This window comes from Paenibacillus pedocola (assembly GCF_031599675.1).
GTDB classification, from domain to species: Bacteria; Bacillota; Bacilli; order Paenibacillales; family Paenibacillaceae; genus Paenibacillus_AQ; species Paenibacillus_AQ pedocola.
The window spans coordinates 1153430-1210165 of the sequence record NZ_CP134223.1; the positions used below are offsets into that span (position 1 = coordinate 1153430).

Sequence of the window (56736 nt, forward strand, 5' to 3'; positions counted from 1 at the left end):
GAAGCTTATGCTATTACAAAACTAAGCGTATGCTTTCGAAGCGAGTTTTGTACGAACCTGATACAGCGAAGCTTATGCTATTACAAAACTAAGCGTATGCTTCCGAAGCCAGTTTTGTACGAACCTGATACAGCGAAGCTTATGCTATTACAAAACTTTAAGGAGACCAAAAAAATGGATGTTAAGCGGGCAAAGGATATTTATGCTTCCAAGGAAATGATCTCTGTACATTTGGACGGGGAGCCGGTATGGATCGAGCGTGTGGACGAAGCAAACGGCATGGCTACAGTGCAGGTGGGTTCACGTCCGACAAATACGCATACAGTGGGTGTGGAGCGGCTGGAGGAACAGGGAAGTTAGGTGTCTCCCTCAAGTTGTGGCTGTATAGACAGAACTAGAATTTATAACAGAATATAAGCAGAGCAGCGATCCTTCAGTCATGGATATTTGCTGCTCTGCTTTTTTGGCATTCCCGGCTTACTGCATAATATAACGGCCTGTGCTCAAGCTTTGCATGATAGCTGACACAAAGGTTGACGCTAACTGCCGCTAACGCCTATATTTGGGATGTGAATTTGATGAAAAGAGATGATATCCGTGCGTCCTATCATACTAGGCGTCTGCTCGGCGCTGTTTTTTGCAGTAACTTTTGTGCTTAACCGGCGGATGGAGCTGTCAGGGGGGAGCTGGGCATGGAGTGCCTCGCTGCGTTACTTGTTTACATTGCCGTTTCTGGTGGCGATTGTGGCAGGGCGCGGCCGGCTGAAGCCCCTGCTGTCAGCAATGAAGGAGCGCCCGGCGGCATGGCTGCTCTGGGGAACGGTCGGCTTTGGCCTGTTCTATGCTCCGATCTGCTTCGCGGCTGCATATGCTCCGGGCTGGCTGACAGCCGGAACCTGGCAGCTAACGATTATTTCCGGCTCGCTGCTCGCCCCGTTCTTCGGCCGATGGGTGAGCGGACCTGACGGGCGGGTATATGAGCGCGGCCGAATCCCGCTTCGCGGCCTCGGATTGTCGCTGATTATTCTGGCCGGAGTGGTGCTGCTCCAGGCTGAACAGGCCCGCGAGCTGGAGGCATCCCAGGTATGGCTGGGCATCGTGCCGGTCCTGATTGCTTCCTTCGCCTATCCGCTCGGCAACCGCAAAATGATGGAGCTGTGCGGAGACCGGCTGGACGTTTTTCAGCGCATTCTTGGCATGACTCTGGCCAGTCTGCCTTTTTGGCTGGTCCTGGCGCTCATCGGCTATGCAGATGCCGGGCTGCCTTCAGGCTCCCAGGCAGGACAATCGTTGATTGTCGCCCTCTCTTCCGGAGTGATCGCTACCGTCTTGTTCTTCCGTGCCACGGATATGGTGCGCAGCAGCATGAGCGGGCTCGCGGCAGTGGAGGCTACCCAGTCGCTTGAGGTATTGTTCGCCCTGACCGGTGAAATGCTGATTCTGTCCTCACCGCTGCCTTCACTGCTGTCCTGGATAGGTATTGCTGTAATTATCATCGGAATGGCTCTGCACAGTATGTTCTCCCGGCGCCCCCTAAGCAGGACGCCGCGGGCAAGAAGCCGTAAGCTCCCTCCCCCTGTGGCTGCGGGCAGCGAGGAGTAGAGAGGGTTGTTGCGGTACCCGTAGCATACCGATATAATTAAAAGTATTGCGGTGTTGGTACTATTTTAAAAGGTGGAGTTGCAGCTTGGACATTAACGATGAATCGGTGTTCACTTACCGTTCGTACAGCCTCCGGGATACGGAGCTGCTGGCAGCTGCGATAGCCGCCGCAGCCACAGCCGGTATGGTGATTGGCCTCGACGGGGATCTGGGTGCGGGGAAGACGGCGTTCTCGCAAGGTTTTGCGCGCCATTTGGGCGTGCAGGGGATTGTTAACAGTCCTACTTTTACTATAATCAAAGAGTATGATGGGCGTCTGCCGCTGTATCATATGGATGTATACCGGATCTCGCTGCAGGAAGCGGACGAGCTTGGACTGGACGAATATTTCTACGGGCAGGGAGTGTGCCTGGTGGAATGGAGCAGTATCATCACAGACTTGATGCCGCCGCGGCATCTGCATATATACATGGAAACAGCCGGACCGGAGGAACGTTATATTACGATAACCGGAACCGGTGAGCCTTATGGTGAATTGTGCCGGGCGTTGAGCCAGAAGTGGGGTAAACAAGGATGATGAACGAAAATAAAGGGCCGCGCAAGCGGCTTTTGGCGCTGGATACATCAACGGCTGTCCTGGGAGTAGCTGTAACTGAAGAAGGCAAACTATTGCATGAGATTAATGCATCCGGGGAGCGGAACCATTCTGTGCACCTGCTGCCGATTATTGAGCAGGCCTTGCAGGCCAGCGGTACGGATGCCTCGATGCTTGGCGGAGTGGCTGTCGGCCTGGGTCCGGGATCATACACGGGCACCCGGATTGCGGTGACTGCGGCCAAGACGCTGGCCTGGGCCTGGAAGGTGCCGGTAGTCGGCATTTCCAGCCTGCATGCCCTGGCTTGGGGCGGGTATGCTGCTGTACAAGAGAAGCAGCCTGATGCTGCGGCAGAACAAGCTGCACAGACGGACGGATTTGGTCCGGACTGGATTGTTCCTCTGCTCGATGCACGGCGGGGGCAAGTCTACACAGGGTTATTCACTTCATGCGGGCTCCAAGCTCCGCAGCGTCTCGAACCGGATGCCATCCGCCTTATGGCCGACTGGGTGCTCTATCTGGCAGACCGGCTGAAGCAGGCGGAGGCGGAGGGCAGCAAACCCCGCGCTGTCTGGTTTGTCGGCGAGACTGCGCTGCATGGCAGCGAGGACAGTCTTCGTCCGCTGCTGGGAGCAGCGGACGTACATGCGGAGCCTTATGAGCTGGAGGGGCGCTGGGCAGCGCTCCTTGGTGAGGAACGCCTGCTGGAGGGCAGCGGCGGTGACGATATTCACGGGTTAATCCCGAATTATACCCAGCTTACTGAAGCGGAAGCCAATCTGCGCCGGAGCAGTGAAGGGAGCGCGAGCAAAGTATGACGGAACCTACGCGGGCGGGAGAACAGGAGAGCGGTCCTGTATTTCGCCTGATGAAGCTTGAGGATATTCCAGAGATTCTCGTGATCGAACGGGAAGCTTTTACGATGCCCTGGACGGAGGAAGCGTTCCGTAATGAGCTGACGCATAATCATTTTGCCAAATACATGGTGATGGAGCTGGCCGGCCATATCATCGGCTATGCCGGGATGTGGGCGATTGTCGACGAGGCCCATGTGACGAACATTGCCCTGCTCGAAGCTTACCGGGGACGCAAATGGGGCGACCGGCTGCTGGAGGAGCTGATGAAGACGGCGAGCTTTTTGGGCATGAAGTCGATTACGCTAGAGGTCCGGGTCTCGAATGAGGTGGCCCAGAATTTATACCGCAAAAAAGGTTTCCGGCCGGCCGGTACCCGTAAGGGGTATTATTCGGACAACCGTGAGGATGCGCTGATTATGTGGGCGGATCTGCCGGAGTATGGAGAGCAAGGGTTGACGGAAGGAAGCGTGGATCTAAAATGAATACTGAAACAGGCGCTATTGAGCCTGTACTTATATTGGCTATTGAGACGAGCTGTGATGAAACCTCAGTAGCAGTCATCAAAGACGGACACGAGGTGCTGGCAAATATTATTTCCAGCCAGATTGAAACTCACCGCGCCTTCGGCGGCGTAGTGCCGGAGGTTGCCTCACGCAAGCATGTCGAGGTGATCACCCTGGTGATCGAGGAGGCGCTGGCAGCCGCAGGGGTACAGCCTGAGGAGCTAACGGCAGTTGCGGTCACGCAAGGACCGGGACTTGTCGGGGCGCTGCTGGTGGGTGTCGTTGCGGCCAAAAGCCTGGCGCTGGCCTGGGGCAAGCCGCTAATCGGCACGCATCATATTGCCGGGCACATTTATGCCAACCGGCTGGTGAAGGAATTACAGTACCCGTGTATGACTCTCGTTGTATCCGGGGGACATACGGAGCTGGTCAATATGGAGCGCGAAGGGGAATTCCGGATTATCGGGCGCACCCGCGATGATGCGGTCGGCGAAGCCTACGACAAAGTCGCCCGCGCACTTGGCTTTCCGTATCCGGGCGGTCCTCATGTAGACCGTCTGGCCCGTGAAGCGGCAGAAGCGGTAGCCTTGCCGCGTGTCTGGCTGGAGCATGATTCCTATGATTTCAGCTTCAGCGGTCTGAAGTCGGCTGTGCTGAATGTGGTGAATCAGAGCAAGATGAAGGGGCTGACACCGGATGTGGCCGGCATCGCCCGCGGTTTCCAGGAATCTGTGGTCGAGGTGCTGGTGGAGAAGGCCGTCCGGGCTGTAAAAGCCTGTGAGGCTAAGCAGCTTCTGCTCTGCGGCGGGGTTGCCGCCAACAAAGGGCTGCGTGAGGCACTGGTATCCCGCTGCGAGGCTGAAGGCATTGAGCTGATCATTCCTCCGCCGGTGTACTGCACGGATAATGCTGCTATGATCGGAGCTGCGGCCTATGTGAAATGGCGTCATGACGGCAGCACACCGCTGGATATGGTTGCCGATCCGGGCTTATCGCTGGAAAAGTGGTCTGTGTCCGCCTATTGACATCATTTGAACGGGAAGAGTATAATCAACCCAATTAAACGATGTAAACGCGATGAAGGGAAGCAGTAGGGTTACTCCGGGATAAGAGAACTGCGGGGAGGTGCGACGCAGCCGAAGGAGACCTGAACTCGTCCGGGAGCGGAACGGTGGAAGCGGGATGTTCTTTCTAGAGGGACATTAAACGGCATGCTGAGTGTGCCGGACCTTTCGTACACCGTTACGGGTAACCTCCGTGAGAGGGTGGTCAAGTAAGTGAAGGCGGATGCTGAAGCAACCGTATGAACTTGCCTGACTGTTGAGTGGATATTCTGAGGGCAGCGTAATAGGGCTGAACCGGAATATCAACAAGAGTGGTACCGCGAAGGTTAACAGCCTGTCGTCTCTTGAATAGAGGCGGCAGGCTTTTTTGTGTACTTATAGGGATTACACGCAATGAACGGGAGCAGTAGATGACGAAGGTGTACAGAGAGCTGCGGGGTGGTGCGACGCAGACGCCTATGAAGCATTGAATCTCGCCCGGGAGCGGAGCGGCGGAAATACGATGTACGCCGCGACGGAGGTCTCCGTTACCAGACACTCATTCTTGCTGAACCGTGCCTTAAATGGACGCCAGGCCAAGGATGGGAAAGAGCTGGACGCAGCTTGCGGTTTGCTATGAATAGGAGCCGGATGCGTCAAAAAGAGTGGTACCGCGGAGGGGTAACCCGCCGTCTCTTTATAGAGACGGCGGGTTTTTGTGTTGTGATAAAAGCGGTTGAGATGCTGCCGGCAGCAGTGGGCGGGAACAGCAGGGGACAAGTCGACGTGTGCCCTGCGCAACATCCAGTGAACAGCGTATGCTAACTAAACTTTAGGAGGGTTTTCCATGATCATTCCAGTAAAAAAACGGATTCAAATTTTTGATACAACGCTGCGTGACGGCGAGCAGGCTCCCGGAGCGAGCCTGACGCCTGAGCAAAAGATCGTACTCGCTTATAAGCTGGCTGAGCTGGGGGTGGATGTGCTGGAGCCGGGCTTTCCGATATCGAGTCCGGGGGATTTTGCCGCTGTGGAGACGATCTCCCGCAAGGTTCAGGGCGTGGAAATCTGCGGATTTGCCCGCGCTGTCCGGGGGGATATCGATGCGGCCGTCCGGGCGACCCGGGATGCAGAGCGGCGGAGGATTCACCTGTTCATCTCCTCTTCCGACATTCACCTGCGCCACCAGCTGCGCAAAAGCCGCCCTGAGGTAGTCGCAGCCGCCCGTGAAATGACAGCCTATGCCCGGCAGTTCTGCGAGGTGGTGGAGTTCACTGCGATGGATGCGGCCCGGACGGGAATCGATGATCTGATTGAGATGGTTGAGGCAGTCATTGAAGAAGGGGCCAGTATTATCAACCTGCCGGATACCGTCGGCTATGCCTTGCCGCATGAATACGGGGAGATGTTCCGGCGGGTGCGCCTTGGCGCCAGGGGCGGAGAGAAAGTCAGCTACAGCGCCCATTGTCATAATGATCTGGGGCTTGCCGTAGCGAACAGCCTCGCAGCTATTGCCGGTGGGGCAACCCAAATCGAGGTTACAGTCAACGGCGTCGGCGAACGCACCGGGAACTGTGCGCTGGAAGAGCTGGTCATGGCCCTTGAGACCCGGGGGGACGCTCTCGGTGCGGAAACGGGGATCGTACTGGATAAGCTGTATGATACCTCGCGGATCATCAGCGGGGCGATGCATTTCCCGATTGCCTATAACAAGCCGGTCGTCGGCAGAAATGCCTTCCAGCATGAGTCCGGCATCCATCAGGATGGTTTGCTGAAGGACCGCAGCACGTACGAGATTATGGACCCTGAGCGGCTGGGAATTCCGCGCAGCATGATCATTCTGGGCAAGCATTCCGGCAGACATGCACTTAAGGACCGCGCGGCGAAGTATGGAATTGCCCTGGATGCGGCAGAGCTGGATGCACTCTACGAATCCTTCAAGGAGACGGCCGATCGCCAGAAAGCGGTCAGCGATGACGAACTGCTGCGGATGGTCAGCACGGCTACCGGACAGCAGGCCCAGGTCTACGAGCTGGGCGATGTTCAGGTGCTGGCCGGCAGCGCCCCGCGGAGGGTGGCCGCAGTGACGGTCCGCCACCTGCAGAACGGTACAGAAAAAGCGTACACCAGCACCGGCAGCGGCCCTTTGGAGGCAGTCATTGCTGCAACCAGCCAGGGAATCGCCGAGCATATCAGCTTTGCGGGACTGGAGCTGCACTCACTGGGCAGCGGGGAGAATGCCCAGGCTGAAGCTGCGGTTATGGTGGAATGGGAAGGCAGTAAGTTTAGGGGGACAGCGATCCATCAGGATATTGTAATGGCAGCAGGGATAGCTTATATTGCCGCTTGCAATGCGGCACTGCTCTCCGCCCAGGTAGAGCAGGTCCGGGAGGCAGCTTTTCCGGTAGTGGAATAGATAGGGGTTACAGACCTTCATCTTGGTGCATGCGCGCCGGGAAGAGGGTCTGTTTTTACGTTGGGCCGGGCATCTGTACGGCTTCTTTTAATAATTTGTAGGATGGAATTTTAGCATATGCGGCTTTTGTCAAGATGTGGACAACGTTATCCACATATTCTGCCTTAGTTGTGTAAAAACCGTGTAAAATCAGCAATAACGCCTATTTTCTGAACCGTAGAAATGTGAAGTTATCCTGTGTGAGGTTTTTGTGGAAATTGTGGATAATGTGGATAATTCGGTGGATAAAAAGTCCTTGACAAACAAAATAGCGATTTATCGCGTAAAAAAAGGCCCCGGGGGGCTTTTTTTACGGAGAGTTATACACGAAAACTGTGGATGGGGTTGTGGATAAGTTTTTATGAACAAATCGGTAACAGTTTAAAAATATTTATTTAACCTGATTACATTATTCGTCAGCCAGCTGCTCCCATTCGTCAAACCGTTCGCTAAGCTGCGTTTTTTTGTCCTTGAGGTCATTCTCATGCTCCTGAAGCGCCATGTAATCCTGATAAACCTCCGGTTTGGTCATTTCATGCTCAATTCCGGCGATCTCTTCCTCCAGGCGGGCAATGGTTTCTTCCAGCTCTGAAATCCGCCGCTGCCGGTTCCGTTCCTCCCGTTTGGCCGCTTTATCCGCTTCATAGGAGGAGGCACTGCCTTTGTCTGCCGCGGCATCAAGATCGGCATTGCGCGAGGCTTTGGCCGCCGTAAGTTCGGCTTCCTCCAGGGCGATGGCCTCCAGCTCTTTTTTCTTCTCAACATAATCATCATAGTTGCCAAGATACTGGTCGATGCCGCCGGGATGCAGCTCCAATACGCGCTCAGCCATTTTGTTGAGGAAATAACGGTCATGGGAGATGAATAACAGGGTGCCTTCAAAATCGATCAGGGCGGACTCCAGCACCTCGCGGCTGACCAAATCCAAATGGTTGGTAGGCTCATCGAGAATGAGCATGTTTGCGCCGCGCAGCATCAGCTTTGATAGTGCCACGCGTGCTTTTTCACCGCCGCTGAGCGCTGCGACCCGCTTCAGGACATCCTCCCCGCTGAACAGGAAGTTGCCGAGAATGGTACGGATCCGGGCCTCTTCAAGCATCGGATATTCGCTCCACAGCTCCTCTAGAACCGTATTGCGCGGGTTGAGCCTTGTCTGTTCCTGATCGTAATAAGCGATCTTTACTTTGGCTCCCCAGTTTACGGTTCCGGCGGATGGCTCCCGGGTACCGGTCATGCATTGCAGCAGCGTTGATTTGCCGATCCCGTTCGGGCCGATCAGTGCTGCTGTTTCGCCGCGCCGCAGTTCAAAGGACGCGTTACGGAAGAGTGGCGCTGCTTCTTCGCTGAAGGATACGGCAACGTCACGTACCTGCAGCACCTCTTTACCGGACATGAAGTCAGGCTCGAAGGAGAAGCTGGCTTTCTTCAGGTCACCGAGCGGCTTGTCGATACGGTCCATTTTTTCCAGCGCTTTGCGCCGGCTCTGGGCACGTTTGGTTGTAGAAGCACGCACGATGTTACGCTGCACGAAATCCTCCATCCGGGAGATCTCGTCCTGCTGCTTCTCGTACTGCTTCATGCGGATCTCATATTCCGCAGCCTTCAGCTCCATATAACGGCTATAGTTTCCTGTATACCGCCGGGACTGATGCCGCTCAATTTCAACGATCGTGGTAACCAGCCTGTCGAGGAAATACCGGTCATGGGAGACGACCAGAATTCCGCCGGCATAGCTGCGCAAATAATCCTCCAGCCACGTCAGCGTCTCAATGTCCAGGTGGTTCGTAGGCTCATCGAGCATGAGCAGATCCGGGGCCTGAAGCAGGATGCGGGCCAGCGCGAGCCGTGTCTTCTGTCCTCCGCTTAAGGTGGCAATCGGCGTATCCGGTGCGAATTCTCCGAAACCCATCCCGTGCAGCACGCTGCGGATGCGTGTGTTCATCTCATAACCGCCGTGGTCTTTGAACCAGTCCGACCGTTTGGCGTACCGTTCCAGCAGATCTTCATACCGTTTCGGGTCATCGGCAAGCTTAGGATCAGCGATGCTCGCCTCCATCTGCCGCAGCTCGGCTTCCGCCTCGATCAGCGGAGCGAATACAGCGAGCATCTCTTCCTGTATCGTTTTGTCCGACTGCAGTCCGCTGTTCTGGGCTAGATAGCCGATAGTTGTTTCTTTGGATTTATGAATTTGCCCGCTGTCAAAGGACATCTCACCCGCGAGGATCTGCAGGAAGGTGGATTTGCCGGCGCCGTTAACGCCTACCAGTCCAACCCGCTCCTTCTCATTCACCTGCAGGCTGATGCCGTCCAGCACGCTTTGTATACCATATGATTTCGAAATTCCTGTCGCTTGAAGAAGCATACTGATGAGACCTCCGCCCTTGCATATTTCGCCTTGGCGCTGACGCCCGGCCGTGTAACTTGCTTATTCTATAGTTTACATGAAAAGCGCCAGCGGCGCGAGGGGGCAGGAACTTTGCTGCAGGGTGCGGAAAGCCGGGAGAATTGAGGAGCTCGGCGTGTTTTTTGACAGCAGGATAAGAGGAGAACATCTTGAATGATTCGCATAACAGAGCAAATGATACAACCTTGGCGAACCGGGGAGAAGAGTGGTAAACTGAGTTTACAAACTATGATAAGCTAGTCCTATGAACAGGAGGAGGCGGCTGCAGATGACAGGCCAGAGCGCCTTGCTCGCCGAATTAAAGCGGGAACTGCGCGCGGAGAGAGCCGCCGTCCGCGACAAGCTGCCGGCAGACCAGAGAGAGGCATTGTCCACTCTGGTCTGCGGTTATGCAGCGGAGTGGCTTGCACGGGAAGGTGCAGAGAAGCTGCTTGCCTACGTGCCGTTCCGTTCGGAGCTGGACACGCGCCCGCTGATCGACGGCGCCTGGGCAGCGGGCCGTAAGGTGCTGCTGCCCCGTGTGATCCAATCCACAGGAAAGATGAGCCTGCATCCGGTAAACTCATGGAAAGAGCTTGCCGCTGGAGCCTACGGTATCCAGGAGCCTATTTCCGCCCCGGCTTGTGAACCCGGCGGGCAGTGCCGTCCGGATGCTGTGTTCGTGCCCGGACTGGCTTTTGACCGCCGCGGCGGAAGGCTCGGTTACGGACGCGGCTATTATGACCGTCTGCGGGCAGCCTGGGAAGCGGAGCTTCCGGCATCCGCAGGAGCTCCGCTGTGGATCGGCCTGGCATTCGGTCAGCAGCTGGTACCGGAGGTACCCATGGATTACCATGATGCCTATATGGACATGTTGATTACAGAAGACGGGATCATGGATTTCCGGAAGGAGAAACAGCATGGAACTAAGCCATTTTAATGAGCAGGGCCGGGCACGCATGGTGGATGTCAGCGACAAGGAGATCACCAAGCGGTCGGCCGCTGCGAGAAGCAAGGTAAAGATGGACCCCGGGACGCTTGATGCCATCAAGGCCGGCAGGATCGGTAAAGGGGATGTACTGGCTGTCGCGCAGGTCGCTGGAATCATGGCCGCCAAAAAAACAGCCGACTGGATCCCGATGTGCCATCCGCTGCCGCTGACCGGCATTGATATCCGCTTCTCGGATAACAGCAAAGATGAACTTTATATAGAAGCAACTGTCAAGACAACCGGGATGACCGGTGTGGAGATGGAGGCGCTGACGGCCGTTTCTGCGGCAGCGCTGACAGTGTACGACATGTGCAAGGCGCTGCAGAAGGACATGATTATCGGACCGACGATGCTGGTGTCAAAGAGCGGCGGGAAAAACGGGGATTATGCGCTGGAGGTTTAAACACAGCACGTATAGCGCGAGAAGGCTGCAGTCTGCAGCCGTCCATACATAGTACATAGAGAGGGAGGGACAACCTATGGCGTGGAAAACAGCAATCCTGACGGCCAGCGATAAAGGGTCCAGGGGCGAACGGGAAGACACTAGCGCCCAGGTTATTCGGGAGCTGGTAGAAGAAGAGCTTGGCGGCGAGATCATTGAGGTCAGGATCGTGCCGGACGAGCAGGATGAGATTATTGCCGCATTGATTGAGCTTACGGATTATTTCAAGGCCGATCTGGTGCTGACTACAGGAGGTACCGATCTGGCAATCCGTGATGTTACACCGGAAGCCACCCGGCGTGTGATCGAACGGGAGGTGCCGGGCCTTTCGGAAGCGATGCGGAGTACAGTAATGCAAAAGAACCGCGCGGTGATGCTTTTCCGCGGCATTTGCGGAATCCGCGGAAGAACGCTGATTGTCAATCTGCCGGGAACTCCGAAAGGTGTGCATGAGAATCTCGCAGCGATTATGGATCAGCTGCCGGAAGCACTGCTGATGGTCACCGGCCAGTATCGTCAATAACCTCTGCCGGACGCTGTCTGTGTCCCATCCAATCTGCTGAAAAGCCGGTTGGATGTGTGACAAAAGTTATGGTATTATTAAATTAGTGTTTAAGATATCATGAACGGACAGAGTAACGAGGAGGAATAACAAATGCTGAATGGTATTGGTGCTCCCGGAATTATATTACTGGTTATCCTGGCGCTGCTGCTCTTTGGTCCGAACAAGCTTCCTGAGCTTGGGCGTGCAGTCGGACGCACCTTCCGTGAGTTCAAGGACGGGGCACGTGAGATTATCAGCGAGCCGGAACCGGCAAAGCGCAGTGAAGCGCCTGTTCCGCTGGCCCCGCAGAAATTAGCTGCAGAACTTCCGCAGGACCGGCGTCTTCCGGAATAATACGAATTATCTACGCGGGGGCGTTCCTCTCAGGTCTGGTTAAGACTGGGCGGCGCCCCCTTTTTTTTACGGGGAATTCTACATAAGTCATTTGGGTGGTGCCATATCATGTCTCTGGAAGCGGAAGAAATGTCAGTGGTTGATCATCTTACCGAACTGCGCAGACGGATTATCTATGTGCTGATTGTGTTTGTAGCCGGTCTTATCGGCGGACTGTTCGTCGCCAAACCGATTTATCTGTACCTGATTCACGCCGATCAGGCTGAGGGCTTTGTTCTGCATGCATTCTCCTTCTGGGACGGTATCGGCATGTATATGAAGATTGCCATGGCGGTCTCGCTGGCGGTCTCACTGCCGTTCATTGTCTATCAACTGTGGGCGTTCATCAGTCCCGGGCTGCGGCCTCTGGAGCGTAGTGCGGCACTACGGTATGTGCCCTATGTGTTCGTGCTGTTTATACTTGGTATAGCATTTGCCTATTACATTGTGTTTCCTATGGCGCTGTCATTCACGATCTCTATTACCCGCAGCATGGGGCTTGCGGAGACGTACGGGATTGCCGAATATTTCAGCTTCATGTTCAGCCTGTGCATTCCGCTGGCCTTGCTGTTTGAGCTGCCGCTGATTGTCATGTTCTTGACAAAGCTGAGAATTCTCAACCCGCTGCGCCTGCGCCGGATGCGGCGGTATGCCTATTTCGCGCTTGTCTTTATTGCCGTAGTGATTACGCCGCCTGATTTCATCTCGGACTTTCTTGTAACCCTTCCGCTGATCGTGCTCTATGAGTTCAGCGTATTTCTCTCAGCCTTTGTCTACCGCAAGCAGCTGGCGGAGGATGCCGGACGGGAAGCGCGTTATGTTAAACAAGAGGAGCTCTGACATTGAACCTCCGGCTTCGAATCTTGAGTTTTGAAGCCGGGACGGGCATACTTTGCCTTTCGGTGGATAGAATGTAAGAGAGTGTGTGCCGGACAACCCTGCAAACCATATTTTTCCGTAAAACAATGCGATTTTACGTAAAAGGACTTGAAATCCGTCTTCAAGTTGAGTATCATAAAAATTGTTGTTAGCACTAAAGATGGTTGAGTGCTAACGGAGCTGAACAATATGGGATTAGCCGGCAGAGGCCGCGCCAAGACGATATTTTCACAAGCAGCCGTATGAATCCTTATTGATTCTCCGGCATCCCAATCTATGTTCTCAAGGTAAATAACATAATTTCAAAGGAGGCTATTTTTCATGATCAAACCACTAGGTGAACGCGTATTGGTAGAACCAAGCGAGCAACAGGAAACCACTTCTTTCGGTATCGTGCTTCCGGACTCTTCCAAAGAGAAGCCGCAGGAAGGCAAAATTATCGCAGTCGGCAGCGGAGCTCTTAAAGACGGAGTGCGTGTACCGCTGGAAGTTAAAGAAGGCGACCGCGTGATCTTCTCGAAATATGCCGGAACCGAAATCAAATACGAAGGCAAAGAATATCTGATTATGAAGGAAAGCGACATTCACGCGATTCTTGACTAAGAAGAACGTTTATAAGTTTAGCCGTAACCATACTTAAGCTTCAACGCACGTAACACAAACCAGGTTTACGCTTTCGAAGTAAGTTTGTTCGAAGTGTAGCCATGAAGTAACGCTCACAAACTTTTAGGAGGTTAACACTAATGGCAAAAGAAATTAAATTCAGTGAAGACGCCCGCCGCTCGATGCTTCGCGGGGTTGATGCTTTGGCAAATGCAGTAAAAGTTACACTGGGTCCTAAAGGCCGCAACGTGGTGCTCGAGAAGAAATTCGGCAGCCCGCTGATCACTAACGACGGTGTTACCATCGCGAAAGAAATCGAACTCGAAGATGCATTCGAGAACATGGGCGCACAGCTCGTTAAAGAAGTAGCTACTAAGACCAACGATGTAGCCGGTGACGGTACTACAACTGCAACGGTTCTGGCACAGGCTATGATCCGCGAAGGTCTGAAGAACGTAACTGCAGGCGCTAACCCTATGGTGATCCGCAAAGGGATCGACAAAGCGGTTAAAGCGGCTGTTGCTGAACTGCAGAAGATTGCTAAGCCAATCGAAGATTCCCAGGCTATCGCTCAAGTAGCAGCTATCTCCGCTGCTGATGATGAAGTGGGACAACTGATTGCAGAAGCTATGGAAAAAGTCGGAAAAGACGGTGTTATCACTGTTGAAGAATCCCGCGGATTCCTGACTGAGCTTGAAGTGGTTGAAGGTATGCAGTTTGACCGCGGCTACATTTCCCCGTACATGATTACTGACACGGACAAAATGGAAGCTGTTCTGGACAACCCGTACATCCTGATCACTGACAAGAAGATCAGCAGCACGCAGGAAATTCTTCCGCTGCTTGAGAAGATTGTACAGCAGGCCCGTCCGCTCGTAATCATCGCTGAAGATATCGAAGGCGAAGCGCAAGCTATGCTGATCGTGAACAAACTGCGCGGAACCTTCAACGCTGTTGCTGTTAAAGCCCCTGGCTTTGGCGACCGCCGTGAAGCAATGCTGCAGGACATCGCTGCTCTGACAGGCGGCCAGGTGATCACTGAGAAGCTGGGTCTTGACCTGAAGAGCACTTCCATCGAACAACTGGGTAACGCCCGCCAAGTGCGCGTAACCAAAGAAAACACTACCATCGTAGACGGCAGCGGCGACAAAGCGGACATCAATGCACGTGTAAGCCAAATCCGTTCCCAGCTGGAAGAAACCACTTCCGAGTTCGACAAAGAAAAACTGCAGGAGCGTCTGGCTAAACTGGCTGGCGGCGTAGCCGTTGTCAAAGTCGGCGCAGCAACTGAAACAGAACTGAAAGAGCGCAAACTGCGCATCGAAGACGCCCTGAACGCAACCCGCGCTGCGGTTGAAGAAGGTATCGTATCCGGTGGGGGTACAGCTCTTGTGAACGTATATAACGCTGTAGCGGCTGTTGATGTAACCGGCGACGAAAGAACTGGTGTCAACATCGTGCTGCGCGCTCTGGAAGAGCCAATCCGCACGATTGCTGCGAATGCTGGTGAAGAAGGTTCCGTTATCGTGGACCGCTTGAAGAAAGAAACTGTTGGTGTAGGTTACAACGCAGCTACCGGCGAATGGGTGAACATGTTCGAAGCCGGAATCGTTGACCCTGCGAAGGTAACTCGCTCCGCGCTGCAGAATGCTGCATCCGTAGCAGCTATGTTCCTGACCACTGAAGCAGTGATCGCTGACAAGCCAGAGCCTGAAAAAGGCGGCGGCATGCCAGACATGGGCGGCATGGGCGGTATGGGCGGCATGATGTAATAAGGGCTAAAAACCCTTATGCATCAAGGGTTTCCTTGATAGGAAACCTGCTTTGACCACATATTGTTAAATAAAGAGGCCTTTCGTTTAACTACGAAAGGTCTCTTTATTTTTTCTAGGTATTTCAAATGCGCTTGATGATTATAAAGGGGGGGATACTTCAATCTAATACTTGATCTAAAAGAGGTTTTACTAAACGGCGAACTTCGTCTGTTGACGTGGTATCCATTAATTGGTTTCTTAGTTCGTCTGCACCTCTAAATCCACGAGTATAGATTTTGAAAAAGCGAAGAAGTGGTTTAAATGAACGCGGCAGGGTTTCTGTTGAATATTTATCGTGCAGATCCAACTGTAAAAGAAGTAAATTGAGAAAATCTTTCGCTCTATGTTCTTTGGGTTCTTTTTCAAAAGCAAATGGATTGGTGAAAATACCGCGGCCAATCATTATACCATCAACGCCGTGTTGTTCAACTATTTTTAATCCTGTTGCGCGGTCCGGAATATCTCCATTAATGGTTAACAACGTATTTGGAGCAATTTCATCGCGCAATTTTTTTATTTCAGGAATTAGTTCCCAGTGTGCAGGTACTCTACTCTTCTCTTTTTTTGTACGAAGGTGAATGGAAAGATTCGCAATATCTTGTTTCAATATATGTCCTAACCAATCGCGCCACTCGTCAATTTTAGAGTACCCCAATCTTGTTTTCACACTAACCGGCAATCCACCAGCTTTTGCTGCTTGAATAATTTCTGCTGCAACTTGAGGATGGCGTATTAATCCAGCCCCTTTTCCGCTGGATGCGGCGTTTTGTGCCGGGCATCCCATGTTTATATCGATACCACGAAAACCAAGTTTTTTCATATCCATACTCATCTGTTCAAAAAGTGCAGGTTTATTGCCCCAAATATGAGCGACAATCGGTTGCTCATCAGCTGTGAACATTAAGCGGCCACCTACATTTTCTTTTCCAACAGGGTGACAATAATTTTCTGTACTTGTGAATTCCGTGAAAAATACGTCAGGTGTTGCAGCTTCTCTAATGACCTGACGAAATACAATATCTGTGACATCTTCCATTGGAGCTAATATAAAAAACGGTTTCGGTAAATCCATCCAAAAATTCGGTTCCATGTTATCTTCTCCTGTTGCAACATATAAAAACGATTTAATCTATAGCAAAGTCTTTGATCCATCATACATAGTATCATTATTTTTCGTTTGATGCACAGAATCAATAGTGAGGGCGTGTAGCATCATTCTAACAAAATACTGAATTACCCAATCCATAGGTTTGCAAAATGAATAGAGTATAGCAGATGTTCTTCCGTCAGCAGCTATGGATTTGTTCACAAATGGGGTGATATTGATGGATTTGAATGCATTGACTGGCTTGTTCAATAACAACGACGGCTCAGTCGTGCTTAATGTCCTTTTATCCATCGCTTTAGTCTGGAGCATCCGGCAGATCGCGAATAAAGAAAAGGTCATACAGAATTATCAGAAACGTGATGAGGAGAACGAGAAGCAGCTCAATCAATACAACCGTTCACTCGTCAAGCTGCTTATTGAAAGAGAAGACAAGGCAAGAGAGACCAAGGTAAGAGAGAGCGCTGATAAAATTAATAGTGGGGAGGTCGTCGACAAGTGAAGCTCCTCGATATTTTCAGGAAAAATGAGATCAAGCCCAGTCGTGTGAAGAAAGAAATTGAGAAGTTAGGTAAAATCCAGGCAGCCTATGAAATGAATGATATCGAAAGCTTGGTGGACCTGCATCAATCCGGCCTGGGCAAGAGGGGAGACGATTTGCATGGGAATTATTGATTTGACACTTGTCGCGCTGGAGTTAACCGCCTTTATAGTGTTTACGGCATATGTGGTGCGGTACAGCCGCTATTTTATCGGTAACGGGCCGAAACGCACGTATAATCTCTATCTCCGCAGTGTGTGGATCACTTACTCCACCGTGGCTTTGCTCTGTCTTAACCTGTTATGGGGCCGCATTAATATTGTTTTTGGCTACAACGTAGACAGCATATCAAATACACTCAGAGAGTTTGTAATGATCCTTACCCTGATTCTGCTTGTGTTTGCCGGACTAATGCACAAGGAATTGTGGGACAGCAATCATAAGGACAGATAAACCAACAGAGCGGCCATAAATTTTAATGCTGAACATTATGAAGTATCCGGAAAAACGTGTAAAATGAAAGGAATGATGATGCAGCTTGGGGGACGGGCTTAGATGTATAGAGTGGGGATTGTCGGGCCGGCAGGTTCGGTCGAACGGATAGTCAGCTTGGCACAAATATTGAAACAGGAAATAGAATTCGTATCTTTCGTTTACGGGGAGCCTAGGGAGACGGAGCAGATTATCCGGCAGCATGACCGTGAGGTGGATTCATGGCTTTGCTCCGGTCCGATCCCTTATGCTTTTGCGCTGACAGCACTGGGTTCGGCTGAACGGATTGAGTATATTTGGGTGACGGAATCCGCCTTTTATAAAAGCCTGTTGGATCTGGCTTATACGCAGGGCCGGCTGGTTAAACGGATCAGCATCGATATGCCGGATAATGAGGGGCTTGTAGACAGTGCGCTGAAGCAGATTGAAAATGCGGGGCTGGAACTGCATACGAAGACTTACGAGCTTGATGCGGATACGGAAGAGTTGCTGAGCTTTCATCTCACGCTATGGCAGGAGGGCAGGACAGAAGGGGCGATCACTTGCTTTCCGAGTGTTGCAGCAGCGCTAAAGGCGGCAGGGGTTCAGGCTTTTACCGTCTCACCCAGCAGTCTGGAAATTATCCAGTCGCTCCGGCTTTTTGCAGAGAAAGTCAGAACCTCCTACTTCAAGGATACACAGATTGGTGTTGAAATCATTGAAGTGGAGAATTTCGACCGTGTTGCGCAAAAGCTGAATACTTCCTATCAATTGCAGTATCTGGAGCTGAAGCTGAAGGAAGAGCTGATCAAGCTCTGTGAGAGGCTGGACGGTTCTTTCCTGGAAAAAGGCGGCGGACGGTATGTCATCTTCAGTACACGCGGGGCAATTGAACGGGAGCTGAAGCTGCTGAGTGATACCGTTGATTATTTGGCGGCCAAAACGGATACCAGTGTAGCGGTGGGTATCGGCTTCGGTGAGACGGTGTCCGCTGCGGAGACGAATGCGCATACTGCACTTCGCCAATCCAAGGAGAAAACGGACAAACGCATCGTTATCATACAGGAGGACGGTGTCATCGTTGAGTCGGCCGATCAGGATGACAAGCTGGTCTATTCGTTTCGGACGAATGATCAGGAAATTATGGCCAAGCTGAAAACCAGCGGAATCAGCGTCAAAACATTCAATAAAGTAGTTGCGCTGGTCCGGCGGATGGGCTGGGAAAGCTTTACTGCCAAGGACTTGGCGGTCCAGCTGCAAATGACCGAACGCAATGCCCGGCGGATTATGACAGAATTGTCCGAGGCGGGGCTTGTCGACTCCGCCGGCGAGGAAGCACCGGGAGTACGCGGCAGACCCGTTAAAATATACCGGTTCAAGTAGGCATCCAATTGGGATGCCTCTTTTTTTGCGCCGTAGTGTAATGTTTCATGACTCATAACGTTATGTTAATTAAAAAACATTGAAAAACGGTAGACTCCTATATATTATGTATATAAGGAAATTATCCGTAATTAGTCCTTAAATAAAATGAGTCACCGGGAGGTAACAGTATGCGGAAGGTGCTAGGCAGCAATTGGGTGTTGGCATTGTTATTTTTGGGATGGTCATTAGGGAATCTGGACCGGTACGTAATGAATTACGCAGTGCTAACGATTACGGAAGATTTAAGCCTCAGTGCTACATCGACGGGGATTTTGCTTAGCTCCTTTTTTGCCGGTTATGCCATTATGCAGATGCCCGGGGGCTGGCTCGCCGATAAGTTTGGTTCAAGGAAGGTACTGATCCTTTCTGTTGTGTTGTGGTCGATCTTTACGGCAATGACAGGCGCAGCCTGGTCACTTGGTTCCATCCTGATCATCCGCTTCCTGTTCGGGATTGGCGAAGGCGGCTTCCAGCCCGCAGCTTCGAAGCTTATTGCAGGTATCTTTCCGCAGGAGAAGCGGGCCAGGGCGATGTCGATTTTATTAACCTCAGGCGGTCTTATGGCCTTTATTACACCGATTTTCTCAGCTTATGTATTGGATTCAATAGGCTGGCGCCATATGTTCATGTACATAGGCATCGTGGGGATTATCATCGCCGTCCTGTATTGGAAGTTTATCTACAATCCGCAACAGGCTTCTGGCGTTGAAGCTGTGGTGAATGCTGTGAAAACCCCGCAGCCGGGGTTCGGCCAGCTGTTCAAAACCCCGATGATGTGGAGTCTGCTAATCGCTTATTTCAGTATTTATGCCGTGAACTGGGGGCTGGCCAGCTGGATGCCGACATATCTGTCTGATGTCCGGGGACTTTCCATGAAATCGCTTGGCCTGCTCCAGATGATTCCGAGTGTCGCTTCGTTTGCCGGACTTTTTGCAGGGGGTTACTTGCTCGATAAGATGACTGGAGGAAAGGAACGGTATGCCGGCGCTTTCTCCTGTGCTGTAATCGGGGCAATGCTCTACCTTATGTTTAATGCCTCAAGCGTGGAAGGTTTTATTATCTATCAATCAGTTACAAGTATTTTTCTTGCTTTTGTGCTTATTCTGCTGCCGGCGATCGTGCTGAAAAAAATCCCGGCGGCTTCGACCGGCTCAGCGATGGGGATGGTTAATACCGGAGGTCAGCTGGCCGGTTTTATTGCACCTATGGCTATCGGGTTCATGGTTGATGCCTTCAAGGGCTCCTATGAAGCGGCCTTCTGGATGCTGATCGGGTTTACACTCGTCTGTACCGTGGCGCTGCTCAGCTTGAACTTCAACAAAGGCGCGGCTTTGGAGGACAAGCTGACACTGGCCGAAACCAACGGCTAAGCGGCATACAAACACTGTGAAGAAGAGGGGATATTAATGGATAGAACAGCTAAAATCTCTGCGGCGATTGAACATAAACGGGAGTCTTTCATTACGCTTAGCAATACACTTTGGGAGATGGCGGAGACTGCATTCGAAGAGCATCAGTCGGCAGAAGCGATCTGCCAGGCGCTTGAACAAGAAGGCTTTACCGTGGAACGGCAGGTTGCGGGGCTGCAGACAGGATTTGTCGGCAGTTACGGAAGCGGCCAGCCGGTGGTGGCGATTCTGGGTGAATTTGATGCTTTGCCGGGGCTTAGCCAGTTGCAGGGACTTGCCCGTCCGGAGGCGGCCGAGCCCGGCGGGAACGGGCATGGCTGCGGACATAATCTGCTGGGAACCGGATCATTAGCAGCGGCAGTAGCAGTTAAAGATTACATGGAAAGCACAGGGCTTCAAGGCACGGTGCGGTATTACGGCTGCCCGGCAGAGGAGAGCGGCTCCGGCAAAGCCTACATGGTACGTGAAGGGCTGTTCAGCGATGTTGATCTGGCGTTAAGCTGGCATCCTTATACAGCGGCACTTGTACAGCATTTAAGTTCGCTGGCGAACTATGCAGTGAAGTTCAAGTTTTACGGTAAGAGTGCACATGCTGCAGCAGCCCCGCATCTCGGACGCAGCGCACTCGATGCCGTTGAGCTGATGAATGTAGGTGTCAACTATTTAAGGGAGCATATGATTCCAGAGGCCCGGGTGCATTATGCGGTTACGAATGCGGGCGGTTCTTCGGCCAATGTAGTCCAGGCCTATGCGGAAGTATCATATTTGATCCGTTCCCCCAAGCAGCAGCAGGTCGTCGAGCTGTACAATCGTGTCCATGATATTGCTAAAGGCGCAGCGCTGATGACGGGAACGGTGATGGAGACCGAATTCGAGGGGGCGGCAGCGAATCTGATTCCTAACAGAACACTGGCTGAGGTGATGCATGCCAACCTGACCGCAATCGGCATTCCCGATTATGATGCAGACGAGTGGCAGTATGCTGCTGACATCCGCGCGACCTTGTCGCCTGAGGAAAGGGATGCTGCTCTATATGGGATGGACCCGCTGACGGTGATGAAACTGAAAGACAAGGCAATTGCCGATGTCATCATTCCCCTATATCCGGTTGAACCAACCATGCCGGGGTCGACAGATGTGGCGGATGTCAGCTGGATCGTTCCAACAGTTCAGTGCATGACTGCTTGCTGGGCGATGGGTACTGCCTTGCATACGTGGCAGGTCGTGGCACAGGGAACGATGCCGATTGCCCACAAGGGAATGCTCCAGGCGGCTAAAGTTATCGCCGGTACAGCTATTGAAGCGATGGAGAATCCGCAGATCATTGCCGCAGCAAAAGCCGAACAAACGGAAAGACTGCAGGGCCAATCTTATGTCTCAATGATTCCGGCTTTGCAGCTGCCGCCCCGCTTATAATAGAATGGGGAGACTCTGTCCGCAGTGAAATATCATGAGCCAAAAAGCAGAGCAGCGACCCTCCAATCACGGAGGATCGCTGCTCTATTTTAATGCTTAAGAGGACTCTGCTTTTGGGACTGTGGTTGAAGCACTGGTCTCGTTTAATGTTTCTACCGGATGTTTGCCAAATGCTCAACCAGTCTGTTCCAGGTTTCCGTGATGCCTTGGAGCATGCCCATATCCATTACCTGCTTCAGGTCTTCGGGGGTTGCATAATCCGAGCGGCAAATGACCAATGTCCCGCTATCCGTTTGGGTGAAGGTCAGCGTTACCAGCGTCTCTGCCAAATCTTCGTTCACATTGCCCTCAGCATCAGAGAAATAATCAACATAGACAATCTTCTCGGGCTCGATGATCTCACGGTATACGCCCTTGCCCCAGGATTCCATTCCGTAGAAATCGCCCTGATTCTTGTCCTCGCATTTCATACAGTAATGCCAGACTCCGCCCTCGCGGAAATCGATATGGCATACCGGAAGACTCCAGCCGCGCGGCCCCCACCAGTGCTTCAGATGCTCCGCTTGTGAGAATGCCTGAAACACCAGCTCACGGGGAGCATTGAATTCACGTTCAAGAATAAGCGATTTGTCCTCTACTCTGGATACCATTTGATTAGTCATTTGCCCTCATCCTCTCTGATTGCATGAAATGTGCTTATCACGTCCAGCTTAGTCTTGCTGCTCTGCCGGCAATTTCTTCTCCAGCGTCTGTAAGTAATCATCCAGGCGGTCCAATCTGTCCTCCCATAGTACACGGTAGTTCTCCAGCCAATCGTCCAGTTCCCGGAAAGGAGCCGGGCACAGACTGTAGATTCTGCGGTTGGCATCGACCTTGGACTCCACGATTCCGGCCTCGCTTAAAACCCGCAAATGCTTCGAGGCTTGGGGCTGCCGAAGCTGCAGCTGCCGGGCGATTTCGCCTACAGTGAGCGGATGACCGCGCAGCAGTTCAACCATCTGCAGGCGGTTAGGTTCGGCCAAGGCACTCATAACCATTGCATTCATATTCATCATCCATTCGCTTGCGGTGCTATTCTTTGCTGAATACAATATACCATAACAGGAATATTCCTGTAAAGGAATATTTAAAACATACCCCCGCCCTCATCTTAATGAGCCGGCAGGGTACTAGAGATAGGGCGAAGATTAAGACTTGCTGCCTAACCGCTGCAAATGTCTGCGGAAAGCGGCCATTACCCACAGATGGGCTTTGGCTTGTGTATATTTATAGAGAAACCACGGCAGGGAAGGCAGATAATCATGGATGGCAATTACGCATTCCCGGGTGCCGGGAATCTGCAGGAATTCAAGCCTGCCTTCATGGGGATCGCCTTTTTTGGTGAAGGCTCCGCCGGAAATTTGATACACTGTGCTCTCCGCACTGCTCCTTTCCGGGAGATAGGTCAACTCCAGAATAGGTTTGCGGCTGGCCCGCAGATGCACGCGGTAAATATTCCTCCCGTCATAATCAATACGGACCAGCGGCTTCAATGTTCTGCCCAGCCACTCCAGATAATAACGGGCGGCCCAATCGGTATTGGTATTGCCCGGCAGTACTACGCGCTGAATGGAGCGGACATCGGCGGCCTTTTTTGATTTGCTTCCGGAGTTTGATTTGGCAGGGGCGGTGGATTTCCCTTTGGGCCTCCTTGCGGCTTCGTCCTCCGCCTTCAGTGCCTCCCGCGCAGCTTCATCAAAAGGAATCCGGCCATCGCTGATGCCGGGAACCGTCCGCGCAGGATGAACAACCATAGGGTGGGTCAGGCTTTCAATCAGCGGGTAGGCCATCTCCTTCGGCGCTCCGGTGATCAGCGTTACCCAGAGGCGCGACAGATGGATGGTCAGCAGCGGAATATCGAATAATCTCCGTCTTTTATGCAGGACCTCCGCGGTCTTCAGCATCATTTCTTTATAAGTCATGCTGCCGGGACCGCCGACGTCGATCGCGCGGCCGTATAACTCAGCGCTGCCGATACATTTGCGGAGTGCAAGGAGTACCTCTGACAAGGCGATTGGCTGGGTGGCTGTCCGCGTCCATTTCGGCAGCAGCATGACCGGCAGACGCCGGACCAGCTTGACCAGGATCGGGAAGGAAGAGCCCTGCGGACCTACAATCAATCCGGCACGGATGGTTGTAACGGGTACCCCGTAAGAGCCGAGAATCCGCTCCACCTCAAGCCGGCTGCGTAAATGGCGGGAGAGCTGCTCCTGCGGGATATTCCCGGGAATAATGCCGCTTAAGTAGACGATCTGCTTAATGCCGTTCTTGCGGGCTGCCCGGGCAAAATTGTCCGCCAGTATCGCATCCATATCCTCAAAGGCCGCTTGGGTCAGCTTAGCCGACGGCAGCATCGAATGAACGAGGTAGATTGCATAGTCTGCGCCCTGCAGCGCCTGCTCTGCCGATGACATCGAGAACAGCTCACAGGAGCGCCACTCCACATTCGGGCGGTTCTCCTTCTGGTTCCCGTGCCTTGACAGGGCGATCACGTCGTAATCCCCGGTCAACAGCTTCAGCAGATTATGGCCGATGTATCCGCTGGCTCCGGTTAAGGCGATACTCGCTCTCCGGCCGGTGCCTTCACTCCCTATGACTGGCTCAGGCCTGTTCTCGGTTGTTACCTCTTTTGCAGTTCCGGGTGTATTCATAGATTATCCCTGCTTCCATTAATGATAGATATGACCGAACTGAGTATCGTGCTGTTCAGTACCCTTTTCCGCGCTGCTTCAACCTCTGCCTTGCTGTAACCCTATATTTTGTGAAGAAAAAGGATATTCAGTTATAATGAAGTTCATAAGCATTAAATTTGAAGCAAATGAGGGAGGCAGACCGGATGAATGATCAGCAGAATACCCGGCAGCAGCTCGCCACCTTTGCCGGGGGCTGCTTCTGGTGTATGGTCAAGCCGTTTGACGAGCTGCCGGGCATTGTCTCCGTGGTGTCCGGCTATACGGGCGGACATACCGGGAACCCGACATATGCTGAGGTCGGAACCGAGACAACCGGACATTTTGAGGCGGTACAGATTACCTTTGAGCCGGAGCTGTTTCCGTACACGCGTCTGCTGGACATCTATTGGCAGCTGATTGATCCGACTGACCGGGGCGGCCAGTTCATGGACCGGGGGAGTTCTTACCGGACGGCTATCTTCGTGCACAGTGAAGAGCAGCGGGCCCAGGCGGAGGCGTCCAAAGCCGCGCTTCAGGCAGAGAAGCGGTTCAAGTCTCCGATTGTGACCGAAATCCTGCCCGCCGCACCGTTTTATCCGGCTGAAGCGGAGCATCAGGACTACTATAAGACTCATCCGCTGGATTATAAGCTGTATCTGAAGGGCTCCGGCCGGGGGGATTTCACCGAACTACATTGGAACGGGCGTGAAGACAAGGAACGTCTGCGTTCCCGGCTGACCGCTCTGCAATACGAAGTGACCCAGCATAAAGGGACGGAGCCTGCGTACGACAATGCGTACTGGAACCATTTTCAAGACGGCATTTATACCGATGTGCTGAATGGTGATCCGCTGTTCAGCTCCCGGGACAAGTTCGATTCAGGTACCGGCTGGCCCGCGTTCACCTCACCGCTCGAACCGGGGCTGGTCCGCAGGGAAGCGGACTACAGCGGCGGCGGGGTGCGGACATTGCTGCGGAGCAGGCTGAGCGGTGCTTACCTAGGGCAGTTGTCCTATGACGGTCCGGAGCCTTCGAAGCTGCATTACCGGATTTATTCAGCCGCAATCCGCTTTGTTCCGAAGGGGGAGCTTGCTGTAAACGGGCTGGAGCGCTACCTGGCACTGTTTGCGGATGATAAGCCGGTGGAGGCATAGCATCAGCCTGGACTGTCCGGCAGGCTTGCGAAATATTGTATAATAATATAAAAAGCGTTATTTTTGCGTTTGTACACTAAAGGAGTGACCCTATGCATCTTGATCAGCAGAATGCAGGAGAACGGCTGAAAGTGATAGCCGATCAGCTGGCGGAGGATATCACTTCACGCCAGTATGAACAACAGCCTGACCTAGAGCAAAGATTCGGTCCTTCCGGAAGAGCAAGAACGAAGCAGGATTCCTTATATCATTTGCGGTATCTGGCCCAGAGTGTGGCGCTGGAGAGTCCGCTTCTGTTTATTAACTACGTTGCCTGGCTGAAAGTGCTGCTTGTGCAGTACAAGATTACGGCTGAGGATCTGCGGATTAATCTCAAGCTGATGAAAGAAGCGATAAGTGCCCGGGTAGAGCAGCCGGAAAGAGAGCTGATTCTAAGTTATCTGGACATGGGCCTTTATCATACACGCGGGGAGGAGAGCCTGCCTTCCTTTCTTCAGCCTCAAAAGCCCTATTTCCGGGAGGCGGACGAATATCTGAAGCTGCTTCTGGACGGAGAACGGCGTAAGGCTTCGGAGTTTGTACTGGACTTATATAAGGACGGCATACCGATCCACGATATTTATCTGCATATCTTTCAGGAAACCCAATATGAGATTGGACGGCTGTGGCAGATGGGGCGCATTACAGTAGCCCAGGAGCATTACTGCACAGCCTGTACCCAGAGCATTATCTCCCAGCTCTATCCGCAATGGATTCGGGCACAGAATGGCAAGAAAAGACTGGTTGCGGTTGGTGTGGGTGAAGAGCTTCATGAAATCGGACTGCGGATGCTGGCTGATTTCTTCGAAATGGAGGGCTGGAATACGTTCTATCTGGGCTCTAATATGCCCGTAGAGGGCCTGGTCCGTCATTTGAAGGAGCAGCCTGCCGAGCTGCTGGCAATTTCAATTACTATGACTTTTCATGTATCGGAGGTCATTCGCGTGATATCGTCCATCCGCAGCCATCGTGAGCTGGACAGCCTCCGCATTATGGTCGGCGGAATGCCGTTTAATATAGACACTGAACTATGGAAGAAGGTCGGCGCTGACGGCTATGCCCCGGACGCGAAGCTTGCACTGGAGGTGGCGGAACGGCTTGTTTCTGAAGAGGCCATACTGAAGGCGGGGTTTCCAAATGATTGACCATGAGCAGGAAATCCGCAAACTGAGGGGGACCATCGAGAAGCTCTCGCATCAGGTGATTGACGGCCAGCAGCGGGAAGAACAAATCTTAGCCGAATTTTCGGCGATGAACAATGAATTGATTACGATGCACCGTCGCCTTGCCAAGAATAATGCCGAACTTAAGGAGCTGAAAGAAGAGGCGGAAGCGGCCAACCGGGCGAAAAGCCTGTTTCTGGCTACAGTCAGCCACGAAATCCGCACACCGATGAACGGTATTCTGGGTATGACCGAACTGCTCGGGGCAGAGGGGATGGAGGAAGAACAGCAGAGTTATCTGCAGGTGATCCGTGATTCCGCGCAGTACCTGCTGCAGATGATCAATAATCTGCTCGATATCTCCAAAATTGAAGCCAGAAAAATGGAACTGAACAAGATATCCTTCAGCGTTCATGATCTGCTGGAGCATGCCTTCAAGCTGCTCTCTCCCGCTGCTGTAAAGCGCGGAAATACTTTGAAGTGGAAGATTGGAAGCGGTGTGGCGGATACGCTTGAGGGAGATTCCCCCAAAATCCTTCAAGTGCTCATCAATCTGCTCGGCAATGCGGTGAAGTTCACGCAGAACGGGGAAGTAGAGCTGACAGTGAGTCTGGCCGGTGAGGATGAATTCTGTCAGAGGCTTTGCTTTGCAGTCCGGGATGAGGGTATCGGCATCTCACAGGAGGATCAGGCGGCTCTATTTCAGCCGTATTCGCAAATGAGCCGGGATGGGGAGAAGGCAGCAGAAGGTACCGGACTCGGCCTGTCGATTTGCAAGTCTATGGTAGAACTGATGGGCGGAACAATTAAGGTGGATAGTTCACCAGGACAGGGTTCCACCTTCCGCTTCGGGCTTGTGCTGGACAAACCGACAAGCCTGCCGGAGCCGCAGTCTCCCGCTGAAGCTGCATTGCCGGAGGGCCGATTCAGTACGCAACCCGTACTGGTTGCGGAAGACAATGGGCTGAACCGCACACTGCTGCAGCAGCAGCTCAAGAGGCTGGGGATTACAGAGGTGCATCTGGTGGGCAGCGGCAGTGAGGCTGTAGAAGCCTGGCAGCAGCAGGAGTATGGGCTGATTCTGATGGACAGCAGGCTTCCGGGCATGAATGGCGACGAGGCGGTCCGTCTCATCCGCCAGCTGGAATTATCCGGGGCAAGGCCGAGAATTCCCATCATTGGTGTGACCGGAGACGGGGCGGAAGAGAGCCGGTTGCAGTTCGTCCGGGCTGGCTTGGATGATTGGGCGGCGAAACCGCTGAGTCTGCAGAAGCTGCAGCAGCTTCTGGACAAATGGTTTGGCAGGGAGCCGTATATTCCCGTCCTTCAGCAAGACACGCTGACCGGCATCCGGGAGATGGACGGTGACGAAGAGCCGCAATTTCTCCGCATGCTGGTAGAGATTTTCAAAAGTGATACCCCCCTTCGGCTGGCGGCGCTGGATGCGGCGGCGTCGATGAGGAATCTTCCGGAGATGGCGGCGGTTGCCCACGGCCTGAAATCGGGCAGTCTGAGCATCGGTGCGCAGTATTTTTCCCATTTGTCCGCGTTGGTTGAACTGCATGCCAGAGCAGAGGAATATGACCTGGCCGTGCAGCAGCTGACTAAGCTTGGGCCTGCATACGAGGAAGCCTGCCGGGAGCTGGAAGGTCTGCTGTAGATAAAGGAATGTTAGACCGGTATGCCCATTTTTCGGGGGCTGCCGGTCTTTTTTTAGGCGCATGATCATATCAAGGCAGTAGAGACATATTATATAACGTGATCGCATACTGTATTGCTGCTTTTCTCTGACAATGTCATATAAGGTCACATTTACGATTGACAAATGCTGGAGCCAGGTATATATTCTTCTCAGCGATATATAGTGATTAGTCAACAGAATGTAGCTGAGAATCAGGAGACAGACGTTTCCTAGTTTCGGGTGCATTTTTTTTATGAATCAAGAACCAGAACATACCAATCAATGCCAAAGAATCGAGGAGAATTTCTGCATGGGGGAAACATCCGCTTCATCTTTTCCGATCGGGAAGTTAGCTATACTGCTTGCGGTTCTTCAGGAGCATGAATGGAAAAAGGTTATTGAGCAGGAGCTGGCTTCGCAGGACTTCCGCTATACGATCGGGCGGGTCGGGGCTATGGATATGATTAAAGTGATCGCAGCCATCGAAACAGCAGCCAAAAGCAATCACATTATCGATCCGGGTTCCTACCGGGAGGTGCATTCGCTGTATCATGCCATCATTGAGGCGATTCAAAGCATTGGCCGCGGCATCGTTCAGTTCGGCGATATTCTGCGCACGGTAGGGCTGACTTTTGCCATTGTAAGAGGGAAGATGTCGGGTGCTGTGGAGCATGAAGGGGAATGGATCGCGGTATGTGCCTACGGGACGATTGGTGCTCCGAAAAAGGGATTTGAGCATGAGGCCATCGGGTTTGGTTTTAATCATATTTAGCAGGTGGATTGCTGAAGAAGTCACCTTAACATGATCAAGCCGTAATTTAGTGATTAGTAATATAGAAGCCGGTACCTCTTATTAGGGTATGGGCTTTTTCTATTACTCAAAAAGCAGGTGAGGCTCATGTTAGAAATAGCTAATCATACAGTGTTTATATACGGTAATTCTTTAACCATGGAGGAAGTCGTCAAAGTAGCCCGATATCACCACCATGTGGAGCTTAGTGAAGAGAGCTGCCGGAAAGTGGAGCATACCCGTAACTATGTGGAGAAGCTGCTGCGGGAGAAAAAAGTGGTGTACGGCCTGACCACAGGCTTTGGCAAATTCAGCGATACGTATATCTCTCCGGAGGATACGAAGACGCTGCAGCTTAACCTGATCCGCAGCCACAGCTGCGGGATCGGGGCGCCTTTTCCGGAGGAGACCGTCCGGGCCATCCTGCTGCTGCGGATTAATGCGCTGGCCCTCGGCTACTCCGGCATTCGCCTGGAGGTCCTCCGGCTGATGATTGAACTGCTTAACAGGGGCGTTGTGCCGGTGATCCCGGAAAAAGGCTCCCTGGGTGCAAGCGGGGACCTGGCTCCGTTATCGCATATGGTGCTCGTCCTGATTGGTGAAGGTGAGGCCTATTACCGGGGAGTGCGGCTGCCGGGGGCAGAGGCACTGGCTAAGGCAGGACTCACACCGATTGTACTGGAGGCCAAAGAAGGCCTGGCACTGATTAACGGAACGCAGGTCATGACGGCGGTCGGCACACTGGCCTGCTGGGATGCGCTGAAGCTGGCGGACTGGGCGGACTGTGCGGCGGCATTGACCTGCGAGGCGCTGCTGGCGGTACGGGATGCTTTTGATCCGGCGACGCATGCCGTCCGGCCGCATAAGGGCCAGCAGCAGGCAGCCGGCAACATCCGGAATTTGACGGCCGGCAGCACCCTGATGACGAACCAGGGGGAGAAGCGGGTACAGGATGCCTATTCGCTGCGCTGCGCGCCGCAGGTTCACGGGGCGAGCAGGGACGCGCTGGCTTATATCGCGGAGAGGCTGAATATCGAGATGAATTCGGCTACGGACAATCCGCTGATTTTTGCTGATGAAGAGCGGGTAATCTCCGGCGGGAACTTCCACGGCCAGCCGATTGCACTGCCAATGGACCATCTGTCGGTTTGCGCGGCAGAGCTGGCTGATATTGCCGAGCGGAGGATTGAACGGCTGGTTAACCCGCATCTGAACGAGGGACTACCCCCGTTCTTGACGAATAACGGCGGACTGCAATCCGGATTCATGATCGCACAGTATGCTGCAGCCGCTGTCGTCTCGGAGAACAAATCGCTGGCTCATCCGGCCAGTGTGGACTCCATTCCGTCCTCGGGCAATCAAGAGGATCATGTCAGCATGGGGACGATCGGCGCGCGCAAAGCAGGGCAAATCGTCGACAACACCTATGCCGTACTGGCCATTGAGCTGCTCTGCGCGGCGCAGGCCATCGACTTCCGAGGGGCGCAGCGGCTCGGCAAAGGCACAAAATGGCTGTACGACCGCCTCCGCGAGCAGGTGGCTGCGGTGAAGGAAGACCGCGTGCTCTCCGGCGATTTTGCCGCCATCGCGGAGTGGATGAAGGAGCCCGGCGTGCTGGACGGGTTATTGGCCCAGGTGCCGTTTAGCACCTGTATGAAGTGAATGGAGCAGATGCAAAAAACGATGAGCTCCAAGCCCCCCAGGGCAAGCGAGGCAAGCGTGCAAATTACGCAGGGGAGAATTGGAGCAGTAGGAGCGGTATCGTTCCGCCTGCAAGCTTTCCGAAGGAAAGCTCGTCTCAGAAGCATGAGCGTTCTACTGATTTTTGCTGAAGGAAAGCTCATTTCAGTAGCATGAGCGTTCTACTGATTTTTGCCGAAAATGTATTCTTCTCCGTATCCCTCTGGAGGAAGGCGAAGTAATGGGATTTTCTCCACCTAAATTCCTCCGGGTGAAACGGAGACGGTTCCTAGTGGGAATTTCTCCCGTTAATTCTCCCCTTTGGCTCAAATTCAGCGTTTTTCGGGAATTTAGCTGGAGCTTTTCCGTCTAAATTCCGATTTCCGCCGAAAAAGAAAGAATTAGCGGGAGCTTTTCCAGCTAAACTTATCGATTGAATTGACCACACGTCACGTCTCATGTTGGAAGTTAGCAAAAGCACGAATGGAACTAAATGAATTGGACTTGAAAGTAAACAGCAGTTTTGGCAGAATACCGCCTATTTTGAAGGGAGATCAGCCCATATGAGCCATAACGAGGAGAGAGTCTGCCGCGCGCCGAGAGGCAGCAAGCTGAATACCAAGGGCTGGGTGCAGGAAGCCGCGCTGCGCATGCTGATGAATAATCTGGATCCCGAGGTGGCGGAGCATCCCGGGCAGCTGGTTGTCTATGGCGGCATTGGCAAAGCAGCCCGCAACTGGGCTAGCTATGACGCTATCGTCCAGTCGTTGACCACTCTTGCGAACGATGAAACGCTGCTGATTCAATCCGGCAAACCGGTGGCCGTGTTCCGTACCCATCCGGATGCCCCGCGTATTCTGCTGGCGAATTCCAATCTGGTTCCGGCCTGGGCCAACTGGGACACCTTTCACGAGCTGGATCAAAAAGGGCTGGCCATGTACGGGCAGATGACGGCCGGCAGCTGGATTTACATCGGCACGCAGGGAATTGTACAGGGGACCTATGAGACATTCGCGGAGTGTGCCAGACAGCATTTCGGCGGCACCCTGAAAGGGACGATCACCCTCAGCGCTGGCCTTGGCGGAATGGGGGGCGCCCAGCCGCTGGCCGTAACGATGAATGATGGAGTATTCATTGGGATGGATGTGGACCGGACCCGGATCGAGAAGCGTATCCAGTCCAAGTACTGTGATGTTCTAATAGAGACGATGGAAGAAGCGCTGTTCATGGCAGAAGCCGCCAGAAGCGCGGGGCGTCCGCTGTCCATTGGCCTCTTGGGCAATGCAGCAGAGCTGCTGCCGCAGATGATCGCGCACGGGTTCGTTCCGGACATTCTCACCGACCAGACGTCGGCCCATGATCCGCTGAACGGATATGTGCCTGCCGGGTTCACTATCGAGACAGGAAGGCAGCTCCGGCTGGAGAACCCGCAGGAATACATTGTGCTGGCGAAAAAGAGCATCGCCCGGCATGTCGAAGCGATGCTTGAACTGCAGAGCAAGGGAGCCGTCACCTTCGATTACGGCAACAACATCCGCCAGGTGGCTTATGATCAGGGCGTCAGTCAGGCGTTTAATTTCCCCGGCTTTGTTCCCGCCTATATCCGCCCGCAATTCTGCGAGGGGAAAGGGCCGTTCCGCTGGGTAGCCCTGTCAGGTGATCCTGAAGACATCTACAAGACCGATGCCGCGATCATGCAGGCTTTCCCGGATAATGCAGGGCTGCAGAGATGGATTACTCTGGCCCGGGAGAAAATTGCCTTCCAGGGTCTGCCCGCCAGGATCTGCTGGCTCGGTTATGGCGAACGGGCCAAATTCGGCCGGATTATCAATGATATGGTAGCCTCCGGGGAGTTATCCGCGCCGGTTGTGATCGGCCGTGATCATCTCGACGCCGGATCGGTGGCATCACCGAACCGGGAGACCGAAGCTATGCTGGACGGCAGTGACGCCATCTCCGATTGGCCGCTCCTGAATGCGATGGTCAATACGGCTGCCGGGGCCAGCTGGGTCTCCCTTCACCACGGCGGAGGCGTGGGAATGGGATATTCCCAGCACGCGGGAATGGTTGTGGTAGCGGACGGCACGAAGGAAGCGGAAGCAAGGCTTGCGCGGGTGCTGACGACAGACCCCGGCATGGGGGTCGTCCGCCATGCGGATGCGGGATATCCGCTGGCCGTGGAGACAGCCCGGGCCCAGGGGATCCGTATGCCCATGCTGGACTGAGGGGAAAGGAGCAGCTATATGATCCATATTCATGGCGCAGCCCAGATTGCTACGCTGGGCGGAGCCAGCACGAAGCCGAAGACGGGCAAGGAGATGGAAGAGCTTGGACTGATCGAGGACGGCGGGATTGTAATCGAGGACGGGATTTTTGTGTTCGTGGGCAGCAGCGGGGAGGCCAGCCGTTATGTTGAGGAGCACTCTGGAGATAAGCCGGTTACGGTGCTGTCTGCAGCCGGGAAGACGGTTACTCCGGGGCTCATTGACCCGCATACCCATATCGTATTTGCCGGGTCACGGGAATTTGAGCTGAATCTGCGGCTTCAGGGCGCTAAATATTTGGATATTTTGCAGGCCGGGGGCGGAATTCTATATACCACGGAGCGCACCCGTGAAGCCACGGAGGAGCAGCTGATGGCCGAGACCATGCAGCGGCTGGACCGCTTCCTCGCCCATGGGGTCACGACAATCGAAGCGAAGAGCGGATATGGACTGCGGCTCGCCGATGAATTGAAGCAATTGCGGGTAGCGCGCAGGCTGGACGCTGCACATCCGGTGGAGCTGGTATCGACGTTTATGGGCGCACATGCCGTTCCGGCGGAGTATAAGGGGGATGCGGACGCTTTTGTCCGGACGGTGACCCGGGAAATGATCCCGGCGGTGGCCCGTGAAGGCCTGGCGGAGTTCTGTGACGTGTTCTGTGAGGAAGGGGTTTTTACCGTGGAGCAGTCCCGGGACATTCTGGAAGCAGGCAAAAGATGGGGGCTGAAGCCGAAAATCCACGCCGATGAGCTAGTGTCCTGCGGCGGGGCAGAGCTGGCCGCCGAACTTGGCGCCGTCTCGGCCGACCATCTGCTCTATGCCTCCAAGGAAGGGATCCGGCAGATGGCGCAGCAGGGGGTGATCGCCGTTCTGCTGCCGGGCACAGCCTTTTTCCTGATGGCTCCTCCGGCTGATGCGCGGGCGATGATTACTGCCGGTGTGCCTGTCGCGTTGTCGACCGACCGCAATCCCGGGTCCTCGCCGACGGAATCACTGCCTTTTATCATGAATCTGGCCTGCTTAACGATGCGGATGACCCCGGCCGAGGTACTGACCGCCTGTACGATCAATGCTGCTCATGCGATTGGCCGCGCAGCATCCATCGGCAGCATTGAAGTCGGGAAACAGGCCGATCTGGTAATGTTCGATGCGCCTAATTATCTCTATCTGCAGTACCACTATGCTGTGAATCTGACGGATACGGTGCTCAAAAAGGGAGAGGTTGTGATCCGGGATGGAAAGAGGGTGCTTGCATGACTGGTTTGCGGATGAATGAGCTGCGGATTAATGTCTCCAGACTGCAGAATAATATCGAAGCTTTAGCCCGGTTTGGCTTCAATGAAGTCACAGGGGGGCTGGAGCGGACCACGTTTACGGCGGCTGAGCTGGCCGCGCGGGAATGGCTGGAGCAGCAGCTGTTCCGTCTGCAGCTGGAGGTCAGGGTGGATGAGGCGGCCAATATCTGGGCGCGGAGAAACGGCGCTGCGGATACGCTGCCCATCATTGCCTTTGGCTCCCATATCGATACCGTGCCTAACGGCGGCAAATACGATGGTGCACTCGGTGTTCTGCTGGCCCTGGAGGCCATGAGCGTGCTGACAGACAAACATATCCTTACCCGCCACCCGCTAGAGTTGGTCTCTTTCAGTGCAGAGGAGCCGAATCCCTTCGGACTGTCCACGTTTGGCAGCCGCGCGGTATCGGGGAAGCTCGGCCGGGAGGATCTCAGCGGGGTGCGCAATGAGCAGGGACAGCTGCTGACAGATGCACTTCGTCTGGCGGGCGGTGACCCCGGGCATTTCGAGCGGTCCCGGCGTTGTCCGCAGGAGCTGGCGGCCTTTCTTGAGGTTCACATTGAGCAGGGAAAAAGGCTGCTTGAGCGTTCGATCCCTGTAGGGATCGTTACCGCGATTACCGGCATTTACCGTGAAGAAATTTCGGTCATCGGCGAAGCGAATCATGCCGGAACGACCTTGATGGCAGACCGGAAGGATGCGCTGATGGGCGCTTCTGAAATGATGCTGGCCTTTGAAGCGGTCTGCCGGGAGCATCCGGCGGAGGAAGTGGTCGGCACGGTTGGCCGGATTATGAACGAGCCGAATGCGGCCAACATTATTCCGGAGAGGGTTGTCTTTCATCTGGAAGCCAGAGGAGAGCAGCACTCGCAGATCGGGCAGGTCATGGAAGCCTGGGGCAGGCAGGCTGCAGCTATTGCGGAGCGCAGGGGGCTACGGCTGAACCGGCGGCTGATTCTGGATCAGCCGCCCCAGCCGATGGATCCGCTGCTAATCAAGTCGTTCGCAGAGCAGGCTGGCCGGCTGGGGATTCAGAGCCTGACGCTCGGCAGCATGGCTGGTCATGATGCCACACATATGGCTTCCCTGACCAGGGCGGGTATGCTGTTCGTACCCAGCCTTGGCGGGAAAAGCCACTGCCCGGAGGAGGAGAGCCGGATAGAGGATATTGAGCAGGCAGGCAATGTGCTGCTGCAGACTATTTTGGCACTGGATGGACAATTAAGCCTATAAGGCAGGAGGATGAACCCCTTGCGGAAGATATATTCGGCAGATACGGTGTACATGCAGGATCAGTTTATAGCAAACGGTGCTTTGCTGGTAGACGGCGGGAAGATAGCAGATACGGGGGACCGTGATGAGCTGCTGAACCGCTATCCGGACGCAACACATATCCGGTGGGAGGGAAAAGCCATTGTCCCCGGCACCGTCAACTCGCATAATCACTCGTTTCAGAGCCTGCTGCGCGGGATTGCGATTGATAAGCCTTTTCTGGAATGGCGGGATCAGGCGTTGTACCGGTACACTTCGCTGCTGGACGAAGAAGCCATTTATACCGGGGCGCTGCTCGCATTCGGAGAGATGCTGCGCTACGGAGTGACAACGGTCAGCGACTTCTTCTACGTGCATAACGGCGGCACGGCGCATGACGAGGCCGTGATCCGGGCGGCGAACGATCTTGGCATTCGCCTGGTCTTCGCCCGGACCATGTACGACTGGGCAGGGGCGCCGCTGGCTTACCGCGAAACGGTGAATGAAGCGGTAGAGCGGACGAGGCTGCTGGCCAAGAAATATCAGGGCAATCCTATGGTTACGGTTCATCCCGCTCCGCACAGTCCGCATGCGGCTTCGCCGGAGATGATCAAGGCCGGCCACCGGCTGGCGCAGGAGCTGGATACGCCGTTTCATATCCATGTAGCTGAGGAAATGTTCGAGGTCGAGGAGACGCTGCAGAACTACGGACTCCGGCCTGTGCATTATCTCGATTCGCTGGGCGTGCTGGACGAGCGGATGATCGCGATCCATCTGGTCTGGCTGGAGGATTCCGAGATTGAGCTGATCGGCCGCAGAAAAGGATCACTGGCGTATTGTCCGTCAAGCAATATGTTCCTGGCGGACGGGGTCACCCGGATTCCCGATCTGCTGAAGGCAGGTGTTAAGGTAACGCTCGGCACGGACGGCGGCTGCAGCAACAACCGGATCAGCGTGTATGAGGAGATGCGCATGTGCGCGCTTTTGCAGAAGGTCAGCCGGCTGGACGGCACGTGCATCACTGCTGATCAGGTATACCGGATGGGAACCTCCTGCGCCGGAGAAATTCTGCGTCTGCCGGTCGGGTCCCTGGAGGTTGGGCAGCACGCAGACTTCGTGGCGCTTGATACGCACGATCTGTCTCTGGCACCGAGAAAAGAGCTGTTCGCCAATATGGTCTACGCCATGCAGCCCGGAGCCGTATCCACGGTTGTTGTGGGCGGTAAAACCGTCTTTGAAGACGGGAAGCTCCAAACGGTGTCCGAGTCTGTCATAGGGGGACGTGTGGATCAATTGTTTGAGAGATGGGGCAGCGATTGAACTGAGGTCAGCCGAAAGATTATCGAATATATGAAAGATATGAAAGAACGCTACTGACATACTGATGGCAGTAGGGGGCTTGTATAATCAAGACATAAAAAATGAAAGTGAGGTTATTTACATGATTTTAAATAAAACGAATGGTGCACTGAAGATTTACAAATGCTTATTTTGAGGCGATGGCGAATCGAGATGTTGAAATAATTATGACTCTCTCAGCTGATGAGATCAGTTGTATCTCTCCTGCTGGTGAGCCACCCAAGAGAGGGATCCAAATCTATCTGGCGATTGTTTTTACTTATTTCAGTATTGCGACTTATATTAATAACATAAACAGGAGGACATTATTATGTCAGCAATTGGACCCGACTTCATTTCACTTCAAGTGAGTAATCTTGAAGGCTCTGCGGAATTCTACCAAAACAATCTCGGACTGGTCCGCTCACAGGCGGGACCACCTCATGCTGTAGTCTTTGAAACAAAGCCTATTGCATTTGCTCTTCGTGATCTAATGCCTGGTGTAGAACTCGGGTCAGGTACTCAGCCTGGACTTGGTGTCGCTCTATGGTTTCATGCCCCAGATACGCAAGGAATCCACGACAAGCTTATTGCAGCAGGAGTAAAGATTACATCCGTACCAATAGATGGACCATTCGGGCGAACCTTTACATTTGCCGACCCGGACGGTTACCTGGTTACTCTTCACAGTAAAGCCTAATACGCAAAAGTATCCAGCGTAATAATCGTGATAACCCTCTCTGTCACACGGAGCCAAATGTTTTTTACAATATTAAGATCGTGTTCCTAAAAGTGATATGCTCTCCATACGCTAAACAGGTGAAATAATAAACCCTGTTACTGTGAGGGGAGTTTTTTCACTGTCGTTTCCCGTTAGTTGGTTGAACAATGGCTATAATTATTAATTGTCTTTTGTTTTCAAAAGAAAGTTACGATTAATACTATATGTCCGCGTTTTAACTAGACTGGGTGGTAAGGAAGACTTTAGAAGTGGCCTTATCAATCAGGGAAAACAATTTCGCCTTCGACGCTGCTAACATCAAAAAATCCTACCTTGTGTTTTTTAGCCAAATTTCGGATCGTAGTATATGCTTCCTTAGCTACGGAATAAGCGAACGCCGCATAGATGACGGCGGAGCCCAGCGAGTAGTCGGTTAACCGGTTTTCAGTTCCGGCTTCTTCCATAGCTTCAAAAATATCATCATCTACATTCATATTGGGAAAATGCTCCGATAACTTACTGTACAAACGCTGCAACGACTCTGAGCAGACCGAAGGATCATTATATTCATGATCTTCCAACCATTTTACTTGCTCATCAAACCAATCTATAAATTTTTGCCTTTCCCTCGGTGCCCTGGACGGCTCGAAAACCATCAAATCATAGCTCAATAGAAGTCCTCCTAGATAGATCTCGCTTCTATAATGGCGTTGAACGCTTTCCCCCATCTTATGACTATCAATCTCAATTTTGTCCGATTATCGGAACAAATGTAGCGTGATAGCCGGATCTGTCATTTTTGCTACGGTTCACACCACTATATCTGATAAAAGTATATTTTAATTACTGAGTTATATGTAAATTGTAGGAGCCGCCTCAGTTTATGGAGTGAAATTCGCACCAATTCCGCAGAAACTGCAGGTTGGTATCAAAATAATGATCATTTTGCCATCCGCCACCCCAAACCTGTGAGTTCCCGGTGTGGAGACCCATCAACCATATTTCCCTGATTGCTACAAACAAAGGGATCGCCTTAAGATCGGATTCAGATAAACCTTTGTGCTTTTGGTATGATTGTAGGAAAACATCCCACATCTCATTGTTAAAATGCTCCTTCTCTCTCCCTCTAACCTTTGCCCATAAAAAAACAGAAATATCATAGGATCTCCAACCAAATCCTCCGCAGTCAAAATCGAATTGAGTTAAGGAATTCTCATGAAAGTGTACATTGCCTCCATGAAGATCGCCATGACAGACACCCCATTCCAACTCTGAGGAGATATCATTCATACGGTTCGTCAATAAATTAGACAACGAGTCCAGATAGTCCAAGTCCTTAGGTCTGTGGGCTAATGCAGGTCGAATCAATTGAACAGGCTGCTTTAGCAGATGGTTCAAATCAATCGCAAATCTTTCATGCTCGCATTCGAAATCATCCATAGCCAAATGCATCTTTGCTACTTGTTCGCCAAATAAATCACAGCTCTCTTTTTTATCGGAATATCCGCCTTCCGCATACGTAAACAGGACCACGAAGCGTAGTCCCTCAGCTGCATCAATTTCTGTAATAAATTCTCCATCCCTTTTGACCACTGGTCCAGATACAGGGATTTCCTTCCTGACCAAGTGATTCAGCAGCTCAACTTCGAAAGTGATGTCATGTATACTTCGCCATTTCGCTTTATAGATTCGTAGTATGTATTTCCCCGTAGAGGTCTTCAATGAATAAGTATCATTCAGCCCGTTCGAGAGAAAACGGCATTCTATGAAGTCCCCGATCTCATAAAGATCATTTAGCGCAGGTACTAGTGCTTCGGAAGAAAAAACAGAATGATAAACAGGCAGTTTTAGCATATATTTCTCCTTTCAATAGTTCGTTTATCCGCCGTATAAAAATTCAATATTTCCACTATCAGGATCAATGAAGCATCTCATTCGAATTATTAATTAACCTTTATCTGTAATTTCAATAGTCAACCAATAATATCCTTTTTTTCCTCTAAACTATCCGGCTAATTAGATTATGCCCTCGACAGTTTAGTCCTTTATAAAGTTAAGGTCTGTCTATATAATTGTGTACATTAATTGGTCCGCTTCAGGAGGAGGTTTATCAGCATGTACATAAGAGTTCTTAACCCGGCCGATGCCGGGAATTACCGGGAAATCCGGCTGCAGTCCCTGCTGGATCATCCGGAAGCTTTTTTGAGCTCCTATGAAAAGGAGAAGGAAATGCCGCTAGAGATCACGCGAAGCAGGCTGGAGCCAGCAGAGGGGAGATTCACGCTAGGCGGCTTTACGGAGCGTGATGAGCTGGCTGGAGTGGTTACTTTTATCCGGGAGAGCAGCGGGAAGATCCGCCATAAAGGCAATGTTTATGCGATGTATGTGAGTCCCGCAGCACGCAACCGGAAGCTGGGATACAAGCTGATGAAGGAGCTGATTGTCCGGGCCGGGCAGCTGCCGGGGCTGGAAAGGATTAATCTGACGGTATTCTCGGACAACGATCCGGCGAAACGGCTGTATACTTCGCTGGGATTCAGCTGCTATGGTACGGAGCGGAAGGCGGTTAAGCTGGACGGGGTGTATCTGGATGAGGATTTGATGACCCTTGAGCTGAAATAATATAGAAGTAAATGTGGGGAGTGGACATAAGGTTATATTTTACACTGCCCGGTGCATAAGCTTGGTCTATGAAGTCCTGTCCACGGAGGGGTGATGACTTGGCGACTGCGCTGCTTGGCAGCTTTTTATCGGCAATGGCTACGGTGCTTGGAGTGGTGCCCATTCTGTTCGTACGTAGGTTGTCCGAGCTGTGGAAAGATGTTCTGGTTGCTTTTACCGCCGGTATCATGGTCTCTGCGTCCACCTTCGGCTTAATGCCACAGGCCATTAGGGAGTCAGGAATTATTGCGCTGACGCTCGGACTGATCACCGGGGTGCTGCTGCTTGATCTGATCGAGAACAATATTCCGCATATCGATGTCGAGAATAAACCGGGGTTCACCAATATGGATTCCAAGGCGCTGCTCGTCATGATCGCGCTGTTCATTCATAATATACCCGAGGGTCTTAGCACAGGGTTCAGCTATGCCAGTGAACAAGGCAGTCTCGGTCCCATGGTGGCGATTGCCATCGGGGCGCAAAATATGCCGGAAGGCCTGATCCTCGCCATCTTCCTGATGAATTCTAACGCAACACGGCGCAAGGCGCTGGGGATTGCCGCACTGACCGGTCTAATGGAGATGATCTCGGCGGTTATCGGATATTTTACGGCAAGTTCGATGCAGCATGCGGTCGGTTACGGGCTTGCTTTTGCCGCTGGAGCGATGCTTTTCATTGTCTACAAGGAGCTGATTCCGGAGAGTCATGGTCATGGCTATGAACGGCCTTCCACCTACTCCTTTATCTTCGGGCTGCTGGCAATGGTGTATATTACGCAGTTTTTTGGTTGATCGGCAGGAAGGATTTCCCACAGAGCTTGTACCCGTATATCCCTTATCTGCAGCGTTTGCGTCCGGCTTCAAAAGCCGCTATACTGGCTTTTATCCCGGCGATTCACAGAGCGTCAGCTTGAAGATGGAGGGTGGGAACTGGATGGATAGACTAGCCTGGGAAGCTGTATCAACCTTTATTATGCTTATCATTGCGTACTTGAGCCTGTATTTTTCCTTTCGCAAACGTACGCCTTTTGCACGCTACACTGCATTAGTGCTGCTGGCGGCAAGCGGAGCTCCGCTGGCGGTGATGCTGGGGCTGGAATATGCCAGAGAATCCAAGGATGCGAATATCGGTCTGGGGATGGCTTTTATGCTGACCTGGGTGATTACGGTGCTGATATTTTTGCTGTCACTGGTTCTTTGGATTCTCCGGCTAAGAAAGAAACGCTAGTTTGAAAAAATATCAAAACAGGCTATCCCGGCTGCATGTGCAGTTTAGGATAGCCTGTTTGCTGTGCTTAGCGGTGGGCTGTGTACACGTTCGCCTTGCTGGCCTTACGGATAGTTTCCAGCTCTTGCGGCGAGAGCGGTGCGGACTCCACTGCCGCTGCGTTCAGCCTCAGCTGCTCTATGCTGCTAGCCCCCGGAATGATGGCCGCTACCGGAGAGTGTGCGAGCGGATAATGAAGCGCGGCTTGCGTCAGCGTCCGGGAACCGGAGGTCTGCTGTGTCAGCTGATCATGCAGTCCGGCCAGTTCCTGAACACTGTAATCCAGATAATCCTGCTTCAGCTTGGCACGGCCATTCTCTGTCAGGATGCCGCGCGCCAGCGGCCCGCGGGCAATCAGGCTGATGCCATGCTGCTCCAGCAGAGGAAGAATGTCTTCCTCCGGGCGTCGGTCAAGAATGCTGTATTGACTCATCACACTTACGATGCTTGACCGCTGCACATATTCTCGGATCACATTCGGGCGGATGGAGGAAATGCCGTAATACCGGATCAGCCCTTCCTGCTTCAGCTCTTCAAAGGCTTCAATGGTCTCATCGATATTGTCTTCGAGCGTTCCGCCATGCAGGTGGTAGAGGTCGATATAATCGGTCTGCAGCCTACGGAGACTCTCATGTACTGCTGATTTGATATAGGCTTTGGAGGGGTCCCAGGACCAGCCTTCCTTGCCGGGTATCCGGCGGTTTCCGACCTTCGTGGCCAGAATAACATCACCGCGGCGATGGCGGATGGCCGTACCTACGAGTTCTTCATTCCGTCCTTCATCATAAAGATCCGCAGTGTCGAGGAAGTTTATCCCCAGGTCCAGCGCTTCATGAATGATGGATACGGCTGCTGCTTCCCCGGTTCCCAGGGACATACAACCAAGCCCCATGGCGCTTACATATAACTCAGACTGGCCTAAACGGTTTTTGTTCATTCTGCATCCCTTTCTGCGCTGTTTTGTGTCCATTATACCACCCCTTACAGCAAAAAACGGCAAATGCACCCGCTCCCGGCCTGTCAGCCGTATGGTGTCATTTGCCGTCTTCACTTGAAGGATAACTAATCTGTAACTCCCAGGAGGGGACTATCCCCGCAAAATGGCTTCGATCTGTTCCAGCTCTTCTGCGCTCAGTTCAGGGGCGTTCAAGGAGGCTACGGCATCCTCGATCTGGCTTACCTTGCTGGCACCGATCAGTGCCGAGGTAACCTTGCCGCCGCGCAGCACCCAGGATAGGGCGAGCTGTGACATTTTTTGGCCGCGGGCTGCTGCGATGTCGTTCAACTTACGCACCTTGCCGATGACTTCTTCGGTAATCTCACGTTCGGAGAGGAATACACTTGGTCCGGCTGCACGGGAATCGGGAGCGATTCCGTTCAGGTAGCGGTCGGTGAGAATGCCTTTTTGCAGCGGCGAGAAGGCGATGGTGCCGATGCCTTCCTCAGCAAGCACATCCTGCAGGCCATCTTCGATCCAGCGTGACATCATGGAATAGTTCGGCTGATGAATCAGGCAAGGCGTGCCCAGACGGCGGAGAATCTGCGCCGCTTCGCGTGCTTCGGCCGGTCTGTAATTGGAGATACCAACGTACAGCGCTTTACCTTGACGCACGATCAGATCCAGCGCAGCCATCGTTTCCTCCAGCGGTGTGTTCGGATCCGGACGGTGATGGTAGAAAATATCTACATAATCCAGGCCCAGCCGCTTCAGGCTCTGATCGAGACTGGAAACCAGATTCTTCTTGGAACCCCATTCTCCATACGGACCGGGCCACATGTAATAGCCGGCTTTGCTGGAGATGATCATCTCATCACGGTAGGCGGAGAAGTCCTGACGGAGGATCCGGCCGAAGTTTTCTTCTGCAGAGCCTGGAGGCGGCCCGTAATTGTTGGCGAGGTCAAAATGGGTGATGCCCAGATCAAATGCCCGGCGCACCATAGCGCGGCCGTTCTCGAACAGGTCATTGCCCCCAAAATTATGCCACAGGCCCAGGGAAATAGCCGGCAGCAGCAGGCCGCTACGGCCGGTACGGTTGTATTTCATATTGTCATAGCGTTCAGGACTGGCGATATACATGTTTAATCCTCCTAAAAGTTTATTAGCATCTGCTTCGTTGACCTAACTTCGTAAACTCTCATCGTAAGCATACACTTAGTTTTGTTTAGCGTTACTTCATCGAATCGACTTCGGACAAAACTCACTTCGGAAGCATAAGCTAAGTTTATTAGCATCTGCTTCGTTGATTAACTTCGTAAACCGGCTTCGGAAGCGTTTACGTTTTTTTAGCCCCGGTCATGCTCTATTGTAGCGAAATCCCGGGGCCGGGCGTATGTCAGCAAGGAAGATCTTTATAGAACAATGTCCGTATTCTCATGGCGGATGCGATACTCTTTGGGAGAGCAGCCCTTGACCTTCTTGAACATCCTCGAGAAGAGCAGCGGATCCTGGTAGCCGACAGAGCGGGAGATTTCTCCGATGGTACAGACCGTTTCGGCGAGCAGCTCGCAGGCCTTGGCGATCCGGAAATTCAGCAGATACTGCTGCGGCGGCAGGCCGACCGTCCGCTTAAACAGGGCGGACAGGTATTTACGGTCCAGCTTCAGGGAAGCGGACATCATCTCTACCGTGATATTTTCACAGTAATGGGCATGCAGGAAATGGAGGCACTCCTCGACATAGAGGCTTTTTTGACGCGGGAGCCTGAAGCTGTCCTTCACCGCCGGAACGGTACGGAGCAATATAGCGAAGAACTCATACATAATCGCTTTGAGCGGCAGATCCAGGCCCTCTGCCTGATCCGCCGCCTCGGTCAGCCGGTCGTAGAGTGCAGGCATGAGCTGCTGATCCATCGGGAAGACAGGGTTTTCCGGCGAGAGAGAGGTTTTGGACAGTAAGGATTCAATTTCTTCTCCGGTAAAAGCAATCCAGGAGTAGGTCCAGGGCTCCGTGCTGTCCGCTGCGTAATGGGTCACGATATGCGGATAGGTCAGAAAGGCCTGGCCGGCCTTCAGAGTATGTGTCGCTTCCCCCACGGAAACCTTGCCCGTACCTGCGTGAATGAAATGAATTTTGTATAAGTCGCGGACGCCTGGACCGACAGAATGACCGGGAGCACACTGCTCGGAGCCCCAGTAATGCAAATGCAGATCGGGGCTGCTGCGGAACGGACGCTGCGGATTGTATTTAAATATGGCCATGCTTCAGCCTCTTTCCTGTATAAGGTTGTCCTGGACAAGTATGCGGATATATAGCCATTATACAATAGTTTCGCAGCGTCGGAGAAACCGCAAAAAGTCCCAGCACCCCTTTAGATTCAGGGCGGGGACTTCTGCTTGAGGTGCTGAGGACGCGGTAGGGCTAAGCTTCCATTTTCAGCATAACCAGTTCCTCTACCGGCTCTCCGTTTACCAGATGCTCCCCGACGATACGGGGCACATCTTCTGTCGTAACATTGTAATACCAGATGCCGTCGGGATACACGATCACAAACGGGCCGTTTCCGCATAGCCCGAGACAGCTCGTTTTGTTGATTTTAACGGTTTTGTTGATGCCCTGCTCCACCAGCTGTTCTTTGAACGCCTGCATCACATCTTCGACATCCTGGTTGTTGCAGTGCTCACTGCAGCAGAAAAGCAGATGCTTTTTTAAAACCTTTAAACGCATATTCATGGTAAGCCTCCTTCGTCATGTGAAAATCGTTAACATATCTTACGAGGAGTATAGTCCCTTTTGCTTAAGTTGTATTGAGGGTCTGCGGATTGTTCGTAAAGGCTTAACAAATGGGCTGAAACCGGGACTTTTATGTAAGAATATCTGACTTCTCAGGATCATGTTTGATGAAAATATGTCTGTTTTTTTCGTTTTTTTGCTCTTTAACTGTTTCAAAAATATATATAAGGAGTCTGCTTGGAATTAACATACTTCCAGTTTCGCCGGCAGCCGTTTGGTTAAGTAAGAGATGTGAACGAGAGACCCATTAAAAAAATGCTATCAGGAGGGAATCGTATGAATAAGAAAATTGTTGGTGTATTCCATAACGAACATGAGGCTTCACGGGCTATTGAAGATCTGAAAAGCCGGGGATTTCTTACAGAAGATATCTCCGTAATAGCAAGGGATAAACGGGATGTAGACGCGATCAGCGACGAAACAGGAACTAAAGCACCGGAAGGCATGGCCTCGGGTGCGGCAACCGGCGGACTGCTCGGCGGGGTAACCGGACTGCTGGCAGGAATTGGGGCCCTGGCGATACCGGGGATCGGCCCGATCATTGCCGCAGGCCCGATTGCAGCGACCTTAGCAGGCGCAGCCGTTGGAGCCGGCACCGGGGGATTAGTCGGCGGGCTGATCGGACTTGGTATTCCGGAAGATGAAGCTGAGAGCTATGATAACTATGTAGACGAAGGACGGATTCTGGTTATGGTGGATGCGGACAGCTCCCGTTCAAATGACGTGTATGCCGTGTTCCGTAACCATAATTCAGCCAATGCCGACCGGTATTTGGACAACAATGTAACGACTGAAACGGCAGAAGAGAATGCCCGCGGTTCTGTAACAGACACCGTGGATGCTGCCTTTAACGGATCGGGGCTCGAAGGACGGAATGATACCGGACTCGATACGATGAATTCAGCATCTGTGCATGATCTTCCTGAAACAAGAGCTATGGATGATGTGAACCGTCCGGGGATGACAGGAGATGTGTACTCCGGCACACGTGATGGAATCGGGGAGCGGGACAACACACGTTCAAGTGAGTATGACCGTCAGGATGAGGAAGCCCGCAGGCTGCGCCTGCGTGAGGAACAGCTGGACGTGTCCAAAAACAAGGTGCAGACCGGTGAGGTTAATGTCCGCAAGGAGATCATTGAGGAGCAGAAGACGATCAATGTTCCGGTTTCCCATGAGGAAATTGTGATTGAGCGCCATTCGGTCAATCATGACTCCAGTTCAACGCCAATTGGAGCTGATGAGACGATCCGCATTCCTGTAAGCGAGGAACAGGTGGACGTCCGCAAGAATACGGTAGTTACCGGTGAAGTAGACATTCATAAACGTGAAATTCAGGGTACCGAGCAGGTGAAGGATACCGTGAAACGCGAGGAAGCCCGCATAGACAAGACGGGTAATGTGAAGGTCAACAGCAGTGACGAACTGCAGAGAGACCACAGCCGCACCCGTTAAGCGGGTGAGCAGCTGCTGAGTCCTTAAGCTAACATCACTAAAAAGGGTTTCTCCCGGGTCCGGCAGGACTTGGGAGAAACCCTTTTATTGTGGAATTAATGCCGTTGCCAACCGTCAGCTTACATGAAGGCTACGTTCTGCCGCTCAGACATGCCCTGCGGAATATCCTTGCCGGGCAGGAAATGAATGCTGCGGATATAGCGGATCGTCCGGCTCTGCGCCCGCATAATGACGGAATGCGTCTCGGCGCGTTCCTTCCCGATGAAGCGGACGCCGCTGAGGAACTCACCGGAGGTGACGCCGGTGGCGGCGAAGATCACGTCGCCCGTGCCGACCATATCCTCCATCGACAGCACGCGGGTCGGGTTGTCGATACCCATCAGCAGGCAGCGCTGCATCTCAAACGGCCCCTCCGGCAGCAGTCTTCCCTGCAGTTCTCCGCCCAGGCATTTCAGTGCAGCGGCGGCCAGTACACCTTCAGGCGCTCCGCCGGAGCCCATGTACAGATCGACATCGCTGTCCGGCAGTGCCGCCGCGATGGCTCCGGCTACGTCGCCGTGGCCGAGCAGCTTAATGCGTACTCCCATCCCGCGCAGGGTGCGGATCAGCCCTTCATGCCGCTTGCGGTCGAGTACCATAACCGTCAGCTCGGAGAGTGCTTTGCCGGTGATCATGCTTGCTTTGCGCAGCGTAACCTCGGCAGGATCCTCCAGGCTTAGCCTGCCGGCAAGCTCGGGTCCGCAGGCCAGCTTCTCCATATAGATGTCGGGAGCATGCAGCAGACTGCCGCGGTCGGCAATGGCAATGACCGACTGGGCATTATGCAGCCCGCAGGCTACCACCTCTGTGCCTTCCAGCGGATCAACCGCCACGTCAACCAAAGGACCATTCTTGTTCCCGACCTGTTCCCCGATATAGAGCATCGGCGCCTCGTCCATTTCGCCTTCGCCGATCACGACGGTTCCGTCAATGGAGACGGAATCAAACATGGAACGTATAGCGGTTGTAGCGGCATCATCCGCCGCATTCTTGTCACCCCGGCCAATCCAGCGGGCTGAGGATAATGCGCCCAGTTCAGTTACCCGTACAATCTCCAGTGCCAATTCGCGTTCCATATATTTTTCCCTCCAATGTAAGTTTGGTGTGCAAGACCTTTATGCCGCTGCTTCCGGGCTAGAGATTAGAGATAGCCCATAATAATGCCGGCGGTTTCCTCAATCGCTTTGTCAGTAATATCAATAACCGGGCAGCCGAGCTTCGCGAACAGTACCGCAGCATGCTCCATTTCCTCGGTAATCCGTTCGAGGCTGGCATATTGGGAGCCTGCCGGCAGGCCCAGCACCTTCAGGCGCTCCGAGCGGATCTTGAGCATATATTCGGGCTTCATCGTCAGACCGATGATCCGGCTTGGCGGCAGGCTCAGAAGCTGCTGCGGCGGAGCGATCTCCGGTACGACCGGGTAATTGACGACCTTCTTACCCCGGTGGGCGAGGAAGATGCTAAGCGGGGTCTTCGAAGTGCGGGACATGCCCAGCAGCACAATGTCGGCCTTCAGCATAGCATTCAGATCACGGCCGTCATCGCAGGCGACGGTGAATTCAATCGCTTCGATCCGCCGGAAGTAATCTTCGTCCAGCTGGTGCAGCAGTCCGGGCCGGGCCTGGGGCGCATCGTCGAACGTGTCGATGAAGGCCTGCATCATTGGACCCATGATATCCACGATCCGCAGATCAAGGCGTACGGCCTCCTCACGGATCATCTCCCTAAGTTCCGGCTGTACCAGTGTATAAGCGACAAAACCCTGCAGCTGCGCCGTTTCTTCCATCAGCTTCCGCAGCTCCTCTTCATGCCTTACGTTGCCGTATCTCCTGATTGTGACACGCTGATTCTGGAATTGGTGGATGACGGCCTGCACAACCGCCTCTGCCGTATCACCTATCGAATCTGAGCATATCGTGATGTAGTGTGAAGATTGCTCCATGCGCTTCCATTCCTCCCGTTATCCTTTGGCTTCGAGATCGAGGAGAAGCTTAACGATGGAAGTTTTGGTCAGCCGGCCCACCACATCGAGCCTTGGGACGGTTTCTTCCGCGCCGCCGGGCACGACCACCGGCAAACTGTCTACCTCGTGAAAAATCATTTTATGCGCGGCATCGAGCACCGTGTCCTCGGGAGATACCGTTACTACCTTGGTCTGGCGGGTCATGACCATGCTGACCGGCATGGATACCGCACCCGGATTGCCGAGTGTTACCTTCAGAAAATCCTTGCGCGAGGCGACTCCGGCCAGCTTGCCGTCCCCGTCGCAGATAATCAGCGTGCCTACATCCTGCAGAAACAGGGTAACAACGGCATCTTGGATCGTGGTCGTTTCGCGGATCACCACCGGGATGCTCTGGATATCCTTGACCTTGGTTTCCTTCAGCAGATAGCTGCTGCCGAGCCGGCTTACCGACCTTTGGCCGGGGAAATAGCCGACCTTCGGCTTGGCATCAATGTATTCCAGCATCACCAGAATGGACAAGTCATTGCGGATGGTCGGCCGGCTGAGATTGAGGCTTTCCGCGATTTGCTCGCCGGAGATCGGCGCGCGTTTCTTCACAATATCAATAATTTGCAGTTGACGGGATGTCAGTTCGATTGCAGGTTCCCTCCATTGTCCGGATATAATCAGGCGCTCCTCTAAGGAAAAGGAGTACCGGTGGCCGATTCCCCCTTTCATTCAGACGTCTTATTGGCAATAATAACCGCTAACTTGAGTATATAATACGCAATTATGATCATTAATGCAATATATAGTACGTCATAAATAAATTTAGTAGGGTTTAATCGAGAAGAAACGGCTTTGCCGTCCTTTTAGGGACGGTATCCGTTTCTGCGAGAAAGAGAAGGATAGTTTAGAGTGTGAAAACCTATACATTCTTATCTTTCAAAAAAAGCCAGCGAGATCACTGGCTTTACTCTTTATTGATTTATTTCTGTGCAGCACCATCAAGCGGCGTCTTTCGGCAGAACGGGCGGTGAAGACGTTTTTTTGAATAATAACTGTTTCAACGCGCCTGCATTGACCAGCACCGTTCCGGCGATGATGGTGAACACACCAAGCAGGGTAATCCAGGTGACGGCCTCGTCATAGAACAGGAAGCCGACCCCGACAGCAATCGGCGGCGAAATATACAGCCAGGTGGACGGGAACACGGGATTGGTCCTTGCGACCAGCCAGTAGAACAGGGTATGTCCGACCATGGAGCCGATGACGGTGAGATAGAGCAGCGATCCGGCGGTTTTGAAGGAGAGCAGAACTTCGGGATGCACATTTTCGGTGGTCAGAGAGAGGATGAACAACAGCGCTCCCCCGTACATCATTTGCGCGGCGTTCAGTGCAACCGGCGAGACCCCGGAGAAGGCCGTGGTCACTTTTTTGGAATAAATCGCCCCCGCTGCGTAGCAGCATTCCCCGATCAGTACGACAACACAGCCGATAAGCCACAGGGGAGAGATATCGACCACCAGGCTTGGGAGCACGAGCAGCAGGACGCCGGTGAAGCCGATGATGCAGCCGTACATAGAGTACGAGGGAGCTTTTTGCCGGAGAAAAGCGGTCTGCATCAGCAGGATCATCATCGGTCCGGTAGCCGACAGCACCGCAGCAAGCCCCGAGGATACATATTGCTCAGCCCAGTACAGTGCGGAGAAGGTGCCAAAGGTCAGTGCGGCTCCGGTGATCATCATTTCTTTGCGGAGCAGCAGGGAGAAGCTTGCTTTGCCTTTGACGGCCATCCAGAGAAACAGAACAGCTCCTGCGAGGAAGAAACGCAGCCCTGCGGAGAAAAAAGGCGGTGCCCCGGCATCTACCCCGATTTTGATCGCGAGAAAAGTAGTACCGAAAATCAGACAGACAAGCGTATAAGCGAGCATAATCATGTGTAATTCCCCTTTGTTAAGTTGATATGGCAGTCCGGTGAAGCGTTTGATTCATCATAAACGGCCAGGCACAGAACAGTTGATAAGTAACAGAACAGATGCAGGCCGGAATGCTGTACAATAGGGGAAATAAAACTACGGCGCCCTGACGGAAATCGTAGAGAGGAGTGGAAACTAATGAAGCAACCGGCAAAAGAGGACCAGAGCCATCCGCTCTTCCGGCAGGTCTATGAATATATGCTGAACCGGATGGAGCGGGGAGAATGGAAGGCCCATGACAAGCTGCCGTCGATCCGCGGGCTGGCCGAGGAATTGAAGGTGCACCGGCTGACGGTGTTCAAGGCCTACAGGCAGCTGACTGACAGCGGCAAGGTATATGTAAAAGACAAGTCCGGATATTATGTGTCACCGGCTAACTTGCTGCGGGAGGAACGAACGATTGAAGGAGCAGCAGTGCCGGCTTATTCACTGACCAATCCCATGTCCGATATCCAGCGGATGCCGGTGACCTACCAATTCTCCCAGGCGCTGATTGATCCCGGTCTGCTGCCGAACCTCTTTCTCTCCGATTATGTCAAAAAAGTGTTCGATCTCTATCCGAAGGTCATGGGAACTTATTCTTCGGTGCAGGGGGATGGCGAGCTGCGTGAGACGCTGAGTGAGCATTTCACTAAGCATTATAGGCTGCAGCTGTCGCCGCAGGAGCTGTTAATCACTTCGGGGGCGCAGCAGGCCATCAACCTGATTGCCGGACTTGTGCTCGGGCCGATGGATCCTGTGCTCGTGGAGCGTCCGACGTACAGCGTGGCTTTGGATATTTTTCGCCGGGCGGGTGCCCGGCTGATTCCGGTGGAGATTACACCTGAGGGTTATGATCTGGAGGCGGTGGAGGAGCTGATGCGTAAATTTAAGCCGCGGATGTTCTATATGAATCCGACCCATCATAACCCGACCGGCTACACCGTTCCGGCGCGGCAGCGCAAACAGCTGGTAGAGCTGGCGGAGCGGTACCGCTGCCTGCTGGTGGAGGATGATCCCTTCCGCGACATTTATTTCGGGGAGGCGCCTCCGGCGCCGTTTTTTGCCTACGATACCGAGGGCTGGGTCATTTATATCAGCAGCTTCAGCAAGTATGTGGCTCCGGGGCTGCGGATTTGTGCGGTGGCCTGCCGCCATCCGTTCATGGAGCGGCTGATCACCGCGAAATCCCTGGCCGACAACGGTTCCCCGCTGCTGAACCAGAAGATTTTTCTGCATTATTACACCTCGCCGCGCCTGCAGCAGCATCTGGGTAAGCTGCGGATTGCGCTGCAGGTGCACAAGGAGATTATGGAGGAGGAGCTGGCATCAAGCGGCTGGGAGTGGACCGCACCGGAAGGCGGTCTGAACCTGTGGGTGAAGCTGCCGGAGTCCGTCTCTGCCTCAGCGATGTTCGCGCGCAGCATGGAGCAGTCGATCTCTTTTGTCCCCGGTGAGCTGTGTGATCCGCTGGGAGAGATGAAGTCCCGGCTGCGCCTCAGCTACTCCTTTGCCAGTGAAACGCTGCTGCGGGAAGGGATGAGGCGCCTGATGAAACTGGCGCGTGAGCTGTGAGTGTAGGGCGGGGGATGGGAAGATGAAGATGGGGATGGAGATGGAAATAGAAATAGAGATAGAGATAGAGATAGAGATAGAGATAGAGATGAGTATGAGGATGGGATGATATCCTGCATTATATAAGGATGCTGATATCAAAAGTTTCACTGACCGGATTGCATGCTCCAGGCGGCCCAGGGAGAGGCGTTGAATGAAAGGGATAAATCCCTCTGAATTAGCCGAATCCGGGGTAGAGGGCGAAATGAAAGGGATAAATCCCTTTGAATTGGCCGAATCCGGGGTAGAGGGCAAAATGAGAGGGATAAATCCCTTTGAATTAGCCGAAACCGGGGTGGAGGGCGAAATGAAAGGGATAAATCCCTTTGAATTAGCCGAAACCGGGGTTCCCGTCTCATATGCTGCTGAACCGTTTTGTCCCGCTCATTTTCGTCCACAGGGAAGCTGCTGACCTTTAGCGGCAACGGATTAACGTAGGTGCTCAGGCGGGAGCTCTCTATTAGTTAATCCAAATACAGATCAGGTTCCGTAAATATAGGTGTGTTTAATGAGCTGATGCAGCCAATGAGGTAATATAGAAAATACGCGTTATGGCGTTCATCCCCTTATCCTTAAATAGGACCAGCCGGTAATCCGGCTGGTCCTTTTGCATGCTTTGAATCCTCATACCCAGCCGAGCAACCGGACGATTTGCGCTACGGCAAAGGTTACGGTGATGGCGATGCCAAGCGGGATGACGGCGGAGAGTACCGCCCATTTCAGGCTCTTGGTCTCCTTGTAAATATTCACGAGTGTTGTGCCGCACGGATAGTGGAGCAGGGAGAATAGCATCATATTCAGCGCGGTCAGCCAGGTCCAGCCATGGCTCAGGAAAATGTCCTTGATGCTGCCGAGCCCATCGACGTCAACCATTGCACCGGAGGACATATACCCCATCAGCAGGATCGGCAGCACGATCTCATTGGCAGGCAGCCCGAGAATAAAGGCCATGATGATAAAGCCGTCCATACCAAGCAGCTGGGCAAACGGGTCAAAGAAGGCAGCCATATGGTTAAGCACACTGTCTCCGCCGATGACTACATTACCGAGTACCCAGGTAATGATCCCGGCAGGAGCGGCGACAATGATGGCGCGGGTCAGTACGTTCAGCGATTTCTCTTTGGAGGAGCGCACAATCGTCTTCCAGATCTGCGGCCGGCGGTAAGGCGGAAGCTCCAGGGTGTAGTGGGTCGGCACACCGCGGAGCGCGGTTTTGGACATGACCCAGGACACAGTCAAGGTGACGGTGATGCCGATCAGCACAATGCCCATCAGGACGAGGGCGGTGGAGAAGGTACGGAGTGCGCCGGTTGTGGCAGCCCCGACCATGAACATGGAGGACAGCAGAATCAGGGTAGGCCAACGGCCGTTGCACGGTACGAAGTTGTTGGTCAGAATCGCCAGCATCCGTTCCCGGGGCGATTCAATGATGCGGGTGGAGAGGATGGCGGCGGCGTTGCAGCCGAAGCCCATCGACATCGTCAAGGCTTGTTTGCCATGGCCGCCGGATTTCTTGAACAGGCGGTCCATATTGAAGGCAACGCGCGGCAGATAGCCGAAGTTCTCCAGCAGCGCAAAGACCGGGAAGAAAATCAGCATCGGCGGCAGCATCACGCTGATGACCCAGGAGGTTCCCCGGTAGAGTCCCAGCACTAGCACACCATGCAGCCAGGAGGGGGCGTTCACCGCTTCAAATCCGGCTGTCAGATAACCTTCGATCCAGCCGAAGAGCGATGCCAGCCAGCTGGAAGGATAGTTGGCCCCGGCAATCGTAATCCAGAACACGAGACCGAGTCCGGCAAGCATGATCGGGAAACCCCAGAGTCTGGAGGTGACGATCCGGTCAAGCTTATAGGTGCTGCCGAGTTTCTTCTTATCCTGGTAAGTGACGGCATCGCTGCAGATACCCGCAGATACCCCGTAGATTCCGCTGACGATTTCATCGCGGATCGCGCCCTTGTCTGCGAGCTTCCTGGCAGCAGACAACAGAGAATCCATCGGGTCAGTACTCTTAATGACATGCGGTGACTCCATGGCCGGCTACCTCCTTCGTTCTGTAACTTTTGCTGCCTTTCATATGGGCTTTGAGCGAAGTCAGCAGGCTGTTGTCACCATCCAGCAGCCGCAGGGCAATCCAGCGTGCCGGATACCGCGGGCCTACAGTTTGCTCTACCAGAGGGATCAGCTCGGCGATGCCCCGTTCAATATCCTCACTGTAAGTGATCTGCAGCGGCTTTCCGGTGAAAGCGCCGGTCGCGACACGCTCCAGCTGATCTAATAGCGCCCCGATACCGATCTCATTGCGTGCCGAGATGGCAACGACCGGGACGCCAAGCTTTTTGGAGATTGCTTTTAAATTGATGTTAATGCCGAGCTTCTTAGCTTCATCAATCAAGTTGATGCAGATCACCGCCCGTCCCGTGATTTCAAGCACCTGCAGGGCAAGGTTGAGATTGCGCTCCAGCGAAGTGGCATCCAGTACGACCAGAGTCACATCCGGCTGTTCAAAAATAATGTAATCCCTCGCGGCCTCTTCATCAGCGGAATTGGAGTATAGCGAGTACGTACCCGGAAGATCAACGGCGCGGTAGACATGCTGGTTATGGGTGAATTCACCCTCAGCGGTAATGACGGTCTTGCCTGCCCAGTTGCCGGTGTGCTGGCGTAGGCCAGTCAGCAGGTTGAAAAGCGTGCTCTTCCCTGTATTGGGATTGCCGGCAAAAGCAACCGTATAGTGGCTCATGCCTCTTCACCTCCAATTAAATGTCCGTAAATCAGCGAGCTTTCTTCCCGCCGCAGGGCAATAGTTGTATTGCTTACCCGAAAAGCGATAGGATCTCCAAGCGGACTGCGCCGCAGCACCTCAACGGCATTGCCGACCACAAAACCGAGGTCGAGCAGCCGTCTTCGCAGCACGCCCTGAACTTCAATGCCGCTGATGCGCAGCATACTGCCGTTCGATGCTTCAGACAATGGGATACCGGCTCCAGCCATAGCAGTTCCTTCTTTCATATGGATTTATAGTTTGTATATGGACGGAATAAGTATAAGTTGTGCGCTGATGATAGATTATTGTACCATGCCACAATATTAGTATACGTAAACAACTTTGTCCCTGCAACAAAAAAGTTTCCCTGGGGAAAAATAAAATAACCCCTGCCTGAAGTGCAGCAAATGCTGCAACTAAGGCAAGGGTTTAAAGCAAGTCGCAGATGAAATCTGCGGCAGATTAGCGTGGTTCCAGCATGACTCCAGCGTAATCGATCGTAGTCTGGTGTGTTTCCAGCATGACTCCAGCGTAATCGATCGTAGTCCGGTGTGTTTCCAGCATGACTCCAGCGTAATCGATCGTAGTCCGGAGCGGTTCCAGCATGACTCCAGCGTAATCGATCGTAGTCTGGTGTGGTTCCAGCATGACTCCAGCGTAATCGATCCTAGTCCGGTGTGGTTCCAGCATGACTCCAGCGTAATCGATCATAGTCGGGTGTGGTTCCGGCATGACTCCAGCGTAATCGATCATAGTCCGGCATGACTCCAGCGTATTTTCACCTCGGGTCCAGTCCATTCCGGACCTGGTTGCGGGTGAACCAAGGTCAGGCTGTAACTCCGGCTGAATTCATAAACCACCTATTCCCAGCTGCCAAAATCAAGGGTGCCGCCGGTTTCTGCCAGCGTCTTCGTGTTACTCAGAATCTGCCACCAGGCGCTGTCACTCGGGCCATAGGAAGGGTCCTCCGGATGCCATTCGTCGTGAATGAGTGTAAGCTTAGTGCAGCCGCCCACCGGTGCCAGCAGCCAGGAGATGCGGGATTCATAATTGACGCCGCCCTTCAGATAGGAGGGGCCGACCTTGTGCGTGAACCGCAGCGCTTCCCGGGGCGTGAATTCCAGCAGTGTGCCGTGCACATGCAGGGTCTCGCTGTCGTCTGCGCCCGGACCTACATACTCCAGCGGCTCCCCCACTACAAAGCTGGAGCGGATGCTGCTGCCATAATAGATTTGCTTCACTTTGTCAGGAGAGATAAGACACTCCCAGACCTGTTCTGGTGATGCGCCAATATAGAACTCGTACTTTAGTTCTTTCATTACTTTCCTCCTCTGGGTTCTGGATACCTCAATCACAGCTCCAATATACAAAAGAATCACTGACAGCTGCGGTCAGTGATTCAGAAAAGAGTTAAGATTCCGTATAATGGGCGGAAATACCGGCAGCTATAGCTGCAAGCTTCTGCTTCAAGGCGGCAGGTTCAAGGATGGTCAGCGACTTGCCATAGGGCAGCAGGAAGTAAGCCGCGAAGCCGAATAACGAGGCTTCATCCAGCAGGAAACGGGCCTCTCCTGGAATCCGCTGCTCCAGCGAATGGCCGAACAACCAGTGGCTGCACAGGTCATTCAGCACCTCTTCACCCGAGGCAATGACTACCGGGATCAGTGCTGTCTCCTGATCCTGGCCGGGTAGCAGGCTTCTCAGCAGAAACTCCCGTGCCGAGAATCCTGGCGGACGCTGGAA

General features: G+C 53.2%; 57 protein-coding genes and 1 other annotated feature (1 of these 58 running past the window's edge). Of the genes, 36 read left to right on the forward strand and 21 right to left on the reverse strand.

The window, feature by feature from the left end; translation table 11 throughout:
- Positions 1–174 precede the first annotated feature (174 nt).
- The 7 genes from QU597_RS04925 to QU597_RS04955 all read left to right on the forward strand — a co-directional run bounded on the left by QU597_RS04925 (position 175) and on the right by QU597_RS04955 (position 7016).
- A complete protein-coding gene (locus tag QU597_RS04925) occupies positions 175–360 on the forward strand; it encodes an H-type small acid-soluble spore protein (protein WP_310831628.1) in 186 nt (61 codons plus the stop codon).
- Between the two features lie 228 nt (positions 361–588).
- A complete protein-coding gene (locus QU597_RS04930) occupies positions 589–1602 on the forward strand; it encodes a DMT family transporter (protein ID WP_310831629.1) in 1014 nt (337 codons plus the stop codon).
- Between the two features lie 85 nt (positions 1603–1687).
- Positions 1688–2179, forward strand: coding sequence for a tRNA (adenosine(37)-N6)-threonylcarbamoyltransferase complex ATPase subunit type 1 TsaE (gene tsaE, locus QU597_RS04935; protein ID WP_310831630.1), 492 nt, complete (start codon positions 1688–1690; stop codon positions 2177–2179).
- Positions 2176–3015 carry a tRNA (adenosine(37)-N6)-threonylcarbamoyltransferase complex dimerization subunit type 1 TsaB gene (gene tsaB / locus QU597_RS04940; protein ID WP_310831631.1) on the forward strand — a complete coding sequence of 280 codons (840 nt, stop codon included), beginning with the start codon at positions 2176–2178 and terminating at the stop codon, positions 3013–3015. Before tsaE ends, tsaB begins: the two co-directional genes overlap by 4 nt.
- Positions 3012–3536 carry a ribosomal protein S18-alanine N-acetyltransferase gene (gene rimI, locus QU597_RS04945; protein WP_206103389.1) on the forward strand — a complete coding sequence of 175 codons (525 nt, stop codon included), beginning with the start codon at positions 3012–3014 and terminating at the stop codon, positions 3534–3536. The genes tsaB and rimI overlap by 4 nt, the downstream gene beginning before the upstream one ends.
- Positions 3533–4582: a tRNA (adenosine(37)-N6)-threonylcarbamoyltransferase complex transferase subunit TsaD gene (gene tsaD / locus QU597_RS04950; RefSeq protein ID WP_310831632.1), complete on the forward strand. Its 1050-nt coding sequence runs from the start codon at positions 3533–3535 to the stop codon at positions 4580–4582. Before rimI ends, tsaD begins: the two co-directional genes overlap by 4 nt.
- 423 nt (positions 4583–5005) lie before the next feature.
- Positions 5006–5300: a binding site (T-box leader), on the forward strand.
- Positions 5301–5447: 147 nt separating this feature from the next.
- Positions 5448–7016 (forward strand): 2-isopropylmalate synthase, encoded by a 1569-nt coding sequence (locus QU597_RS04955; RefSeq protein ID WP_310831633.1) that lies wholly within the window; start codon positions 5448–5450, stop codon positions 7014–7016.
- Between the two features lie 448 nt (positions 7017–7464).
- Here the strand turns inward: QU597_RS04955 and QU597_RS04960 are convergent, their stop codons facing one another.
- Positions 7465–9417 (reverse strand): ABC-F family ATP-binding cassette domain-containing protein, encoded by a 1953-nt coding sequence (locus tag QU597_RS04960; RefSeq protein ID WP_310831634.1) that lies wholly within the window; start codon positions 9415–9417, stop codon positions 7465–7467.
- 310 nt (positions 9418–9727) lie between these two features.
- Between QU597_RS04960 and QU597_RS04965 the strand changes: the two genes are divergently transcribed.
- The 7 genes from QU597_RS04965 to groL all read left to right on the forward strand — a co-directional run bounded on the left by QU597_RS04965 (position 9728) and on the right by groL (position 15062).
- Positions 9728–10378: a 5-formyltetrahydrofolate cyclo-ligase gene (locus QU597_RS04965; protein ID WP_310831635.1), complete on the forward strand. Its 651-nt coding sequence runs from the start codon at positions 9728–9730 to the stop codon at positions 10376–10378.
- Positions 10359–10832 (forward strand): cyclic pyranopterin monophosphate synthase MoaC, encoded by a 474-nt coding sequence (gene moaC, locus QU597_RS04970; protein ID WP_310831636.1) that lies wholly within the window; start codon positions 10359–10361, stop codon positions 10830–10832. The genes QU597_RS04965 and moaC overlap by 20 nt, the downstream gene beginning before the upstream one ends.
- A 76-nt stretch (positions 10833–10908) precedes the next feature.
- A complete protein-coding gene (locus QU597_RS04975; RefSeq protein WP_054939027.1) occupies positions 10909–11394 on the forward strand; it encodes a MogA/MoaB family molybdenum cofactor biosynthesis protein in 486 nt (161 codons plus the stop codon).
- A gap of 135 nt (positions 11395–11529) precedes the next feature.
- Entirely contained in the window at positions 11530–11769 is a 240-nt protein-coding gene (tatA, locus tag QU597_RS04980) for a twin-arginine translocase TatA/TatE family subunit (protein WP_310833233.1), read from the forward strand.
- Between the two features lie 108 nt (positions 11770–11877).
- Entirely contained in the window at positions 11878–12648 is a 771-nt protein-coding gene (gene tatC / locus QU597_RS04985; protein WP_310831637.1) for a twin-arginine translocase subunit TatC, read from the forward strand.
- A 360-nt stretch (positions 12649–13008) separates the two neighbouring features.
- Positions 13009–13290, forward strand: a complete 282-nt coding sequence (gene groES / locus QU597_RS04990) for a co-chaperone GroES (RefSeq protein ID WP_054939030.1) — start codon at positions 13009–13011, stop codon at positions 13288–13290.
- A gap of 140 nt (positions 13291–13430) precedes the next feature.
- Entirely contained in the window at positions 13431–15062 is a 1632-nt protein-coding gene (gene groL / locus QU597_RS04995; RefSeq protein ID WP_054939031.1) for a chaperonin GroEL, read from the forward strand.
- Positions 15063–15222: 160 nt separating this feature from the next.
- Here groL and QU597_RS05000 read toward each other — a convergent pair whose 3' ends face one another.
- Positions 15223–16194, reverse strand: a complete 972-nt coding sequence (locus tag QU597_RS05000; protein WP_310831638.1) for a tRNA dihydrouridine synthase — start codon at positions 16192–16194, stop codon at positions 15223–15225.
- A gap of 235 nt (positions 16195–16429) precedes the next feature.
- Between QU597_RS05000 and QU597_RS05005 the strand changes: the two genes are divergently transcribed.
- From QU597_RS05005 to QU597_RS05030, 6 genes are all read left to right on the forward strand, one after another.
- Positions 16430–16711 (forward strand): hypothetical protein, encoded by a 282-nt coding sequence (locus tag QU597_RS05005; RefSeq protein ID WP_310831639.1) that lies wholly within the window; start codon positions 16430–16432, stop codon positions 16709–16711.
- Entirely contained in the window at positions 16708–16884 is a 177-nt protein-coding gene (locus QU597_RS05010; RefSeq protein ID WP_310831640.1) for a hypothetical protein, read from the forward strand. Before QU597_RS05005 ends, QU597_RS05010 begins: the two co-directional genes overlap by 4 nt.
- A complete protein-coding gene (locus QU597_RS05015) occupies positions 16871–17203 on the forward strand; it encodes a hypothetical protein (protein ID WP_310831641.1) in 333 nt (110 codons plus the stop codon). Before QU597_RS05010 ends, QU597_RS05015 begins: the two co-directional genes overlap by 14 nt.
- A gap of 102 nt (positions 17204–17305) precedes the next feature.
- Positions 17306–18604, forward strand: a complete 1299-nt coding sequence (locus tag QU597_RS05020; RefSeq protein ID WP_310831642.1) for a helix-turn-helix domain-containing protein — start codon at positions 17306–17308, stop codon at positions 18602–18604.
- Between the two features lie 170 nt (positions 18605–18774).
- A complete protein-coding gene (locus QU597_RS05025; RefSeq protein WP_310831643.1) occupies positions 18775–20016 on the forward strand; it encodes an MFS transporter in 1242 nt (413 codons plus the stop codon).
- A 36-nt stretch (positions 20017–20052) separates the two neighbouring features.
- Positions 20053–21471 carry a M20 family metallopeptidase gene (locus QU597_RS05030; RefSeq protein ID WP_310831644.1) on the forward strand — a complete coding sequence of 473 codons (1419 nt, stop codon included), beginning with the start codon at positions 20053–20055 and terminating at the stop codon, positions 21469–21471.
- A gap of 152 nt (positions 21472–21623) precedes the next feature.
- On the opposite strand, the gene QU597_RS05035 is transcribed toward QU597_RS05030, so the two are convergent.
- The 3 genes from QU597_RS05035 to QU597_RS05045 form a co-directional block, all read right to left on the reverse strand.
- On the reverse strand, positions 21624–22133 hold the full coding sequence (locus QU597_RS05035) for an SRPBCC family protein (protein WP_310831645.1): 510 nt from the start codon (positions 22131–22133) through the stop codon (positions 21624–21626).
- A 48-nt stretch (positions 22134–22181) separates the two neighbouring features.
- Complete coding sequence (locus QU597_RS05040) at positions 22182–22517, reverse strand: ArsR/SmtB family transcription factor (protein WP_310831646.1); 336 nt, start codon at positions 22515–22517, stop codon at positions 22182–22184.
- A 141-nt stretch (positions 22518–22658) separates the two neighbouring features.
- Positions 22659–24161 carry an NAD(P)H-binding protein gene (locus QU597_RS05045; RefSeq protein ID WP_310831647.1) on the reverse strand — a complete coding sequence of 501 codons (1503 nt, stop codon included), beginning with the start codon at positions 24159–24161 and terminating at the stop codon, positions 22659–22661.
- 185 nt (positions 24162–24346) lie between these two features.
- Between QU597_RS05045 and msrA the strand changes: the two genes are divergently transcribed.
- The 10 genes from msrA (at position 24347) to QU597_RS05095 (ending at position 37537) form a co-directional block, all read left to right on the forward strand.
- Positions 24347–25336 carry a peptide-methionine (S)-S-oxide reductase MsrA gene (msrA, locus tag QU597_RS05050; RefSeq protein ID WP_310831648.1) on the forward strand — a complete coding sequence of 330 codons (990 nt, stop codon included), beginning with the start codon at positions 24347–24349 and terminating at the stop codon, positions 25334–25336.
- Positions 25337–25428: 92 nt separating this feature from the next.
- Positions 25429–26520 (forward strand): cobalamin-dependent protein, encoded by a 1092-nt coding sequence (locus tag QU597_RS05055; protein WP_310831649.1) that lies wholly within the window; start codon positions 25429–25431, stop codon positions 26518–26520.
- The gene (locus QU597_RS05060; protein ID WP_310831650.1) at positions 26513–28198 is read left to right on the forward strand and encodes an ATP-binding protein; all 1686 of its coding nucleotides are present in this window, start codon (positions 26513–26515) and stop codon (positions 28196–28198) included. The genes QU597_RS05055 and QU597_RS05060 overlap by 8 nt, the downstream gene beginning before the upstream one ends.
- A gap of 331 nt (positions 28199–28529) precedes the next feature.
- Positions 28530–28991, forward strand: coding sequence for a histidine utilization transcription antiterminator HutP (gene hutP / locus QU597_RS05065; RefSeq protein ID WP_236336091.1), 462 nt, complete (start codon positions 28530–28532; stop codon positions 28989–28991).
- Between the two features lie 126 nt (positions 28992–29117).
- The gene (hutH, locus tag QU597_RS05070) at positions 29118–30671 is read left to right on the forward strand and encodes a histidine ammonia-lyase (protein ID WP_310831651.1); all 1554 of its coding nucleotides are present in this window, start codon (positions 29118–29120) and stop codon (positions 30669–30671) included.
- A gap of 581 nt (positions 30672–31252) precedes the next feature.
- Entirely contained in the window at positions 31253–32914 is a 1662-nt protein-coding gene (gene hutU, locus QU597_RS05075; protein ID WP_310831652.1) for a urocanate hydratase, read from the forward strand.
- A gap of 18 nt (positions 32915–32932) precedes the next feature.
- Positions 32933–34210 carry an imidazolonepropionase gene (hutI, locus tag QU597_RS05080; protein WP_310831653.1) on the forward strand — a complete coding sequence of 426 codons (1278 nt, stop codon included), beginning with the start codon at positions 32933–32935 and terminating at the stop codon, positions 34208–34210.
- The gene (locus QU597_RS05085; RefSeq protein ID WP_310831654.1) at positions 34207–35481 is read left to right on the forward strand and encodes a Zn-dependent hydrolase; all 1275 of its coding nucleotides are present in this window, start codon (positions 34207–34209) and stop codon (positions 35479–35481) included. The genes hutI and QU597_RS05085 overlap by 4 nt, the downstream gene beginning before the upstream one ends.
- Before the next feature lie 18 nt (positions 35482–35499).
- On the forward strand, positions 35500–36819 hold the full coding sequence (locus QU597_RS05090) for an amidohydrolase family protein (protein ID WP_310831655.1): 1320 nt from the start codon (positions 35500–35502) through the stop codon (positions 36817–36819).
- Between the two features lie 349 nt (positions 36820–37168).
- Positions 37169–37537: a VOC family protein gene (locus QU597_RS05095; RefSeq protein ID WP_310831656.1), complete on the forward strand. Its 369-nt coding sequence runs from the start codon at positions 37169–37171 to the stop codon at positions 37535–37537.
- Between the two features lie 299 nt (positions 37538–37836).
- Here the strand turns inward: QU597_RS05095 and QU597_RS05100 are convergent, their stop codons facing one another.
- Complete coding sequence (locus tag QU597_RS05100; protein ID WP_310831657.1) at positions 37837–38229, reverse strand: hypothetical protein; 393 nt, start codon at positions 38227–38229, stop codon at positions 37837–37839.
- Positions 38230–38434: 205 nt separating this feature from the next.
- Positions 38435–39412: a phosphotransferase gene (locus QU597_RS05105; protein WP_310831658.1), complete on the reverse strand. Its 978-nt coding sequence runs from the start codon at positions 39410–39412 to the stop codon at positions 38435–38437.
- A 261-nt stretch (positions 39413–39673) separates the two neighbouring features.
- On the opposite strand from QU597_RS05105, the gene QU597_RS05110 reads away from it, so the two are divergent.
- The 3 genes from QU597_RS05110 to QU597_RS05120 all read left to right on the forward strand — a co-directional run bounded on the left by QU597_RS05110 (position 39674) and on the right by QU597_RS05120 (position 41446).
- Positions 39674–40180, forward strand: coding sequence for a GNAT family N-acetyltransferase (locus QU597_RS05110; protein WP_310831659.1), 507 nt, complete (start codon positions 39674–39676; stop codon positions 40178–40180).
- A 98-nt stretch (positions 40181–40278) separates the two neighbouring features.
- Positions 40279–41010: a ZIP family metal transporter gene (locus tag QU597_RS05115; RefSeq protein WP_206103419.1), complete on the forward strand. Its 732-nt coding sequence runs from the start codon at positions 40279–40281 to the stop codon at positions 41008–41010.
- 142 nt (positions 41011–41152) lie between these two features.
- The gene (locus QU597_RS05120) at positions 41153–41446 is read left to right on the forward strand and encodes a hypothetical protein (protein ID WP_310831660.1); all 294 of its coding nucleotides are present in this window, start codon (positions 41153–41155) and stop codon (positions 41444–41446) included.
- A gap of 67 nt (positions 41447–41513) precedes the next feature.
- Here QU597_RS05120 and QU597_RS05125 read toward each other — a convergent pair whose 3' ends face one another.
- The 4 genes from QU597_RS05125 to QU597_RS05140 form a co-directional block, all read right to left on the reverse strand.
- On the reverse strand, positions 41514–42422 hold the full coding sequence (locus tag QU597_RS05125) for an aldo/keto reductase (protein WP_310831661.1): 909 nt from the start codon (positions 42420–42422) through the stop codon (positions 41514–41516).
- A 150-nt stretch (positions 42423–42572) separates the two neighbouring features.
- Positions 42573–43562, reverse strand: a complete 990-nt coding sequence (locus tag QU597_RS05130; protein WP_310831662.1) for an aldo/keto reductase — start codon at positions 43560–43562, stop codon at positions 42573–42575.
- A 272-nt stretch (positions 43563–43834) separates the two neighbouring features.
- On the reverse strand, positions 43835–44683 hold the full coding sequence (locus QU597_RS05135) for an AraC family transcriptional regulator (protein WP_310831663.1): 849 nt from the start codon (positions 44681–44683) through the stop codon (positions 43835–43837).
- A gap of 160 nt (positions 44684–44843) precedes the next feature.
- Positions 44844–45155: a (2Fe-2S) ferredoxin domain-containing protein gene (locus QU597_RS05140; RefSeq protein ID WP_310831664.1), complete on the reverse strand. Its 312-nt coding sequence runs from the start codon at positions 45153–45155 to the stop codon at positions 44844–44846.
- A gap of 336 nt (positions 45156–45491) precedes the next feature.
- Here QU597_RS05140 and QU597_RS28815 point away from each other — a divergent pair, with 336 nt between their 5' ends.
- A complete protein-coding gene (locus QU597_RS28815) occupies positions 45492–46670 on the forward strand; it encodes a YsnF/AvaK domain-containing protein (protein WP_370656231.1) in 1179 nt (392 codons plus the stop codon).
- 119 nt (positions 46671–46789) lie between these two features.
- Here QU597_RS28815 and glpX read toward each other — a convergent pair whose 3' ends face one another.
- From glpX to QU597_RS05170, 4 genes are all read right to left on the reverse strand, one after another.
- On the reverse strand, positions 46790–47785 hold the full coding sequence (gene glpX / locus QU597_RS05155) for a class II fructose-bisphosphatase (protein WP_310831665.1): 996 nt from the start codon (positions 47783–47785) through the stop codon (positions 46790–46792).
- Positions 47786–47850: 65 nt separating this feature from the next.
- On the reverse strand, positions 47851–48651 hold the full coding sequence (locus QU597_RS05160; RefSeq protein WP_236336108.1) for a pyruvate, water dikinase regulatory protein: 801 nt from the start codon (positions 48649–48651) through the stop codon (positions 47851–47853).
- A gap of 18 nt (positions 48652–48669) precedes the next feature.
- Positions 48670–49290, reverse strand: a complete 621-nt coding sequence (locus QU597_RS05165; RefSeq protein WP_279306783.1) for a helix-turn-helix transcriptional regulator — start codon at positions 49288–49290, stop codon at positions 48670–48672.
- Positions 49291–49661: 371 nt separating this feature from the next.
- Positions 49662–50594: a DMT family transporter gene (locus tag QU597_RS05170; RefSeq protein WP_310831666.1), complete on the reverse strand. Its 933-nt coding sequence runs from the start codon at positions 50592–50594 to the stop codon at positions 49662–49664.
- 177 nt (positions 50595–50771) lie between these two features.
- Here QU597_RS05170 and QU597_RS05175 point away from each other — a divergent pair, with 177 nt between their 5' ends.
- Positions 50772–52187: an aminotransferase-like domain-containing protein gene (locus tag QU597_RS05175; RefSeq protein ID WP_310831668.1), complete on the forward strand. Its 1416-nt coding sequence runs from the start codon at positions 50772–50774 to the stop codon at positions 52185–52187.
- Between the two features lie 193 nt (positions 52188–52380).
- Positions 52381–52638 (forward strand): hypothetical protein, encoded by a 258-nt coding sequence (locus QU597_RS05180; RefSeq protein ID WP_310831669.1) that lies wholly within the window; start codon positions 52381–52383, stop codon positions 52636–52638.
- Between the two features lie 212 nt (positions 52639–52850).
- Here the strand turns inward: QU597_RS05180 and QU597_RS05185 are convergent, their stop codons facing one another.
- The 6 genes from QU597_RS05185 to QU597_RS05210 all read right to left on the reverse strand — a co-directional run.
- Positions 52851–54260 (reverse strand): nucleoside recognition domain-containing protein, encoded by a 1410-nt coding sequence (locus QU597_RS05185; RefSeq protein ID WP_310831670.1) that lies wholly within the window; start codon positions 54258–54260, stop codon positions 52851–52853.
- The gene (locus QU597_RS05190; RefSeq protein WP_310831671.1) at positions 54238–54969 is read right to left on the reverse strand and encodes a FeoB small GTPase domain-containing protein; all 732 of its coding nucleotides are present in this window, start codon (positions 54967–54969) and stop codon (positions 54238–54240) included. Before QU597_RS05190 ends, QU597_RS05185 begins: the two co-directional genes overlap by 23 nt.
- The gene (locus tag QU597_RS05195) at positions 54966–55220 is read right to left on the reverse strand and encodes a FeoA family protein (RefSeq protein WP_054939133.1); all 255 of its coding nucleotides are present in this window, start codon (positions 55218–55220) and stop codon (positions 54966–54968) included. Before QU597_RS05195 ends, QU597_RS05190 begins: the two co-directional genes overlap by 4 nt.
- Before the next feature lie 235 nt (positions 55221–55455).
- Positions 55456–55746: a hypothetical protein gene (locus tag QU597_RS05200; protein ID WP_310831672.1), complete on the reverse strand. Its 291-nt coding sequence runs from the start codon at positions 55744–55746 to the stop codon at positions 55456–55458.
- A 107-nt stretch (positions 55747–55853) separates the two neighbouring features.
- Complete coding sequence (locus QU597_RS05205; protein WP_310831673.1) at positions 55854–56312, reverse strand: SRPBCC domain-containing protein; 459 nt, start codon at positions 56310–56312, stop codon at positions 55854–55856.
- Positions 56313–56403: 91 nt separating this feature from the next.
- On the reverse strand, positions 56404–56736 hold the 3' portion of the coding sequence (locus tag QU597_RS05210; RefSeq protein ID WP_310831674.1) for a helix-turn-helix transcriptional regulator. Its footprint extends 627 nt past the window's final position; 333 of the gene's 960 nt are visible here — the last part of the coding sequence; its start codon lies off the right edge, out of view; it ends in the stop codon at positions 56404–56406.

What these genes read in the sequence shown, in the direction of transcription:
- QU597_RS04925 (WP_310831628.1), top strand. Translation starts at nt 175, where the DNA reads ATGGATGTTAAGCGGGCAAAGGATATTTATGCTTCCAAGGAAATGATC.
- QU597_RS04930 (WP_310831629.1), top strand. Translation starts at nt 589, where the DNA reads ATGATATCCGTGCGTCCTATCATACTAGGCGTCTGCTCGGCGCTGTTT.
- tsaB (WP_310831631.1), top strand. Translation starts at nt 2,176, where the DNA reads ATGATGAACGAAAATAAAGGGCCGCGCAAGCGGCTTTTGGCGCTGGAT.
- rimI (WP_206103389.1), top strand. Translation starts at nt 3,012, where the DNA reads ATGACGGAACCTACGCGGGCGGGAGAACAGGAGAGCGGTCCTGTATTT.
- tsaD (WP_310831632.1), top strand. Translation starts at nt 3,533, where the DNA reads ATGAATACTGAAACAGGCGCTATTGAGCCTGTACTTATATTGGCTATT.
- QU597_RS04955 (WP_310831633.1), top strand. Translation starts at nt 5,448, where the DNA reads ATGATCATTCCAGTAAAAAAACGGATTCAAATTTTTGATACAACGCTG.
- QU597_RS04960 (WP_310831634.1), bottom strand. Translation starts at nt 9,417, where the DNA reads ATGCTTCTTCAAGCGACAGGAATTTCGAAATCATATGGTATACAAAGC.
- QU597_RS04965 (WP_310831635.1), top strand. Translation starts at nt 9,728, where the DNA reads ATGACAGGCCAGAGCGCCTTGCTCGCCGAATTAAAGCGGGAACTGCGC.
- moaC (WP_310831636.1), top strand. Translation starts at nt 10,359, where the DNA reads ATGGAACTAAGCCATTTTAATGAGCAGGGCCGGGCACGCATGGTGGAT.
- QU597_RS04975 (WP_054939027.1), top strand. Translation starts at nt 10,909, where the DNA reads ATGGCGTGGAAAACAGCAATCCTGACGGCCAGCGATAAAGGGTCCAGG.
- tatC (WP_310831637.1), top strand. Translation starts at nt 11,878, where the DNA reads ATGTCTCTGGAAGCGGAAGAAATGTCAGTGGTTGATCATCTTACCGAA.
- groES (WP_054939030.1), top strand. Translation starts at nt 13,009, where the DNA reads ATGATCAAACCACTAGGTGAACGCGTATTGGTAGAACCAAGCGAGCAA.
- groL (WP_054939031.1), top strand. Translation starts at nt 13,431, where the DNA reads ATGGCAAAAGAAATTAAATTCAGTGAAGACGCCCGCCGCTCGATGCTT.
- QU597_RS05000 (WP_310831638.1), bottom strand. Translation starts at nt 16,194, where the DNA reads ATGGAACCGAATTTTTGGATGGATTTACCGAAACCGTTTTTTATATTA.
- QU597_RS05005 (WP_310831639.1), top strand. Translation starts at nt 16,430, where the DNA reads ATGGATTTGAATGCATTGACTGGCTTGTTCAATAACAACGACGGCTCA.
- QU597_RS05015 (WP_310831641.1), top strand. Translation starts at nt 16,871, where the DNA reads ATGGGAATTATTGATTTGACACTTGTCGCGCTGGAGTTAACCGCCTTT.
- QU597_RS05020 (WP_310831642.1), top strand. Translation starts at nt 17,306, where the DNA reads ATGTATAGAGTGGGGATTGTCGGGCCGGCAGGTTCGGTCGAACGGATA.
- QU597_RS05025 (WP_310831643.1), top strand. Translation starts at nt 18,775, where the DNA reads ATGCGGAAGGTGCTAGGCAGCAATTGGGTGTTGGCATTGTTATTTTTG.
- QU597_RS05030 (WP_310831644.1), top strand. Translation starts at nt 20,053, where the DNA reads ATGGATAGAACAGCTAAAATCTCTGCGGCGATTGAACATAAACGGGAG.
- QU597_RS05035 (WP_310831645.1), bottom strand. Translation starts at nt 22,133, where the DNA reads ATGACTAATCAAATGGTATCCAGAGTAGAGGACAAATCGCTTATTCTT.
- QU597_RS05040 (WP_310831646.1), bottom strand. Translation starts at nt 22,517, where the DNA reads ATGAATGCAATGGTTATGAGTGCCTTGGCCGAACCTAACCGCCTGCAG.
- QU597_RS05045 (WP_310831647.1), bottom strand. Translation starts at nt 24,161, where the DNA reads ATGAATACACCCGGAACTGCAAAAGAGGTAACAACCGAGAACAGGCCT.
- msrA (WP_310831648.1), top strand. Translation starts at nt 24,347, where the DNA reads ATGAATGATCAGCAGAATACCCGGCAGCAGCTCGCCACCTTTGCCGGG.
- QU597_RS05055 (WP_310831649.1), top strand. Translation starts at nt 25,429, where the DNA reads ATGCATCTTGATCAGCAGAATGCAGGAGAACGGCTGAAAGTGATAGCC.
- QU597_RS05060 (WP_310831650.1), top strand. Translation starts at nt 26,513, where the DNA reads ATGATTGACCATGAGCAGGAAATCCGCAAACTGAGGGGGACCATCGAG.
- hutP (WP_236336091.1), top strand. Translation starts at nt 28,530, where the DNA reads ATGGGGGAAACATCCGCTTCATCTTTTCCGATCGGGAAGTTAGCTATA.
- hutH (WP_310831651.1), top strand. Translation starts at nt 29,118, where the DNA reads ATGTTAGAAATAGCTAATCATACAGTGTTTATATACGGTAATTCTTTA.
- hutU (WP_310831652.1), top strand. Translation starts at nt 31,253, where the DNA reads ATGAGCCATAACGAGGAGAGAGTCTGCCGCGCGCCGAGAGGCAGCAAG.
- hutI (WP_310831653.1), top strand. Translation starts at nt 32,933, where the DNA reads ATGATCCATATTCATGGCGCAGCCCAGATTGCTACGCTGGGCGGAGCC.
- QU597_RS05085 (WP_310831654.1), top strand. Translation starts at nt 34,207, where the DNA reads ATGACTGGTTTGCGGATGAATGAGCTGCGGATTAATGTCTCCAGACTG.
- QU597_RS05095 (WP_310831656.1), top strand. Translation starts at nt 37,169, where the DNA reads ATGTCAGCAATTGGACCCGACTTCATTTCACTTCAAGTGAGTAATCTT.
- QU597_RS05105 (WP_310831658.1), bottom strand. Translation starts at nt 39,412, where the DNA reads ATGCTAAAACTGCCTGTTTATCATTCTGTTTTTTCTTCCGAAGCACTA.
- QU597_RS05110 (WP_310831659.1), top strand. Translation starts at nt 39,674, where the DNA reads ATGTACATAAGAGTTCTTAACCCGGCCGATGCCGGGAATTACCGGGAA.
- QU597_RS05120 (WP_310831660.1), top strand. Translation starts at nt 41,153, where the DNA reads ATGGATAGACTAGCCTGGGAAGCTGTATCAACCTTTATTATGCTTATC.
- QU597_RS05125 (WP_310831661.1), bottom strand. Translation starts at nt 42,422, where the DNA reads ATGAACAAAAACCGTTTAGGCCAGTCTGAGTTATATGTAAGCGCCATG.
- QU597_RS05130 (WP_310831662.1), bottom strand. Translation starts at nt 43,562, where the DNA reads ATGTATATCGCCAGTCCTGAACGCTATGACAATATGAAATACAACCGT.
- QU597_RS05135 (WP_310831663.1), bottom strand. Translation starts at nt 44,683, where the DNA reads ATGGCCATATTTAAATACAATCCGCAGCGTCCGTTCCGCAGCAGCCCC.
- QU597_RS05140 (WP_310831664.1), bottom strand. Translation starts at nt 45,155, where the DNA reads ATGAATATGCGTTTAAAGGTTTTAAAAAAGCATCTGCTTTTCTGCTGC.
- QU597_RS28815 (WP_370656231.1), top strand. Translation starts at nt 45,492, where the DNA reads ATGAATAAGAAAATTGTTGGTGTATTCCATAACGAACATGAGGCTTCA.
- glpX (WP_310831665.1), bottom strand. Translation starts at nt 47,785, where the DNA reads ATGGAACGCGAATTGGCACTGGAGATTGTACGGGTAACTGAACTGGGC.
- QU597_RS05160 (WP_236336108.1), bottom strand. Translation starts at nt 48,651, where the DNA reads ATGGAGCAATCTTCACACTACATCACGATATGCTCAGATTCGATAGGT.
- QU597_RS05170 (WP_310831666.1), bottom strand. Translation starts at nt 50,594, where the DNA reads ATGATTATGCTCGCTTATACGCTTGTCTGTCTGATTTTCGGTACTACT.
- QU597_RS05175 (WP_310831668.1), top strand. Translation starts at nt 50,772, where the DNA reads ATGAAGCAACCGGCAAAAGAGGACCAGAGCCATCCGCTCTTCCGGCAG.
- QU597_RS05180 (WP_310831669.1), top strand. Translation starts at nt 52,381, where the DNA reads ATGAAAGGGATAAATCCCTCTGAATTAGCCGAATCCGGGGTAGAGGGC.
- QU597_RS05185 (WP_310831670.1), bottom strand. Translation starts at nt 54,260, where the DNA reads ATGGAGTCACCGCATGTCATTAAGAGTACTGACCCGATGGATTCTCTG.
- QU597_RS05190 (WP_310831671.1), bottom strand. Translation starts at nt 54,969, where the DNA reads ATGAGCCACTATACGGTTGCTTTTGCCGGCAATCCCAATACAGGGAAG.
- QU597_RS05195 (WP_054939133.1), bottom strand. Translation starts at nt 55,220, where the DNA reads ATGGCTGGAGCCGGTATCCCATTGTCTGAAGCATCGAACGGCAGTATG.
- QU597_RS05200 (WP_310831672.1), bottom strand. Translation starts at nt 55,746, where the DNA reads ATGATCGATTACGCTGGAGTCATGCCGGAACCACACCCGACTATGATC.
- QU597_RS05205 (WP_310831673.1), bottom strand. Translation starts at nt 56,312, where the DNA reads ATGAAAGAACTAAAGTACGAGTTCTATATTGGCGCATCACCAGAACAG.